Below are 56,438 nucleotides of genomic sequence, written 5' to 3' on the forward strand. Positions count from 1 at the left end.
CACCCTCACCCCAAACCCCTCTCCCCTCAAGGGAGAGGGGCTTTTCCTCCACTGTATCAGCCACTTACCGCAATGGCGGAATGTGTGCATACTTTTGAGCGAAGGCTGGGATCCAGGGCGTCCCGACGAGTGTCCGAGGAGCCCTGGATTCCCGCCTTCGCGGGAATGACGGGCGGGTGCGGCAACCCTCAGGTCGCGGACAGGATCGGCCGGGTCGCTTCCGACACGGCGGCCTTGCGCACGGGCAGGCTGGCCTGCTGGAGGGCGGCGATCAGGCGGTCGCCGTGCCCCTCGTCCTCCACCTCGATCAGCAGCTCGACCTCCGCGGACTTGACGGAGAAGGCACCGAACAGGCGCTGGTGCTGAACCTCAACGATGTTGCCGCCGCACTCCGCGACGATGCGCGTCACCTGGGCCAGCGCGCCGGGCTGGTCGGCGATGTCGACCTCCAGGTTCAGCAGGCGCCCGTCGCGGGCGAAGCCGCGCATCAGCACGTTGGCGAGCGTGCGCGTGTCGATGTTGCCGCCCGACACCATCAGCCCGACACGCTTGCCGCGGAACCGCTCCGGGTGGAACAGCAGGGCGGCGAGGCCGGCGGCCCCCGCCCCCTCCGACACGGTCTTTTCCACCTCGATCAGCATGGCGATGGCGCGCTCGATGGTCACCTCGGGCACCAGAACCACGTCGCAGCCGTGCTGCTTCAGGATGTCCATGGGGCGCTCGCCGACGTCGCGCACGGCGATGCCCTCCGCCACAGTCGGGCCGCCGACCTTGACCGGCTGGCCGGCCAGCCGCTGGGCCGCCGCCGGGTAGGTCTCCACCTCCACCCCGATCACCTCCAGGTTCGGGCAGAGCGCCCGCGCCGCCACCGCCGCCCCGGCCGCCAAGCCGCCGCCGCCGACGGGGATGGCGAGGCAATCCAGTTCCGGCATCTCCTCCAGCATCTCCAGGATCGCGGTTCCCTGGCCGGCGATCACCGCGTCGTCGTCGTAGGGATGGACGAAGACCAGCCCTTCCCGCTTGGCGAGGTCATGGGCGAAGGCCGCAGCCTCCGCCAGCGAGTCGCCTTCCAGGATGACCGTGGCGCCGTGGTAGCGCGTGCGCTTCACCTTCACGAAGGGGGTGAAGCGCGGCATGACGATGGTCGCGGCGATGCCCAGCTTCTTGGCGTGGTAGGCCACGGCCTGGGCGTGGTTGCCGGCCGACATGGCGATGACGCCGGCCGCCCGTTCCTCCGCCGACAGCAGAAGCAGGCGGTTGGCCGCCCCGCGCTCCTTGAAGGAGGCGGTGAACTGAAGGTTCTCCAGCTTGACCCAGACCTCGGCGCCGGTGATCGCCGACAGCGTTTCCGACTTCAGGAACGGCGTGCGGCCGACCCGGCCGGAAATGCGCGCGGCCGCGGCGCGGATGTCGTCGATGGTGACCGGCATGTCTCTTGTCCCTTTATCCCTGACCCGCCTCGTTATGCGGGGGCGCTACCATAGCGGCGGGGAGGGCACTCAGTACAGATCCGGCCGCCGGTCGGCGATGTGCGTGGCGACCGAGCGCAACGCCGGGTCGATGTCCACGACCACGATCTCCTCCCCCTCCCCGGCCCGCGCCAGCACGGAGCCGTCCGGCCCGGCCACGGTGCTGAGCCCGCAATAATGCAGGTCGCCTTCCCGCCCGCAGCGGTTGGCATAGGCGACGAAGATGCCGTTCTCGAAGGCGCGGGTGGGGACGACGGCGGTCGCGACGACCGTGTAGGGGTGCATCAGCGCGGTGGGCACCAGCAGCGCGTCCACCCCGGCCAGCGCATGGCGCCGCACGATCTCCGGGAACTCCACGTCGTAGCAGATCAGCACGCCGACCCGGATTCCGCCTACCTCCGCCACGGCGAAGCCGTCCGCGCCCGGCGTGAAGGAGCCGCGGTCCAGATCGCCGAACAGATGCGCCTTGCGGTGGTTGATCAGCCGCGCCCCGTCCGGCCCGACCAGCTGGGCGGCGTTGTAGACCGCCCCACCCTCGCCCAGCTCCGGGTAACCGCAGAGGATGCCGATGCCATGGCGGCGGGCGATGCCCGCCACCCGCTGCGCCATCGGGCCGTCCGGCGGCTCGGCCAGCGCGCGCACCGCCTCCGGCCCGAGGTTGTAGCCGGTCAGCCCCATCTCCGGGCCGACCAGCAGCTGCGCGCCCCGCGTCGCCGCCTCCCCGGCCGCCCGTTCCAGCCGGTCGAGGTTGCGGCCCACCGCGCCGGGCTCCGCGTCCGCCTGGAACAGGGCCAGCCGCATCGCCCCCTACCCCTTCCGCCGGGCGAGCGCGCCCACGGACAGGCAGAGGATCTCGAACAGCATCTGCGCGCCGGCCTGGGCGGTGTTGGTCGTCGCGTCGTACTGCGGCGCCACCTCCACCACGTCGCCGCCGATGACGTCGATGCCGCTCAGGCCGCGCAGGATGGCCAGCGCCTCCCGCGTCGTGACGCCGCCGACCTCCGGCGTGCCGGTGCCGGGGGCGTAGACCGGGTCCAGGCAGTCCACGTCAAAGGAGACGTAGACCGGCCCGTCGCCGACCACCTTGCGGGCGGTGGCGATCACGTCCTCGATGCCGCGCTTGGGGATGTCCTCCGCGTGGATCACGGTCATGCCGCTCTCGTAGGAGAACTCCCACAGATACTCGGTGCTGCCGCGGATGCCGATCTGCACCGTGCGCTCCGGATCCAGGACGCCGTCCAGCACCGCCTGGCGGAACGGGCCGCCGTGGTGGAACTTGGAGCCCTCGTAGGCGCCCCCGGTGTCGCAATGGGCGTCGAAATGCACCATGCCGACCGGCCGCCCGCGGCCCAGCGCCTTCAGGATCGAGTAGGTGATGGAATGGTCGCCGCCGACCGACAGCGGCACGACGCCCGCGTCCATGACCTTGTGGTAGAAGGCCTGGATGTCGGCGTGGCAGGTCTCCAGGTTAAAGCGGCTGCTCAGCGGCACGTCGCCCACGTCGGCCAGCGTGCAGGCGGCGGACGGCACCATGCGCAGCACATGCTCATAGGGGCCGATGCGCTCCACGGCGCGCACGGCACGGGGCCCGAGGCGCGCGCCCGCGCGGTTGGTGACGCCCAGATCCATCGGCACGCCGACCAGCGCGATATCCAGCCCGCCGAAATCGGCCAGATCCGGCGCGTCCGGCCGGTAGGGCGCGTCGAGCAGCGTGGAGACGCCCGCAAAGGGCTGCACCCGCTTGCCGCCGGAGAACTGCAGCGCGGCGACGCGCTTGAACTCCGGATCGTGGAAGTCGTCGCCGCCGGAGCCGCTGTATTTGCTGCGCAGATGGTCGAGCTTCTTGGGGTCGATCATGGGGAATCTCTTCGGTAAAGCGTCCTGAACGTTGGGTTGCGCTGCGCTCCACCCAACCTACGGGTCACTTCGTAGGTTGGGTGCAGGCGAAGCCGGAACCCAACAGGGAAACGTCAATCGCTCTTGGCCCAGGCGCCGAGCAGGCGCGGCAAATCGCCGAACCAGGCGATCAGCCCGAAGACCAGGGCGGTCAGCGACACGAACAGCACTGTCACGGCCGCCATGGTCGGCGTGTATCCGTAACGGAGCGCGTTGAAGATCTTGATGGGCAGCGTCTCCAGCGTGAAGCCGACCACCATGTAGGCGACGATGTACTCGTTCAGCGACAGCACGAAGGCGAAGGCGAAGCCGGAGATGACGTAGGGCCGCACCAGCGGCATCACCACGGTGCGCAGCACCGTCCGGTCGTCCGCCCCCATGGTCGCCGCCGCCTCGACGTAAGAGCGGTCCACGGCCCCGAAGCCCAGCGACAGGGTGACCAGCGGCAGCGTCACGAAGAACACCGCGTGGCTGACCACCACCGTCCAGGGCGCGCCGTACTCGCCCACCGCCGCCCAGAAGCTGAGGAAGCCCAGCGCGGTGATGACCGGCGGCAGGATGAAGGGCGTCATGCCCAGCACCTCGAAGGCCCGCGCCCAGGGGGCGCGCCAGCGCCACAGGAACCAGGCCAGCGGGAAGGCGATCAGCACCGCCAGCGCCGCCGACAGGGTCGCGACCACGAGGCTGGCGACCAGCGCAGCGCGCCAGCCCGGATCGGTGAAGACCTCCGCGTACCAGGACAGCGAGAAGCCCTGCGGCGGGAAGGTCAGCGACTTCTTGGCGTTCACGGAAACGCCGGCCACCACCATGATCGGGGCGGCAAGCACCAGCGCGATCAGGGAGGCGAGGACCGTGCTCAGTCTGCGCGTCAGCATCACGCCGCCTCCTCTTTCCGGCCGGCGAGCAGCGCCAGCCCGACCAGCGCCAGGCTGACCAGCACCAGGAACACCGCCATGGCCGCCGCGAAGGGCATGTTGGCCTGATAGATCGCTTGGTCGGTGATGAGCACCGACAGGGTCCAGTGCTGCGGCTTGCCCAGCAGCTGCGGCAACAGGTAGGAGCCGAGCGCGAAGACGAAGACCATGATCGTCGTGGCGACGATGGTGTTGCGCTGGCCGGGCACGACCACGGTCAGGAAGGACTTCAGCGGCGAGGCGCCGAGCGTGCGTGCCGCCTCCACCAGATTGGGGTCGAAGCGTGCGAGCGAGGGGTAGAGCACCAGCACCGTGTAGGGAAAGGCTTGGTAGACCAACCCCGCCAGCAGGGCGCCGAAGCTGGGGCTGAGTGCCATCGGCTCGCTCATCAGGCCCAGCGCCACGAACAGGTTGGTGATGCCGGCGGTGCGCGACAGCAACGTGGACCAGGCGAAGCCGATGATGACTTCCGACAGCGACAGGATCGACAGCAGGAAGACCAGCCAGCGGATCTGGTTGGCCCGCGGCAGCCGCACCAGCCTATACGTGAAGGGGAAGGCGACGCCCACCGACACCGCCGCGACCAGCGCCGCCAGCCCCAGCGAGAAGGACATCACCCCGCCGAAGAAGGTGGTCAGGAACCGTTCGTAGTTCGAAAACACAAAGTCCGGTTCGTAGAAGCCGCCCGGCACGCGCCGGAAGACGCTGACCGCGATCATCAGGCTGAAGGGGATCACGAAGAAGACGACGAGCATCAGCGCCGGAAACAGGATCGGCGAATGCTCGGCCAGGGTGCGGGGCGCGCGGCGGATCATGGCTGCCTCTCCGCCATGGGAGGCAGCACGACGCAGGCGGCCGGCGGGAATTCCACCGACAGCGGGCCGCCGGGCTCCACCGGCGGGCGGTCCTGCGGACGCGACACGGCGACGATCTCCCGCCCGGCCACGTCGATGCGGAACTCCACGCTGGCGCCCAGGTCGCGCATGAAGGACAGCCGGCCGTTCAGGCGGTTCGGGCCGTCGCTGCCGGCAGGATGCACGATGACCTCTTCCGGCCGCACCGACAGCAGCACGCGGCCGGACGGCGGCAGGTTCGGCAGGTGCAGCTGCCCGCCGGGCACAGCGACCGCACCCGGTGCCGTCACCTCGCCGTCCAGCAGATTGGTCAGGCCGATGAAGTCGGCGACGAAGGCGTCGGCCGGCTGGCGGTAGACCTCCATCGGCGGAGCCGCCTGATGGATGCGGCCCTGCGACATGACCACCACGAGGTCGGCCATGGTCATGGCCTCGCGCTGGTCGTGGGTGACGACGATGGTGGTGATGCCGAGCCGCTGCTGAAGCTGCTTCAGCTCGATCTGCATGGCCTCGCGCAGCTTGGCGTCGAGCGCCGACAGCGGCTCGTCCAGCAGGAACAGCTTCGGCTTCAGGGCCAGCGCGCGGGCGATGGCGACGCGCTGGCGCTGGCCGCCGGACAGCTTCGACACCGGCCGGTCGGCGACGCCGGGCAGGCGCACCAGTTCCAGCAGCTCCTCGGCGCGCTTGCGCTGCTCCGCCTTGCCGGCGCCGCGGATGCGGAGCGGATAGGCGATGTTCTCGCCGGCGGTCAGGTGCGGGAACAGGGCCAGCGACTGGAACACCATGCCGAACTCCCGCAGGTGGGCGGGCGCCTCGGTGATGTCCTTGTCGTCGATGACCAGCCGGCCGCCGGAGGGATCCTCCAGCCCCGCGATCATGCGCAGCAGCGTCGTCTTCCCGCAGCCCGATGGGCCGAGCAGGCAGACGAACTGCCCGTGCGGGATGCGCAAGGACGCGCCGTGCACCGCGACCACGGAACCGTAACGCTTGGTGAGACCGTCGAGGACGAGTGCGGACATGGGCGGGCTTTTTTTGAATGAAGGAAGCTGTTTCCCTCTCCCTGCTCCGCAGGGAGAGGGAGGGGCCCGCCGCAAAGCGGCGGGAGGGTGAGGGCAAGGTTTTTCGGGCAGACCTAGCCCTCACCCTCCCACACCAGGGGCGTGGGTCCCTCCCTCTCCCGCCGGGGGCGGGAGAGGGGAATGTTTGCGGGGCGTCACATCACCCCACGATCATCTCGGTCCACTTCTGGTTCAGCCAATCGGACTTGGCCTGATACAGGTCGTAGCGCGGGATGATCGGCGGGATGTCGGAGGACACCGCCGCGAACTCCTTGTCCGTCAGGTCGGTCAGCTTGCGGTCGATGGTCGGGGCGGTGCCGACCTTGCGCGACAGCAGGGCCTGGACCTGGGGCTGGCACATGTAGTCCACGAAGACGTGCGCCAGATCGCCGGCTTTGGAGGCGCGCGACACGGCCCAGCTGCCGCTGTCGTTGATGCCGCCTTCCTTCGGGAAGGTGGAGCGCACCGGGTTGCCGTCGGCGGCGGCGAGGCCGGTGACGTCGTGGTAGTACTGGCCCATCGGAATCTCGCCGGACTTCAGCGCCGCCTCGAACTGCGCCTCGTCGCGGTACCAGAGCTTCACGTTGTTCTTCAGCTCCGCCAGCTTCTTGAAGCAGTCGAGCTGGCCCTGCTCCGTGTCCAGGTGCTTGGTGCCGCCGAAGAAGGTCGCGGCCGTGACCTCCAGCAGGAAGCTGTTGCTGACCAGCGCCAGCAGGCCGAGCTTGTCCTTGTTCGCCGGATCCCACAGCGCGGCCCAGCTCTCCGGGGCCTGCGGGTAGGCCTTGGTGTTGGTGACCAGCGTGATGTACCAGGACACCGCGCCGACGCCGCTGACCTTGCCGTCCGGGTACTTGTTGATCAGGTGCGGCATGACCTTCGCCGCGTTCGGCAGCTTGGCCATGTCGAAGGGTGCCCACAGCTCCGCCGACATGCCCTTCAGCATGGCGACCTGCGACATCATGGAGACGTCGGCCGGGGCCTGGCGCGCGCGGGCCGCCTGCTCCAGCTGGACCAGCCAAGCCTCGCCGGTCGGCTCGGCCACCGGCTCCACCGTGATGCCGGACGCCTTGCTGAAGTCCGGGAAGATGTGCTTTTCGAACGACTCTTTGAAATAGCCGCCATAGACGCCGACCTTCAGCGTCTTCGACTGGGCGCGGACGATGTTCGGGAAGCCGATCGCCGCCACCGCGGCCACCGTGCCTGCCCCCGCCAGCACGGCGCGCCGGCTGACGCCATGGTTGCCCTTGTTCCCAGACTGCCCCTGCTTACCCGTCGTCTCGTTCATGGATTTGACCTTTCCTTGCGGACGAGCTTTCTGGCCGTCCTTGCGGACGGGCGTTCTGTTCGTGAGTCCCACTTTGTGGACTCTCATCATTAGACGGCGGCGCCGGTTCCTTGAAAATGCAAAAGTGTTGTATCTTACTTCGACGCCGGTCGAAGTAAGGCGCCCACACGCCCGCCGATCCCGTGCAAACCCTTGGAGATCCTGGCCCGCCATGGCGATGCCGCAGTTGGAAACCTTTGATCTGCGCCTGCTTCGCATGTTCATGACCATCGTGGAGGCGGGCGGCTTCACTGCGGCGCAAAGCGAACTGAACCTCTCCCTTTCCACCATCTCGACGCATTTCGCGGATCTGGAGACGCGACTCGGGTTGCGGCTGTGCCGGCGCGGACGGTCGGGCTTCCAGCTCACCACCGAGGGTCAGGCGGTCTATGACGAGCTGCGCCGCGTGTTCGACACGCTGGACCGCTTCCGCGCGCGGGTGCGGGGCTTGCGCGAACGGCTGACCGGCACGCTGACGCTCGGGCTGGTGGACAACACGCTGACCGACCCGCGGGCGCCGCTCGACCGGGTCTTCGCCCGCTTCACCGAAGCGGCGCCGGAGGTGTCGCTGGCCATCGCCGTCCGCCCGCCGAACGAGCTGCTGCGCGACGTCATCGGCGGCCAGTTGCAGGTCGCCATCTCCAGCTTTCCCCGCATCGTGCCCAGCCTGTCCTACGAGGACCTCTACCAGGAAACGAACCACTTCTACTGCGCGGCGGGACACCCGCTGTTCACCGCGCCGGAGGAGTCCATCGACCTGGACGAGGTACGGCGCTACCGGCTGGTGTCGCGCGTCTATTGGGGCTTCCGCGACATGAAGGTGTTCGCCATCACGACGCCCAAGGCGACGGTCAGCGACATCGAGGGGGCGGCGCGCCTGATCCTGTCCGGCGCCTACCTCGGCTACCTGCCCGACCATTTCGCCGCGTCCTACGTGAAGGCCGGGCGCCTGCGGGTGATCCTGCCGAAGCTGCTGTCCTACCAGGCGCCCTTCCAGGTCGCCTTCGACGCCAACCGCTCCCGCAGCCCGGTGGTGGAACTGTTCGTCAACCTCGTGAAGGAGGAGATGACCGCGCCGGAGTTCCGCAAGGCGTAAAACTGCCCACGGATTGGTCAACCGCGCCGCCTTTCGCGCCAGTTCCGCACCGTGCATGCCCTGCCGGGGTAGTCGGAGCAAGTCCCTCTCCCGCCCCGGGAGAGGGAAGGGGCCCACGCGAAAGCGTGGGAAGGGTGAGGGTCGCACGAGGATCAGCGACGGATTCTCGCGCGACCCTCACCCGGCCGCTTGGCGGCCACCCTCTCCCGGGGCGGGAGAGGGTTTGGGGGTGGCATGGGCCGTGCAGCAAGCCCCTGCGGACGACCGCGGAAGGAGTGCCGGACATGACCACCAAGACCCACCCCCACCCGGTCGACGAGATGCTGCCGCTGCCGCGGCTCCTGGCCTTGGGCCTGCAGCATGTGATGGTGATGTACGCCGGCGCCATCGCCGTGCCGCTGATCATCGGCGGCGCCCTGAAGCTGCCGAAGGACCAGGTGGCACTGCTGATCAACGCCGACCTCTTCGCCTGCGGCGTCGTCACGCTGATCCAGGCGCTGGGGGTCTGGAAATTCGGCATTCGACTTCCCGTGATGATGGGCGTCACCTTCGCCGCGGTGGGGCCGATGGTCGCCATGGCCGGCAATCCGGAGCTTGGGCTGCTCGGCATCTACGGCGCGGTGATCGGGGCGGGCGTCTTCGCGACGCTGGCCGCCCCGCTGGTCGGCCGGTTGCTGCCGCTGTTCCCGCCGGTGGTGACCGGCAGCGTCATCACCATCATCGGCATCTCCCTGATGCGGGTCGGCGTCACCTGGGCCGGCGGCGGGGCCGGCAACCCGAATTTCGGCGACCCGGCCTATCTGGGCATCGCGCTGTTCGTGCTGGCGGTCATCCTGCTGGTGACGAAATACGCCAAGGGATTCTGGGCCAACATCTCCGTCCTGCTGGGCATCCTGGCGGGCTTCGCGCTGACCATCGCGCTGGGCATGGCGAGTTTCGATGGCGTCGGGCAGGCGAAGTGGGTGGACGCCGTCTATCCCTTCCAGTTCGGCCTGCCGCGCTTCGAGTTCTGGTCGATCCTGACCATGTCGCTGGTGATGATCGTGGTCATGATCGAATCCACCGGCATGTTCCTGGCGGTGGGCGAGATGGTCGGCCGCCCGGTCAGCCGGGAGGATCTGACCCGCGGCCTGCGCACCGACGGGATCGGCACGCTGATCGGCGGCATCTTCAACACCTTCCCCTACACCTCCTTCTCGCAGAATGTCGGGCTGGTCGGGATCACCGGGGTGCGGTCCCGCTGGGTCTGCGTGGCCGGCGGCGGCATCCTGCTGGTGCTGGGGCTGGTGCCGAAGATGGCGCACGTCGTCGCCTCCATCCCGCCCTATGTGCTGGGCGGGGCCGGGCTGGTGATGTTCGGCATGGTCGCGGCCACGGGGATCAAGATCCTGTCGAAGGTCGATTACGCCGCCGCCCGCGGCAACCTGTACGTCGTCGCCATCAGCATCGGCATGGGCATGGTGCCGTTGGTCGCCGACAAGATCTTCCAGAAGATGCCGTCCTTCCTGTCGCCCCTGCTGCACAGCGGCATCCTGCTGGGCACCATCGCGGCGGTGCTGCTGAACCTGTACTTCAACGGCCTGAAGGCGCCCCACGGCGCCGAGGACTTCGTCGCCGCCGCCAAGACGGCGGAGGTCTAATCCTACCCGTTCCGGCATCGACAAGACGTCGGATGCCGCATTGCCGACACGAACAGACTTACACTCGACCGGCGTAGGGATCTCCGCCGGTCGTTCGACGTTTCGACAGTATACCTCTTCTGGAAAAACTTTGCCGGAACGTGGACCGGCGCATCTGTTCCGTCGTGGCATTTCGGCCACCAAAACACCAATCGACGGGATGAATCAGCTCACGCGACTTTCGGCGGTGAGTACCACGCGAATATTGCGTAAGGAGATCCACCATGGCTGACACCAGCCCAATCGGGAGCATTGTCCAGGGAACCGCACAGGCCGACACGCTGAACGGCAGCGCCGGCTCCGACCTGATTTTCGGTTATGAAGGAAGCGACACGCTGAACGGAAAGGCCGGCAACGACCTCATCGACGGCGGCCCCGGCTTCAACCTGATGTCCGGCGGAGACGGCACCGACGTCCTACTGGCCGGCCCCGACGAAAACCTCATGCTCGGCGGCAACGGCGCCGACCAGCTGGTCGGAAACAACGGGTCCGACGCCATGCTCGGCGGGGCGGGAGACGACACGCTGTTCGGCAGCAAAGGCCTCGACCTCGCCATCGGCGGCGCCGGCAACGACCTGATGGACACCGGCGAGGGGTTTGGCGCCCATTACGGCGGCGCCGGTTCCGACACCTTCCGCATTGGGAACGACATCCTGAACAACGGGCAGGCCGATCGCGTCGTCGCCCTGGACTTCAAGGCCGGCGAGGATTCGTTGGACCTCGGTTCCGGCATCCTGGGCGCGGTCACGCGGATCGAGGACACGACGATCGATCTGCGGCCTCTCGTGGAGGCGGCGCGGGAAACCGGCTTCTTCAACAACGACCTGCCGTCCCGCCTCGACCGGTTGGACGATGTCGGCGGTGCGGAAGCCGACGCGACCGGAGCGTTGTCCTTCTTCGCGGCAAACGAGCTGGGCTTCGTCGACGCCAAGGGCGTCAGCGTCTTCATGCAGGGCGGCGACCGGATCGACGTGGTCGGCGTGACCCGCGACCAGCTGCTCAGCCTGCTCAGCACGCCCAGCACCTGAACGGACGACAGAGCGGGGGCCGCCCTTCCTTTCACGCGGGGGAGGGGCGGCTCCCGTCATGTTCAGGCACCCGATTCAGCTCACGGCATCGGCTGGTCCAGCGGACGGCCGAGCTGCGCGCCCGCGACACCCCCCAGGGCACAGCCCAGCGCGGCGGCCGGACCAGTGGCGGGCAGCGCCGCTCCGCCCGTCGCCAGCCCCGCCGCAACGCCGCTGGTCGCCCCGACCGCTGCGCCGGCCGCGCAGCCGAGCGTCAGGCCGGCGATGGTGTGCCGGTTCTGGTAGACCAGCGCCCCGCCCAGGATGATCGCCTTCTCCGCCCCGTCCTGGAGCACCGCCGCCTTATCCGACAGCCAGCCGCCCCAGCTTCCCTCCGCGGGCGGAGCGGCCATCGCGGCGGGAGCGCCCAGGCTTCCGGACGCCAGCAGGACGGCAGCGGCGGCGCGGCTCAGGATCGGGTGCATCGAAAACCTCCAAAGTCCTTGAACGCCAGTAAGCCACGCCGCCCGCCCACCTGTCCAAGACCGCGGGCCGCCCCACGCCGGTGGGGTACCTCTTTCGATCCCGTGGCTGTAGTAGATACTTACTGCCATGCTGATATTCAGCATCACTAACATTCACGCTGGAGCCACCAACCGGGACGGAGCCAGCCGACATGGCCAAGGCCATCCACATGATGATACGGGTCCTCGACGAGGAGCGGTCGCGGGACTTCTACGCCAACGCCTTCGGCCTTGAATGCGCCGACCGCTACGCCTTCGACGGGTTCACGCTGGTCTATCTGCGCAACGCGGAAAACGACTTCGAGGTCGAGCTGACCATCAACCACGGCCGCACCGATCCCTACGCCCACGGCGACGGCTACGGGCACCTGGCGGTCTGCGTGGACGACCTGGACACCGAGCACCGGCGCTTCACCACGCTCGGCTACAGCCCCAATCCCATCAAGGAGTTCATGCGGGACGGCGCGCTGATGGCCCGCTTCTTCTTCGTGCAGGATCCCGACGGCTACAAGATCGAGGTCCTCCAGCGCCACGGCCGCTATCGCTGATTACAGCGGATTTTGAAAAAGGGAGGACGCGATGAGTTCCATTACGGATTCCGGTGCGGGTTCCAATGCCCGGGCCGCGGTCGGCCGGCGCGCATTCCTGGCCGGATCGGCCACGGCGGCCGCGGCGGCGGCCATCCTGGTGTCGGGCGGGGCGATCCTCTGCCCGCGCGAGGCCTGGGGGTACGAGACCAAGGCGCTGGCGCCCGACACCATGCGCTCGCTGGTCCGCATGGCCCGCGACATCTACCCGCACGACCGGCTGCCCGACCGGGTCTACGCCGTCGCCATGAAGGTGCAGGACGAGGCCGCGGCCGGCGACGCCAAGCTGAAGGAGATGTACGAGGCCGGCATGGCCAAGCTGGACAAGCTGGCCAAGGCCAAGCACGCGTCCCCCTACGCCGAGGTCGGCTGGGAGGCCGACCGCGTCCGCCTGCTGCACGAGATCGAGGCCGATCCCTTCTTCCAGAAGGTGCGCGGCGGGCTGGTGACCGGCATCTACAACAACAAGGAGGTCTGGCCCCTCTTCGGCTACGAGGGCGAGAGCGCGTCCAAGGGCGGCTACATCGCCCGCGGCTTCAACGACATCGAGTGGCTTTAAAGCCACCGGGTATTGAGGGGGAAACGTCAGCCATGGCAGCGAAATTCGACCTGAACGACGACAGCGTCGTCGTCATCGTGGGGTCCGGCGCGGGCGGCGGCACGCTCGGCACGCAGCTGGCCCTGAAGGGCATCAAGACGGTCATCCTGGAGGCGGGCGCCCGCCACGAGATGGAGGAGTTCCAGAACGACGAGTGGGCCAGCTTCACCCAGATCTCCTGGCTCGACCCGCGCACCACGTCCGGCAGCTGGCGCGTCGCCAAGGACTTCCCGAACCTGCCGGCCTGGATCGTGAAGGCGGTCGGCGGCTCCACCATCCACTGGGCGGGCGCGTCGCTGCGCTTCCAGCCGCACGAGTTCAAGACGCGCACGACCTACGGCGACATCCCCGGCGCCAACCTGCTGGACTGGCCAATCACGCTGGAGGAGATGGCCCCCTGGTACGCCAAGGCGGAGGACCGCATGGGCGTCACCCGCACCAACGGCATCCCCGGCCTGCCCGGCAACAACAACTTCAAGGTCATGAAGGCCGGCGCCGACAAGATGGGCTACAAGGAGTGCCACACCGGCCGGATGGCCATCAATTCCCAGGAACGCGACAACCGCGGGGCCTGCCAGCAGATCGGCTTCTGCTTCCAGGGCTGCAAGTCGGGCGCGAAATGGTCCACCCTGATCGCCGAGATCCCGAAGGGCGAGGCGACCGGCAAGCTGGAGGTGCGCCCGAACGCCCAGGTCCTGAAGATCGAGCACGACGCCCGCGGCAAGGTCACCGGCGTGGTCTACGCCGACAAGGACGGCGCCATGCAGCGCCAGAAGGCGCGCATCGTCGCGGTCGCCGGCAACTCCATCGAAAGCCCGCGCCTGCTGCTGAACTCCGCCTCCAGCCTGTTCCCGGACGGGCTCGCCAACTCCTCCGGCCAGGTGGGCAAGAACTACATGCGGCACATGACCGGATCGGTCTACGGCATGTTCGACAAGCCCGTGCGCATGTACCGCGGCACGACCATGGCCGGCATCGTGAAGGACGAGGCGCGGAACGACCCCAGCCGCGGCTTCGTCGGCGGCTATGAGATGGAAACGCTGTCGCTCGGCCTGCCCTTCATGGCCGCCTTCCTCGACCCCGGTTCCTGGGGGCGGGAGTTCACCTCCGCGCTCGACGGCTACGACCGGATGGCCGGCATGTGGCTGGTCGGCGAGGACATGCCGCAGGAAACCAACCGCGTCACCCTGCATCCGGAGCTGAAGGACAAGTACGGGCTGCCGATCCCGGACGTCCATTTCGACGACCACCCGAACGACATCGCCATGCGCAACCACGCCTACCGGCAGGGGGCGGCGCTGTATGAATCGGTGGGCGCGATCCGGACCTTCCCGACGCCGCCCTACCCCTCCACCCACAACCTCGGCACCAACCGGATGAGCGAGAAGCCGCGCGACGGCGTGGTGAACAAGTGGGGCCAGGCGCACGACGTGGCGAACCTGTTCGTCTCCGACGGATCGCAGTTCACCACCGGCGCGTCGGAAAACCCGACCCTGACCATCGTCGCGCTGGCCCTGCGCCAGGCCGACTACATCGCCGACCAAATGAGCAAGGCCACGATTTGACGGCCGCTGCCCGCCGTTCGCTGAGCGATAAGCAACTGACATAGCCAAGAAAAGCCCCTCTCCCTCGAGGGGAGAGGGGTTGGGGTGAGGGTGGTGCCGGCGCATGCCGGCCGGAAGCATCGCAAGTAACCTGGAACGCGCAAATTCTCCGGGCTGCCGCGCCGCGCGCGCCGTTGCCGGTCAGGCTCCGGCCCTGCTATAGGTGGCCGGTCTTCGAGGGTTGGCCCGCCGGGAGTTGCATCGTGTCCAAATCCGCCCTGGTGTGCGTGACGCACAACAATTGCGACACGTTGATCCGCTGCCTGGAATCGGTTTTCAACAACACGAGCGCGCCCTATCACCTGTTCCTGATCGACAACGCGTCCAGCGATCCGACGCCGGGCCTCTACACCCAGCTTCCATCCACGGCCACCGTGGTGCGCAACACCGCCAACCGCTGGTGGGCCGGCGGGATCAACCAGGGAATCCGGTTGGCCGGCGACGACTTCGACCACGTCTTCTTCCTGAACGACGACATCGAGGTGCCGAAGCGCTGGCTGGAGCGGCTGACCAACCTCCTCGACTCCAACCCTGGGATCGGCGCCATCGGGCCGCTGAATTCCAATCCCAACGACTGGCAGTGCTACGACCGCGTGCGCACCGAGCAGGACATCGGCAGCCTTCTTCCCGCCGCCCCGGAGATCGACCGCCGCGACCTTGCCGCCATGGACGCGCTGGTGGCCGGGCAGAACGACCCGCCGGGGGTGACCATCCAGGGCATGCTGGCCTTCTTCTGCACCGGGCTGCGCCGCGAGGCGGTGGCCAAGGTCGGGTTGCTGGACGAGGCGTTCATCATGGGCGGGGACGACGACGACTATTGCCGGCGCCTGACGCGCGCGGGCTTCGACCTGGCCCTGGCGCTCAACACCTATGTGCTGCACCACGGCAGCGTGTCCATCAACCGCATGGACGATGGCGTCCGCGCCGAGTTCAAGCGCCGCAACCTCGCGCGCCTCGCCGAGAAATACGCGGAAACGTCCGAGGCTGGAGCATAGAGAGGCGAAGCGCCATCCCGGCCCTCACGCCACCTCGCATTCCCGCGTGCCGGCCTTCTCAATCCCGGCCTTCTCAATCACAGAGAAGTCCGTTTGCGCCTCGCGCTCCAGTTCCTCGATGCAGGGGCGGCGGCCCTTGACGTCGCGGGCGTAGGTCAGGCAGGCGCAGCGCAACAGCCCGGCGAAGTTCCGACGTTCCACGCCCCGCGCCAGGACCTCGTCGTGCAGTTTGGACAGGAAGCGGCCGAGCGACACCCCCTGCATTTCCGCGATTTCCTCAAGCGTGTCCCAAAAGGCGGCCTCCAGGCAGACGCTCGTGGAATGCCCGCTCAGGCGGACGCGCCGCGTCACCATGCGGAAGCGGGCGGGATCCTGGCCGGCGAAAATCTGACACATGGTGCTGGGTCCTCCCCCGTCGGCTTTGCCTTTAAAAATGCATCATGCACAAACATTCCGACGAACGCATCATATTCCGAACGAGACTTGGCGAAAAGCTTGAGCGTTGTGTTGGAGAGGAAAATAAGGTTTTGCGACTGTTTGCATGAAGTCGCGGCGAAATCCCGAGCTTTTACCCTTGCCTTTCGCAATAGGCATCTACCCAGCCTGCCCAACGCAAAAGTATTAGCTGTGAAAAATGGTGGATCATTCCCGGCGTATTAACTCCGGGATGGAACCGGTCACTCCCACACCCGTTGTAAGCTCTCGTTTTGCAGGTGCACAAATGCCCGCGAAAAGGGTTGCATTTCCAATGTATCCGCGACGGCACAACTGACGAGAGGAAGACCATATGAGCTGGGCCGGCCAGTTTCAGTTCGCCATCGGGAAAAACCGAAAGAATTCCAACCAAAAAACACAGACGTCTGCCGCCACCGGAACCACCGCACCGTCCTCCACGATCATCTGTTTTTCGCATCTCCGGTGGAGCTTCGTTTATCAGCGCCCGCAGCATTTGATGTCCCGCTTCGCACGGGATCATCGGGTCTTCTTCGTCGAGGAGCCCATCCGCAACGATACGCCGGAACCCTGGCTCGACATCCGCGAGGATGAAGGGGTCCACGTCCTTGTGCCGCGCCTGCCGGCCAGCCTCGGCGAGGCGGAGGCGGCGACCGCCCAGCGCATGCTGCTCGACCAGCATCTGGCCAGCGAAGGCGTCGCGGACCCGATCCTCTGGTACTACACGCCGATGAGCCTGGGCTTCTCCAGCCACCTGCGCGGCTCGCTGGTCGTCTACGACTGCATGGACGAGCTGTCCGCCTTCCACGGCGCCCCGCCGGAATTGGTGGAGCGGGAACGCCAGCTGATGAAGCGCGCCGATCTCGTCTTCACCGGCGGCGTCAGCCTGTGGGAGGCCAAGCGCGACCTGCACCCGAACGCCCACGCCTTCCCCAGCAGCGTGGACGTGCCCCATTTCGCCGCCGCCCGTTCCATCGCCGAGGAGCCTGACGATCAGGCGCACATCCCCCACCCGCGCCTCGGCTTCTACGGCGTGATCGACGAGCGGCTGGACGTGGACCTGCTGGACGCGGCCGCCGCGGCGCGGCCGGACTGGCAGTTCGTGCTGGTCGGCCCGGTGGTGAAGATCGACCCCGCCCGTCTGCCGCGCCGCCCGAACATCCATTACCTAGGGCCCAAGGTGTACGACGACCTGCCGCACTACCTGGCCGGCTGGGACGTCGCGCTGATGCCCTTCGCCCGCAACGAATCCACCCGCTTCATCAGCCCGACGAAGACGCCGGAATATCTGGCGGCCGGGCGCCCGGTCGTCTCCACCTCCATCACCGACGTGGTGCGGACCTACGGCGACACCGGCATCGTCCGCATCGCCGACATGGCCGGCGACTTCGTGGCCGCGATCGAGGCGGCGCTGAATGATGCGGCCGACCCGGACCGCCTGCGCTCCACCGCCGACCTCGTGCTGCGCGACATGTCCTGGGACAAGACGCAAGGGCGCATGAAGGAGCTGATGGACCGCACCCGCGCCCGCATGCGCGCCGCGTCCCGCATCCAGCTCGTCGCCTCCGCGCCCGCGCAGCCGGCGAAGCACAGCAACGGCCGCGCGGTCGGACGGCGGTCCGGCTTCGACTACCTGATCGTCGGGGCGGGCTTCGCCGGCAGCGTGCTGGCCGAACGCTTGGCCGCCGGGCTCGACAAGCGCGTCCTGCTGATCGACCGGCGTCCGCACATCGGCGGCAACGCCTACGACCACTACGACGACGCCGGCCTGCTGATCCACCGCTATGGGCCGCACATCTTCCACACCAATGCCCAACAGGTCGTGGACTACCTGTCGCGCTTCACCAAGTGGCGCCCCTACGAGCACCGCGTGCTGGCCCACGTGGACGAGCAGCTGGTTCCCATCCCGATCAACCGCACCACGGTCAACCGCCTGTACGGCCTGGACCTGGACGAGGCCGGCGTGGCCGCCTTCCTCGCCTCGCGCGCCGAGCCGGTGGCCGACATCCGCACGTCGGAGGACGTCGTGGTCGGTGCGGTCGGGCGGGAGTTGTACGAGACGTTCTTCCGCGGCTACACCCGCAAGCAGTGGGGCCTCGACCCGTCGGACCTCGACAAGTCGGTGACCTCGCGCGTGCCGACGCGGACCAACGACGACGACCGCTATTTCGGCGACAGCTTCCAGGCGATGCCGCTGCACGGCTACACGCGGATGTTCGAGGCGATGCTCGACCACCCGAACATCAAGGTCATGACGAACACGGACTTCGACGACGTCCGCGACGAGATCCAGTACGACCGCATCGTCTACACCGGCCCGATCGACGAGTTCTTCGGCCACCGCTTCGGCAAGCTGCCCTATCGCTCCCTGACTTTCCGGCACGAGACGGTGGCGCAGGAATGGTTCCAGCCGGTCGCGGTGGTGAACGAGCCGTCGGAGGCCGTGCCCTACACCCGCGTCACCGAATACAAGCACTTGACAGGGCAGAAGCACCCGAAAACCAGCATCACCTACGAGTATCCGGCCGCCCAGGGCGACCCCTACTACCCGATCCCGCGCCCGGAGAACCAGGAGCTGTTCCGCAAGTACCAGGCGCTGGCGGACGAGACACCGAACGTCACCTTCCTGGGGCGGCTCGGCACCTACCGTTACTACAACATGGACCAGGTGGTGGCGCAGGCCCTGTCGGTCTTTGCCCGCATCGCCAAGGAGGAGGAGCGCCTGCACGGCCTGACGGCCGCCGCCCGCGAACTCCGCTCCCTGGGCATGGAGGCGAAAGCGCGGGGAGCCGCGGCGGAACGGGCGGTCGGCCTGGGGGATTGAGGCGGCGTCGAGCCGGTTGGCCCCCACCCTCCCGCTTCGCGGGTCCCTCCCTCCCCCGCTTCGCAGGGGAGGGTTTGGCGCGAAGCGGCGGCAGTCCCCTCCCTCGCTGAAAGCGGGGGAGGGTTAGGGAGGGGGCCGATCGCTGCGACAATCTTGCGACCTCACCAATTCCCAATAGCCATTCGCCGTCCAACCACTCCTTCTCTCCCCCGATGCCGAACGGCCGGTGCCGCCCTTCACGGGCGCGCCGGCCTGTTCCCTGGAAGGGCAAGAAACCATGCACAAGTCCCCGCTTCACCAGCCGACCCTGTTCGACGGATTCTTCCTCGGCGGGTTCGAGTGCTCGACGCACCGCCGCCACGACGGCCGTCGCCTCGACCTGATCGCCGCGACGGGGCACGACCGCCATGCCGCCGCCGACTACCAGCGCATGGCCGCGCACGGCATCCGCACCGTCCGCGACGGGGTGCGCTGGCACCTGATCGAGACGGTGCCCGGCCATTACGACTGGTCCAGCCTGCGGCCGATGATCCACGCCGCGCGCGATGCCGGGGTGCAGGTGATCTGGGACCTCTGCCATTACGGCTGGCCGGACGACCTCGACATCTGGCGCCCGGCCTTCGTGGAGCGCTTCGCCCGCTTCTGCGCCGCCGTCGCGGGCCTGATGCGCGACGAAGGGGTCGACGTGCCCTGCTTCTGCCCGGTCAACGAGATCTCCTACTGGGCCTGGGCGGGCGGCGACATGAAGCGCTTCAACCCGATGGCGGAGCGCCGGGGCATGGAGCTGAAGCACCAGCTCGTCCGCGCCTCCATCGCGGGGATCGACGCGATCCGCGCCGCCGACCCGCGCGCCCGCATCGTCCAGGTCGATCCCGTGATCAACGTGCTGCCGCGCCCCGACCGCCGGGGGGACGTCAACGCCGCGGAGAACGCGCGCCTGTCGCAGTACGAGGCCTGGGACATGATCGGCGGCTACGCCTGGCCCGGCCTGGGCGGCAAGCCCGAATACCTGGACATCATCGGGGTGAACTACTACTCCGACAACCAGTGGTTTCTGAACGGCGGCACGATCGGGCGCGACGACCCGCGCTACCGTCCCTTCGCCGACATCCTGGCGGAGGTGCACCGACGCTACGGCCGCCCCGTCCTGGTGGCGGAGACGGGGGCGGAGGGTGACGCCCGCGCGCCCTGGCTCGACTACGTCACCGACCAGGTGACGGCAGCCCTGCGCGAGGGCGTGCCCGTGGAAGGCATCTGCCTGTACCCGATCCTGGACTATCCCGGCTGGGCCAACGACCGCCATTGCGAGACCGGGCTCTACGGCCTGTGCGACGCCGACGGCGGGCGCTGCCTGCACCAGCCGCTCGCCGACGCGCTGGAGCGCCACCAGGCCCGCGTCAACGCCCTGCTCGCCCGCCCGCCCCTCCAGATCGCCGCCCAGTGACGGTCCAGCACGAGGATCTGCCCATGACGCCGCAGACCATGACGCCGCAGACCATGACACCGGAGACCATCCCGAGCCGCCCGGCCGCCTTCCTGATGCACTACATGCGGCGGCGGCCCTGGCAATTCGGCGGACTGTTCACGACCATCGTCACGGCCGCGGTCTGCGCGGTCGCGGTTCAGTACGCCATGAAGCTGCTGATCGACGCGATGGCCTCGCCCGACCGGCAGGCGGCCGACGTGTGGACTCCGCTCGGCCTGTTCCTCGGCTTCATCGCGACCGAGAACGTGCTGTGGCGGCTGGGCGGCTGGCTCGGCTGCCGCACCGTCCTGGCGACCGGCGTCGACATGCGGCTGGACCTGTTCCAGCACCTCACCGGCCATTCGATGCGCTATTTCTCCGAGCATCTCGCGGGATCGCTCGGCAACCGCATCGCGTCGACGGAGACGGCGGCGACCAGCATCTTCCGGACGCTGACCTGGAACATCGTGCCCCCCTGCACGGACTTCCTGGGCGCGGTGGTGGTCCTGCTGACCATCCACTGGGGCATGGCGGTGGCGCTGGTGTTCTTCGCCGCCGTGGTGGCCGGGGCCATCGTGTATCTCGGCCAGCGCGGACGGGCCGTCCACCACGCCTTCGCCGACCAGACCGCGCGGACCAACGGCGAGCTGGTGGACGTCGTCTCCAACGTCTGGACGGTGAAGGCCTTCTCCGCCCGCGGACGGGAGCGGGAGCGGCTGGCCCGCGCCTTCGGCGTGGAGGCCGGGGCGCACCGCCGCAGCTGGATGCACCTGGAAAAGACCCGCGTCGTCCACGACGCCTGCCTGTGGGTGATGGCCGGGTCGATGCTGCTGTGGGCGCTGCTGCTCTGGCAGAGCGGGTCGATCACGACCGGCGACGTGGTGATCGTCAGCGCGCTGACCTTCCGCATTCTGCACGGCTCCCGCGACCTCGCCTTCGCGCTGGTCAGCGCGACCCAGCAGTACAGCGCCATCGCCGAGAGCCTGCGCGTGATCGCCCGGCCGCACGACGTGCTGGACCCCGTGCCGGCCCTGCCGGCGGTCCCCGGCGGCGGCACCATCGCCTTCGACGAGGTGACCTACCGCTACCCGGAGGGGCGGCGGGTGCTGGACCGCTTCACCCTGACCATCCCGGCCGGGCAGAAGGTCGGCCTTGTCGGGCCGTCCGGGGCGGGCAAGTCCACGATCATCAGCCTGATCCAGCGGCTGGACGACGTGCAGCGCGGCACCATCCTGATCGACGGGCAGCCGATCACCGCGCTGGCCCAGGACGAGCTGCGGGCCAAGATCGCCGTGGTCCCGCAGGACATCGCCCTGTTCCACCGCAACATCCTGGAGAACATCCGCTACGGCCGCCCCGACGCCACCGACGAGGAGGTGTTCGAGGCCGCCCGCCACGCCTTCTGCGACGGCTTCATCCGGCAGCTTCCGGAGGGTTACGGGACCATGGTCGGCGAGCGCGGCGTGCGCCTGTCCGGCGGCCAGCGCCAGCGGCTGGGCATCGCCCGCGCCTTCCTGAAGAACGCCCCGATCCTGATCCTGGACGAGGCCACCTCGGCGCTGGACACCCAGTCGGAGAAGGAAATCCAGCTGGCGCTCGCCGATCTGGCCCGCGGTCGGACGGTGGTCGCGGTGGCGCACCGGCTGTCCACCGTCTCCACCTTCGACCGCGTGCTGGTGCTGGTGGACGGCCGCATCGCCGAGGACGGATCGCCGTCGGAGCTTCGCCGCCGCCGGGGCGGCATGTTCAACACGCTCTGGCAGATCCAGGCGGAAGGCTTCGCCGCGGAGTAGCTGTCGGGATATGAGGCCGTGGCCGGCCACCTGATGGTATCGGCCGGAACGGCTATGTCGGGTTGCCCTTCGCTCGGGTCCTTTCGGGGTCGCCGTGTGTTAAGACACATGTGCACAAAAGGAAAACGCCGACCCGTCGCAATGCTGGATTGGATCCGTACATCCCACCCGACAGCCCCCGCCGTTCCCCGCCCCTTCGGAGTCCGCCGCTTCGGAGTCCACCGATGACGGGCGCGCTTGCCCTCCGGCGTGACCTCGGCTTTCTGACGGGCGGCGGCGCCATGGGGGCCTTGGTCCGCGGCCACGACTGGTCCGCCACGCCCCTCGGCCCGCCGGAGACCTGGACGCAGAGCCTGCGAACGGTCGTCAACCTGATGCTCACCTCCGGCCAGGCGATGTTCGTGGCCTGGGGGCCGGAGCTGACCTTCCTCTACAACGACGGCTACGCGCCGATCTTCGGCGCCAAGCATCCGGCGGCCCTCGGCCGGCCCTTCCACGAGGTCTGGTCGGACATCTGGCCGCAATTCGGCCCGCTGGTCGGCCGCACCCTGTCCGGCGAGGCCCTGTGGCACGAGGACCTGCTGGTCCCGATGGAGCGCCACGGCTACCGCGAAGACGCCTGGTTCACCTTCTCCTACACGCCGGTGCGCGACGACGACGGGCGCATCGCCGGCATGTTCTGCGCTGTCATCGAAACGACCGAACATGTGCTGGCCAAGCGCCGCACCGCCTTCCACCTGGAGCTGGAAAGCCGGCTGCGCCAGCTGTCCGACCCGGCGGAGGTGGTGGCGGTGGCCGAGGAGGCGCTGGGCCGGCACCTTGGCGCCAGCCGGGTCGGCTACGGCGTGATGGACGAGACCGCCCGCTACTTCACCACCAGCGGCAACTGGACGGACGGAACGGTCGCGCACTCCGCCGGCACCCACGACCTGGCGGGCTTCGGGCCGGACGTCCTGGCGACCCTGCGCCGTGGCGAATCGCTGGTCGTCGACGATTCCAGGACCGACCCGCGCGCCGCCACGCCCGACCGGCAGGCGGCCTTCGGGGCGCTGGAGATCGGCTCCGTCATCACGGCGAGCCTGGTGAAGAACGGCCGCATGGCGGCCGCCCTCTACGTCCATGACCGCAAGCCGCGCCGCTGGCGGCCGGACGAGGTCCAGCTGGTCGAGGAAGTGGCGGCGCGCACCTGGTCCGCCGTGGAACGCGCCCAGGCCGAGGCGTCGCTGCGCCACGCCAACGCGCGGCTGGCCGCCGAGGGGGAACGCCTGCGGGAGCTGTTCCGGCAGGCGCCCGGCTTCATGTGCGTGCTGCGCGGCCGCGACCATGTGTTCGAACTCGCCAACGATGCCTACCACCGGCTGGTGGGCACCCGCGCGCTGATCGGGCGGTCGGTGCAGGAGGCCTTTCCGGAGATCGCCGACCCCCAAATGCCTGACCAGGGCTTCTTCCAGTTGCTCGACCGCGTCTACGACAGCGGGGAGCCGTTCGTCGGGCACGCGCTTCCGGTCACGCTGGTGCGCGCGCCCGGCACCCCGGCGGAGGAACGCTTCGTCACCTTCGTCTACCAGCCGATCAAGGACGCGGAGGGCCGGGTCACCGGCATCTTCTGCGAGGGCAGCGACGTCACCGCGGCCAAGCGCAGCGAGGTCGCCCTGCGCGCCAGCGAGGAGCGGCTGCGCATCGCGCAGGAGGCCGGCGGCGTCGGCACCTTCGAGCTGAGCGCCGACGGCACGCTGTCCGTGTCGGACGCCTTCTGCCACCTGTGGGGCATTCCGCCGCGCCCCGAGGTGCCGATGGATGAGTTGATCGCGATCATCGACCCGGCGGACCGCCCACGCCTGAACACCTTGCAACGGGGCAACGTGCCGCCCCGCATCTTCGGCTACGTCGAATACCGCATCCACCGGCCGGACAGCGGGGAGATGCGCTGGATCGCGCGGCGCGGGCAGGCGGTGCAGGAGCGTCCCGACGGCCCCGTCCGGGTCATCGGCGTCTGCTTCGACATCACCGAGCGCAAACGCGCCGAGGAGGCGCTGCGAGACCTCAACGCCACGCTGGAGCGGCGCGTCGCCGAACGCACGGCCGACCGCGACCGCATGTGGCGGCTGTCCACCGACGTCATGCTGGTCGCCCGCTTCGACGGAACCATCACCGCGGTGAACCCGGCCTGGACGGCTCTGCTCGGCTGGACCGAAGCGGATCTGCTGGGCACCTCCTTCCTGGACCTCGTGCACCCCGACGACCGGGCGGCCACGGCGGCCGAGTCCGGCCATCTCGCCTCCGGGCGGACGACCCCGCGCTTCGAGAACCGCTACCGGCACAAGGACGGCAGCCACCGCTGGCTGACCTGGATCGCCGTTCCCGACGACCGCTTCATCCACGCCGTCGGTCGCGACATCACCGCCCAGAAGGAGGCCGACGCCGCCCTGCAACAGGCGGAGGAACAGCTGCGCCAAGCGCAGAAGATGGAGGCGGTGGGGCAGCTGACCGGCGGCGTCGCCCACGATTTCAACAACCTGCTCCAGGCGCTGGGCGGCTGCCTCGCCATGATCGAGCGGCGCAGCCGGGAGCCGCAGGTGCGCCCGCTGCTGGACGCCGGGCAACAGGCTGTGGCGCGCGGGGCCAAGCTGGTCCAGCAATTGATGGCCTTCGCGCGGCGCGACAGCCTGCGCCCGGAGCCGATCAGCGTCCACGACCGGGTGCTGGGCATGACAGCGCTTCTGGAGCGCGCGCTGCGCGCCGACATCAGGCTGGAGACTCGCTTCGGCGCCGGGCTCTGGCCGGTCGAGGTGGACCAGACGCAGTTCGAACTGGCGGTCATCAACCTCGCGGTGAACGCCCGCGACGCCATGCCCACCGGCGGCCGCCTTCTGATCGAGGCGGAGAACGTCACCCTTCCGCCCGGCGACCCGAAGGGGCTGGAGGGAGAGTTCCTGCGCCTGTCGGTGACCGACACCGGCAGCGGCATGGCGCCGGAGGTGGCGGCCCGCGCCTTCGAGCCCTTCTTCACGACCAAGGAGCTGGGCAAGGGCACCGGCCTGGGTCTGGCGCAGGTCTACGGCTTCGCGCAGCAGGCGGGCGGCACCGCCTGCATCGACAGCGAGCCCGGACGGGGAACGGCCGTCACCCTGCTGCTCCGCCGGTCCGGCACCGCCCCGGCGGCAGAGGCCGCCCCGGCGACCGCCGCCGCGAACCCCGCCGCTCCGCACCGGCCCGGCCGGGTGCTGGTCGTGGAGGACGACCCGGTCGTCGCGATGACCGTCGGCACCGCGCTGGAGGACGCCGGCTTCTCCGTCCTGTCCGCGGCGACCGCCGACGAGGCGATGCCGATCCTGTCGTCGACGGCGGTGGACGTCCTGTTCAGCGACGTGGTGATGCCGGGCAGCATGAGCGGGGTCGATTTGGCGCGGGAGGCCCAGCGCCTGCACCCCGGCCTTCCGGTGATCCTCGCCACCGGCTACAGCGAGGAGATCGCCCGCGCCGCCGGGATCCCGGTGCTGTCCAAGCCCTACCGCATCGACGACCTCGTCCGCCGCATCGACCGCGCGCTGGAGGCGGGGCGGGGGTAAAAGTCCCCTCCCCCGCGAAGTGGGGGAGGGTTAGGGTGGGGGCCCAGCGCAACCACTCCCCAACCACCACTCCCCCCACCTCCCCTTACGCGCTCGCCGCGTTCAGCCGCTCGATCGACGCCGCGTCCAGGCGAAGCCGCGCCGCAGCGACCAAATCGCCCATCTGCTCGACCTTGGAGGCGCTGGCGATGGGGGCGGTCAGGCCCGGCCGGGCGATCAGCCAAGCGAGCGCCACCTGGGCCGGGGTGGCCCGGTGCTGGGCCGCCACCTCGTCCAGCGCCGCGAGGATCGCGCGGCCGCGGTCGTTCAGGTATTTGGAAACGACGCCCCCGCCCCGCGCGCTCTTGCCCGCGTCCTCGGCGGAGCGGTACTTGCCCGTCAGGAATCCGGCGGCCAGCGAGTAGTAGCTGATGACGCCCAGCCCGTTCTCCCGGCACACGCCCTCCAGCTCCGCCTCATAGCCGCTGCGGTCGTAGAGGTTGTATTCCGGCTGAAGGGTCTCGTAGCGCGGCAGGCCCGCCTTCGCCGCGACCTCCAGCGCCTCGCGCAGGCGGGCCGCGGTCAGGTTGGAGGCGCCGATGGCCCGCACCTTTCCCTCCTGGATCAGGCGCTGGTAGGCGCCGAGCGTCTCCTCGAAGGGGGTGTCCGGGTCGTCCCAGTGCGACTGGTAGAGGTCGATGCGGTCGGTCTGGAGGCGGCGCAGGGAATCCTCCACCGCGCTGCGGATGTAGGCCGCCGACAGGCCCTTCCTGCCCGGCCCCATCTCCGACCCGACCTTGGTGGCGATCACCACCCGGTCGCGGTTGCCCCGGCTTTTCAGCCAGTTGCCGATGATGGTCTCGGACTCGCCGCCCGTGTTGCCCGGCGCCCAGGCGGAATAGACGTCCGCCGTGTCGATGAAGTTGAACCCGGCGTCCAGGAAGGCGTCGAGCAGCCGGAAGGAGGTCGCCTCGTCGGCCGTCCAGCCGAACACGTTGCCGCCGAAGCAGAGCGGGGCCACCGTCAGGCCGCTGCGGCCGAGTTGTCGTTGCTCCATCCTCTCATCTCCTTGTTTATGGCTTATGCGCTTATGGCTTATGCCCGGCCCTTGCGGAACTCGGTTGCGTAGAACAACAGGCCGGCCAGGGGAAAGGCGGCACCGATCCAGGTCACCGGCTCCCACCCGCCGCGGGCGAAGGCGTAGCCGGCGAGCGCCGAGCCGGCCGCCCCGCCGGTGAAGAAGACGGCCATATAGACGCCGTTCATGCGGCTGCGCGTCTCCGCCCCCAGCGAATAGATGGCCCGCTGGCCCAGCACCATGTTGGTCTGCACGCCCATGTCCAGCAGCAGGCCGGCGATCACCAGCAGCGCGATGGAGCCCTCCCCCACCCGCGCCACCAGGAAGGACAGCGCCCCCATGGCGAGCGCCACGCCGGTGGCCGGCCGCGTCCAGCCGCGGTCGGCGATGCGCCCGGCGATGGGCGCCACCAGGGCGCCGGCCGCCCCGGACAGGGCAAACAGGGCGATGCCCCGCTGCGTCAGGTTGAAGGGCGGCGAGGCCAGCAGAAGCGGCACGCCCGTCCAATACAGGCTGAAGCTGGCGAACAGCGCGGTCTGGTAGGCGGTCCGCCGTTGCAGGACCGGCGTGCGCACCAGCAGCCGGCCGAGCGACGCCAGCAGCGCGCCATAGCCGGAATGCCGCGCCGGGCGGCGCTCCGGCAGGCGGCGGCCCAGCAGGACGGCGAAGCCCACCATGGCCAGCGCCGACAGCCCGAACACGGCGCGCCAGCCGAAGCTGTCCGCGATCAGGCTCGACACCGGCCGCGCCAGCAGGATGCCGAGCAGCAGGCCGCTCATCACCGTGCCGACCACCTCCCCGCGCTTGGCCTCCGGCGCCATGTGCGCGGCCAGCGGCACCAGCATCTGCACCGCGACCGACGTCAGGCCGATCAGGAAGGAGGCGGCCAGGAACACCGACGCGGTCGGCGCGAAGGCGGCGGCCACCAGTGCCAGCACCGTGGCGCAGAGGGTCGCCGTGACCAGCCGCCGGTTCTCCAGCAGGTCGCCCAGCGGCACCAGCAGCACCAGCCCGACCCCGTAGCCGATCTGGGTCAGCGTGACGACGAGGCTGCTGGCTTCCGGCGACAGGTTGATGGCCGGGCCGATCAGGGCGACAAGCGGCTGGGCGTAGTAGATGTTGGCGACGATGACCCCGCAGGCGATCGCCAGCATGGTGACCAGGGGGCGGGAGATCGTCGGCAACGCCGCGGCGGCGGGCGCCTCGGAACGGCTGATGTCGCTGGTGGACATCCGGAACTCCTGCGGACGGTGGCTGGACAGCTCTGGACTCGGTCCAGATCGCTTCAACAGCCCGCACCCTACGTCCGCATGCCGCACCGCCGCATCGGCGAAATCCGCCGCGCCGCTATGCAACGTAGGCAAAACAAAACCCCTCCCCCATGCGTGGGAGAGGGGTTTTGAAGGCCCGAATGGTCAGAGATGGTCGGACGACAGGATCGCTTCCGCGTCGCCACCCGTGCCGCGGCCGGGCAGCAGCGCGTTCAGCAGGACGCCCAGCACCGCCGACAGCGCCATGGAGGACACGACGAAGCCGCCCTCGCCGAACTTCAGCGAGGCGCCGCCGATGCCGATCACCAGGATGGTGGAGGAGATCAGCAGGTTGCGCTTGTCGCCGAGATCCACCTTGCCCTCGATCAGCGTGCGGATGCCGCTGGACGCGATCACGCCGAACAGGGCGATCGACACGCCGCCCATCACCGCCGTCGGGATGGTGGACAGGAAGGCGGACAGCTTGCCGACGAAGCCCAGCACGATGGCCAGCGTCGCCGCACCGCCGATCACCCAGACGCTGAAGATGCGCGTCACCGCCAGCACGCCGATGTTCTCGCCGTAGGTCGTCGCCGGCGGCCCGCCCAGCCCAGCCGCCACCATGGTCGCGATGCCGTCGCCCATCACCGAACGGTGCAGGCCGGGATCGGCGATGAAGTTGCGGCCGACGACCCGGCTCAACACGATCTGGCCGCCGATGTGCTCGGCGATCGTCACCATCGCGACCGGCGCCACCAGCAGGATCATCGCCCAGGCCGACACGCCCGGCTTCATGTCGGAGAACAGCAGGTGGAAGTTCGGGACCTGGAACAGCGGGGCGGCGGCCACCGCGCTGAAGTCCACCATTCCGGCCAGCGCGCCCGCGACGTAGCCGGTGATGATGCCCAGCAGGATCGGCACCACGGTGAAGAAGCCGCGCAGCACGATGGAATAGACGAAGATGCTGCCCAGCGTGAACAGCGCGAGCAGGAAATGCGGCAGGCTGTAGGCGCCGCCGCCGGCCGTGTTCTGCGCCATGCCCACGGCGACCGAGGCGAGGCCGAGCCCGATGACCACGATCACCGGCCCGACGACGATCGGCGGCAGGATGGCCAGCAGCCAGCGCACGCCGAAGCCGCGGATCAGCAATGCCACGATCACATAGACCGCACCCGCGGCGCAGGCACCGACCAGCGCGCCGCCCGGCCCGCCGATCTGGGTCGCGGTGACGATCGGCCCGATGAAGGCGAAGGAGGAGCCCAGATAGGCGGGCAGCCGCCACTTCGTGAAGGCAAGATAGATCAGCGTGCCCAGGCCGCTGGTCACCAGACCGACCGAGGGGTCGAGTCCGGTCAGGATCGGCACCAGGACGTTGGCGCCGAACATGGCGAACAGGTGCTGGAGGCTGAGCAGGATGAAGGTGGCCGGGGGCGGACGCTCGTGAACGTCCAGCACCCGGTCGCGCGGTGCACTCATAATATAAGGTCCCGTCCCGACGATAACGTGTGTGTGCACACCGTTACTCCGACCGGGCCGGCGCGGTCAAATTCCCCGCACCCGGTCGTTTCGCCGCATGGGGCTTTGCGTCTTACGGGGCGACGCCGACCCGCCAGGGCTCCACGGGCGGTTCCAGGAAGGCGCCGACGACGCCGCCCAGGGATTCGGCGTGCAGCGAGTTCCGCTCGAAGGCGCAGAGGCCGGCGGGCAGCTGGGCCACGCCCGGGTGGAAGGCGTAGGGGCGGGGTGCCGCGCGCGACAGGCTGGTGTCCTGGGTCATGGTGTTGGCCCGGGTCGCGGTCGGAACGCTCTGCTCCACCCACAGCCACAGGACCCGCGGATCCGTTCGGAACCGGTTGAGAACGGCGTTCAGCGTTCCCTGGCATTCCGCGGGCGTGAGGTTGTGCAGACCCTGGTCGACGACGTCCGTGTCCGTCACCACCGTGGCGGAGGCCAGCGACATCCAGCCGGCGAGCACGAGGCCGGACACCACGGCCCCGGTCAGCGACGTCGCTGTCAGAAAGCCCAGTTCCTGCGGGGTATCACCCCAGTCGTTCGATCCGTCCTGCATGCCGATCCTTCGCTCCGCAACGCGGGCGCTCCGTCTTGTCCTGCGCGAGGACGATAATTCCGAACGACGGTCGGGCGTGTGATGCGGATCAAGCGATCGGCACTTTTGACCAAAGTTTATCCCGCCAAAATTTGTCCCGCCCGTCCCTTGCCGCTGCCGCCGGAGCGTCCGGACCCAGCCACCAACCGTTTGAGTCCGATGCGGTTCCGAAACGATTAAGCCTTTCCCTGGATCGGCGCACCCCGACCGGCAAACGGCCATGCTCCGGCCGGGCTCGGATACCACCCCTAATTTGGTTAACGAAACCCTAACGTTCCTGTAGCGTAACCACACTCGATAGGATAAGGTTTCGTCACTTCATCCTTTCGGGAATGACTGACGATGCACTCCGTCTCCGTAGCTTTGATCGATTCGAATAACCTGTTCCGTCAGGGCCTGAAGGCGTTGCTCGCGGACCAGGAGTTCCAGATCACGCGAGAGGCCTCGTCTTTGAGCGCCGCGCTGTCGATGTCCGCCGAGGAGAATCCGCCGCAACTGCTTCTCGTCGATCCGGCCGGCATGGGAGACAGCGTGCAGGTGGTCCAGACGCTGAAGACCACGCTGCCGGACGCGCGCGTGGTCCTGCTGACCGGCAAGCTGGACGGCGAGGTCATGGCCAAGGCGATCCAGGCCGGTGCCGACGGTTTCCTGATGAAGGACATGTCGGTGGAGGCGCTGGCGCAGTCTCTTCGCCTGGTCATGCTGGGCGAAAAGGTGTTGCCGAGCGATCTGGCCGCCCTTCTGATCAGCGGCCGCATGAACGGCAGCAGCATGGAATTGCCGGTGTCGCGCAAGGGGGTCTCGCAGCGCGAGGCGCAAATCCTGCGCTGCCTGCTGAACGGCGACAGCAACAAGCTGATCGCGAACCAGCTGAACATCACCGAGGCGACCGTGAAGGTCCACCTGAAGAGCCTGCTGCGCAAGATCGACGCGTCGAACCGCACGCAGGCCGCCATCTGGGGCCTCAACAACGGCTTCGGCGAAGGCGGGACCTTCGCCGCGAACTGACAAGCCCGGACTTCCAAAACGAAAAAGCCCAGCGGCCTTGGACGCTGGGCTTTTTCGTTTTTGGCTTGGCTCGGTCAGCCTGCACAAAATCACCCGGACACAAAATCACCCGGGCACGCAAAGACGCCCGGTCGGGGCAATCCCGACCGGGCGTCTTTTTTAGGTGCGTCAGGCGATCTCGATGCGCTCGGCCTCGGGACCCTTCTGGCCCTGACGGACGGTGATGCGCACGCGCTCACCATCGGACAGGCTGCTGAGGCCCGACCGCTCCACCGCCTTGACATGGACGAACACGTCCTTGCCGCCGTTGTCCGGCGCGATGAAGCCGAAGCCCTTGGTGGCGTTGAACCACTTCACGGTGCCGTCCATGGTCTCGCCGGAGCTGGCGCCATAGCCCTGGTCGTCCCAGCCGCCGCGGCGCGGCGCGCCGTAGGAGGAGGAACCGCCGCGCGACGACGAGCGGCCGCCGCCACCCGACGTGGCGGTCGAGGTGTCGACGGAGTGGAGAACCGCCACCTGCGGGCCCTTCGGGCCGCGGGACAGGTCGACCAGCAGCGTCGCACCCTCGGGCAGCGAGTCGTGGCCGGCGAACTGGACGACGGAGGCGTGCAGGAACGCGTCCGGCGAGCCGTCTTCCGGCGTCACGAAGCCGAAGCCCTTCTCGGGGTTGTACCACTTGACCGTGGCGGTCACGTCGCGTTGGGTGATCTCGGAGGGGGCGCGGGAGCCGCCGCGCGGCGAGCGATCGTACATCAAAGTCTCGTAAAACAGATAACAGGCAGCTTCCACCTTGGAAGCGCTTTCCCAACGATGCCTGTAGAAACCGCCGAACGCAACCGGTATTGCCCGGATCGAGAAATAATCTTCAAGAGAAGTCTCCCGCGGGTGCGAAATCGTAGGCTGGGCGGTTCGACCTTGACCAAAAAAGCGTCACACTTCATATCCGACAATACAGCGTTCCACCCCATCGGTTCGTGAACAGCCACGCCGCCGCCTGAGACGCAGGACGCATCCCATGCCCGATCACAGGCCACCCACCCATCCGTCGATTTCGCCCCAGCCGCCACAAGATATTGATCCGCAGGACGGATTGTACGCAATCCCTGACTGCGAGGGCTGCGGGGCCTGCTGCTCCTTCTCGTGGGAGTGGCCGACCCTGATCGGCGACCACGACGGCGACGGCATCCCGGCCTACCTGATCGAGGACGGGCGCATGCGCTGCGACGGCGACCGCTGCGCGGCGCTGGCCGGCACCATCGGCGACTCGGTGCATTGCCGCGTCTACGCCGACCGCCCCCTGGTCTGCCGCGAATTCACCGCGGGCAGCGAGGCCTGCCACGCCGTCCGCGCCCATTTCGGGCTGGACGAATAGGGAATCGCGCCGGAACCGACGAGACGATTCGTCAGAGAATGTAGGTCATCACCAGATACAGCACCGCCTCGTCCGCGCCGACGTTGCGGTAGGCGTGCGGGACGTCGGCGTCGAACTGGGGAAAGAGCGCGCGCGAGGTGAAGCGGCCGTCGCGGGAAGCGAGCGGCTTGGAGTCGCGGCAGCGGATTACCGCGGTCCCGCGCTCTGGTAAATTTGATCGAAGACGCCGCCGTCCGCGAAGTGGGTCGCCTGCGCCTTGCGCCAGCCGCCGAAGGTCTGGTCGACGGTCACCAGGCGGACGTCGGCGAAGCGTCCCGCATACTGGCGGGCCAGCTCTGGATGGCGCGGACGGTAGAAGTTCTTCGCGGCAACCTCCTGCCCCTCGCGGGTGTAGAGGTACTGCACATAGGCTTCCGCGACCTTGCGGGTCCCCTTGCGGTCGACCACGCTGTCCACCACGGCGACCGGCGGCTCGGCCAGGATCGACAGGGGCGGGACGACGATCTCGAACGTGTCGGCGCCGAACTCCTGCAAGGACAGGTAGGCCTCGTTCTCCCAGGCGAGCAGCACGTCGCCCTGGCCGCGCTGGACGAAGGTCAACGCGGCACCGCGGGCACCGCTGTCCAGAACCGGCACATGCTTGTACAGGTCGGCGACGAAGGCCTTGGCCTTGGCCTCGTCGTTGCCGTTCTTGTCCAGCGCGTAGGCCCAGGCGGCCAGGTAGTTCCAGCGGGCGCCGCCGGACGTTTTCGGGTTGGGCGTGATCACCTGCACGTCCGGCCTCACCAGGTCGTCCCAGTCCTTGATCCCTTTGGGATTGCCCTTGCGCACCAGGAACACGATGGTCGAGGTGTAGGGGGAGCTGTTGTTCGGCAGGCGCGACTGCCAGTCCTTGGCGATCAGCCCGGCGTCGGCGATGGCGTCGATGTCGTAGCCCAGCGCCAGCGTGACCACGTCGGCGTCCAGCCCGTCCATGACCGAGCGCGCCTGGCTGCCGGAGCCGCCGTGCGACTGCCGGACCACGACGGACTGCCCCGTCTCCGCCTTCCAGGCCCGGCCGAAGGCCTGGTTGAACTCCGTGTACAGCTCCCGCGTCGGGTCGTAGGAGACGTTCAGGATGGTGTCCCCGCCGGCCGCGCGGGCCGTGGCGAGTGCCGCGAGCAGCAGGCCGCCGACCAGGACACTCAGACTGAAGCGCGACGTCATGTGGAATTTCCCGCGGATACGTTCCGTACCGGGGATTAGAACACCAGAGAAGTCTATCCTTCAAGTGGATTTTATTTTCCAGAAATGTGGAATTCCTCGCCCCATTCGACAAACGATAGGTGTATTTAACGGAACGCCTCCCTCAGGCGCTTTGCTTCGGCCACCAGCCCGGGCAGCAGGGCCAGGGCCTGCGCGTCCTCCCCGCCGCGGCAGGCGATTTCGATGCGCGTCGCGATCCGCATGACGGCCGTCCCGCCGAAGCTGCCGGCCAGGCTGGCCAAATCATGCGCCTCCGCCGCCAGCCGACGGGGGTCGCCCCCCTCGGACAGCGCCTCCAGCCGGAGGAGCCGGCGGTCCAGATCGCCGAGAAAGCTGTCGATGATCATCCGCCGTTCCGCGTCCGGCAGCGAGGCTGTCGCCTGGTCGAGGATCGCGCTGTCCAGCGGCGGCGGCGCGCCCGTCCGGCCCTCCTCCTCCGCGCCGCCGGATGGCGACAGCCAGCGCTCCACGACCGCCAGGAGGGCCGCGGGATTGACCGGCTTGCCGAGGTGGTCGTCCATGCCCGCCGCCCGGCAGGCCTCCCGCGTCTCCGGCAGGGTGTCGGCGGTCAGCGCGACGATCGGGACGTGCGCCCAGGGATCGCCCAGCGCCCGGATGGCCTGCGCCGCCGCGAAGCCGTCCATGCCCGGCATCTGGACGTCCATCAGCACGAGGTCGGCGCCGTTGCCCAGAAGGAGGGACACCGCCTCCGCCCCGTCGCCCGCGACCTCCACCGCATGGCCGGCGCGGCGCAGCAGGGACGCGACGATCAGCTGGTTCGTCGGGTTGTCCTCCGCGACCAGGATGCGCCCGGTCAACGTCTGGCCCCGGCCCTCCGCCATCAGCCCCCTCCCCCGTCGCCGTCGGTTTTCCACTGCTGGAGCTTGCGGTAGATGGTGGACGGGCTGATCTCCAGCAGCGAGGCCGCGCGCGGGACGTCGTCGCCGCACAGGCGCAGAGCGCGCTGGATCATGTCCTTTTCCAGCCGCCAGAGGGGCGTGATGGTCTCCTCCGCCGGGTCGGCCGGGGGAACGCCTTGGGCCGCCACCGGAACGGCTGCGGCCCGGCGCGGCGTCGCCCCACCGCCCCGCAAGGGCGGCGGCAGCATGTCCGCCGTCACGACCTCGCCGTCGTGCAGGACCACGATCTGCCGCACCACATTCTGCATCTGCCGGATGTTGCCCGGCCAGTCGCAGGACCGGAAGGCGGCCTCGACCTCCGGCGCGAAGGCGGTGAATCGGCGCCCTTCCTCCCGCGCGCAGTCGGCGAGCAGGGCGCGGGCGATCAGCAGCGCGTCGCCGCCGCGGTCGCGCAACGGCGGCAGGTGCAGCGGGATGACGTGCAGGCGGTAGTAGAGGTCCTCGCGGAAGCGCCCCTCCTCCACCTCGCGCAGGGGGTCGCGGTTGGTGGCGGCGACGAAGCGGACGTCCACCTTCTCCGCCCTGGAGCTGCCCACCGGCTGGATCACCCCGGTCTGGATGAAGCGCAGCAGCTTGGCCTGGAGGTCGAAGGGCATCTCGCACACCTCGTCCAGGAACAGCGTCCCGCCGTCCGCCTGCGCCGCCGCCCCGACGCGGTCGGCGGTCGCCCCGGTGAAGGCGCCGCGGACGTGGCCGAAGATCTCGCTTTCCAGGAGGTCCTTCGGGATCGCCGCGCAGTTCAGCGCGACGAAGGGCTTGCCGCGGCGCGGGCTGGCCTGGTGGATCGCCTCCGCCGCGACCTCCTTTCCGGTGCCGCTTTCGCCGGTGATGAAGACGCTGGCGCGGCTGGCCGCGACGCTCTCGATCGTGCGGTAGACGGCCTGCATCTCCGGCGACGCGCCGATGAAGCCGTGGAAGCGGTCGCGATCCAGGTCCCGGCGGTAGCCGTCGACCATCCGCGCCAGCGAGCGGCGCTCCAGCGCGTTGCGCAGCGTGACGTTCAGGCGCTCCGCCGTGAAGGGCTTGACCAGGAAGTCGAAGGCGCCGCAGCGCATCGCCTCCACCGCCACGCCGACCGAGCCGTGGGCGGTGACGACGATCACCGACACGTCGGGGTCGCGCTCCCGCAGGATGCGCAGGACGTCCAGCCCCTCCATGTCCGGCAGCTTGAGGTCGAGGATCACGCCGTCGGGCGGGCGGGCTTCCGCCGCCGCCAGGGCGTCCCGGCCGGTTTCGGCATGGGCCACGTCATAGGCCTCGGCCCGCATGAACTCCATGTAGAGCCGGGCAAGGGGGGCCGTGTCCTCGATCAGCAGAATCCTGTGCGCCCGTGAACCCACGATCGAGCCCTCCCCGTCCCGGACCGGCCTCCGGTCAACCAAGTTGTAGCGCCCTTTCAACCGTCGCGCATTCCCGATCGCGGGCGTGGATCGGCCGCGGACGCCTTCTGCGACAGCATCTCGCAGCTTGAGAGCCGAAATGACGGCGGCGGGAGCGCACAGGCCCGCAAGGCGCGGCTTCCGGCCCGGCTGACGCTTGGCCCGCGGCGTGCAGTGACGGGCTTCGAACCTGGATTGCCGACCTGGCCTGGATTGCCGACCTGGCCTGGATTGCCGACCTGGCCCGGATTGCCGACCTGGATTGTGACGCCGAGGACCGACCATGAAGACCGCCGCCCTCTCCCCGCGCCGTTGGATCGAAGCCCGCCTGCGCGCCTGCCTCCACAAGGCCCTGAACGCGCTTGGCGGCCGGCAGGCGGCGCCCGCGCAGCCCACCCCGGCGCCGGAGCGTCTTGGAGCCCCGCCGCAGGTCCTCGGCCCGTTGCGGCTGACCCTGGGCGCCGGCTGCCGCGTGTCGGACCGGATCACCTTTTCCGGCCGGGGGACGGGATCCGACGTGCCCGAACTGTTGGTCGGGCGCAACGTCGACATCGGCTGGGAGACGACCATCGCCGTCGGCCGGCGCGTGACCCTGGGCGACAACGTGCGCATCGCCGGGCGCGCCCTGCTGGCCGGCTACCCCGGCCATCCGCAGGATCCGGACGCCGAGGCCCAGGTGGGCGACATCGTGCTGGAGGACGACGTCTGGCTGTCCACGGGCGTGGTCGTCGGCGCGGGCGTGCGGATCGGGCGGGGCACCGTGGTCGCGGCGGGCAGCGTGGTGACCCACGACCTGCCGCCCATGGTCCTGGCCGGCGGCATTCCGGCCCGGGTCATCCGCCCTCTGGTTCCCAACCCCGGGGGACGGCTCCTGTGACCGCCGACCCTGTGACCGCCGACCTGGTCATCTTCGGGAAGGAATGGGGCGTCCGCCCCAGCGGGACGGAGCAGCTCGTCCGCCGCCTCGTCCCGCAAAGCCGCCCGCAAGGGCGCCGGGCGCTGTGGGTGAACGCGGCCGGCGCCCGGGCTTCCCTGGACGCGGGACCGGCCGCCGGCGGCATCCGCGTGCTGACCCCGCGCGCGGTTCCCATGCTCTGCCATCCCTTGTCGCGCCGGGCGAACCGGCATCTGCTCGGCCGGCAGGTGCAGGGCGCCATGGCCGAGGCCGGGATCGCGCGGCCGATCCTGTGGGCCTCCTGGCCGACCGCGGTGGACGCGCTGGGGCGCCTGGGCGAGCGCGCCGTCGTCTACCAGTGCGACGACGACATCTCCGCGCTGGAGGGCGGCGACCGCGGGCCGCTGCGCGCGATGGAGGACGAGCTGGTCGAGCGCGCCGACCTCGTGCTGGCCTCAAGCCCGGCCCTGGCCGCGCGCTTTCCGCGCTACAAGACCATCCTGGTGCCCCACGGGGTGGACATGGGGCTGTTCGCCGCGCCCGCCCCACGCGCGCCCGACCTGCCGGATGGGTTCGTCGCCGGGTTCTACGGCGGCCTGACGCCCTGGATCGACACCGACCTGATCGTCGCCGCGGCGGAAGCGCTGCCCCACTGGACCTTCTTCCTGATCGGCCCGATCCCGGACCACCCGCCGGCGCTGAGCGGCCTGCCCAATCTGGTGCTCGCCGGGCCGCGTCCCCACGAGTCCCTGCCCGGCTATTCCCAGCACTGGACGGCGTCGATCCTGCCCCTGCGCGACACGCCGCGGATGCACGCCTGCACCCCGTTGAAGCTGCGCGAGTACCTCGCCGCGGGCACGCCGGTGGTGGCGACCGGCGGCCCGGCGCTGGAGGGGTATCGCGAGGTGCTGGCGGCGGTGTCCGGCCCGGACTGGTTCATCCGGGCGCTGGCCGTCACCGCCGGAAACACCAACAGCCCGGACCGCGTCCGCCGCCAGCGCGCCCGCGTCGCCGGGGACAGCTGGGACGAGGCCGCCCGCCTTGTCGCCGACGCGCTGGACCGCCTGTGAACCCGGCCGCCGGGCTCCTTACCCCTGCGGCTCCTCCGCGTCGCGGCGCGGCCGTTTCCCGGCGCCCGCCTTCGGCGTCGGCGGGGCGGCGTCCTGGTCGGGAAGGTCGCGGCGCTGGCCGGTGTCCTCGCCGACGGTGACCGTGGTGGCCGGCCCGTCCGCCGCCGAGCGCGCCGGTTCGGGCGGAGCCTCGCCGTAGTCGCCGGTCGAAACCCCCATGCCCTGGCCGGCGCGGCCGGGCGTCACCGGCTCGCCACCGCCGACCGGGCCGAAATCGGGCGCTTGCCCACGCCGCTCCGGCCCCTTGCCGCCGTTCCGTTCCGCCATTGTGCTCTCCCGTATCCGTCGCGTGATGGGTCCCTGTGGTCGAAGGCCAACATCCGCGGCGGCGGCGAGTTCCGGGCAACCATTCCGTCGTTCAATCGGAAAGCGGAACGTTCCGTTCTCGGAACGTCACCGGTGGCTGCGGCGAATTCGACCAGCCAGCCGGCGTTGGCAAGGCGCGAGCGGCGACCTATAATCATGCTTTCCTCATGCAGCTTTGGTGCCGGGATGCATTTGTCGAGCTACACCGATTATGCGCTGCGGCTGCTGATGTATGTGGCCGTGCGCAACGATGGCCTGCCGACGATCAGCGAGGTCGCGCAGGTCTATGGCATTTCGAAGAACCACCTGATGAAGGTCGCCCACCAGCTGGGGCTCGGCGGTTATCTGGAGACGGTCCGCGGACGGAACGGGGGGCTTCGGCTCGGCCGCCCGGCCGACCAGATCCGCATCGGCGACGTCATCCGCTACACCGAGCAGGACATGGCCATCGTGGAATGCATGGCGGCGCCGTACGGCGGCCCCTCCGCCTGCCGCCTGTCGCCGGCCTGCACCCTGCGCTCGGCCCTGCGCGAGGCGCTGGAGGCCTTCCTGGCGGTGCTGGACGGCTACACGCTGGAGGACATCGTTCACCAGCGGCAGAGCGTGGCCACCCTGCTGGGCTTGCCCGTCCCGCCGCCTGTCCCGCTCCCCGAACGCACCGGAAGCCCTTGATGCGCCGCTTTCCATGTTTGCGTTTTCATGATGGGCAACATAAATAACACCCGTACTGGACCGGAGGTGCGGGCATGCGGGTGAGCAGGGAAAAGGCGGCGGAGAACCGGCGCCGCATCGTCGACGTGGCGGGCGCGCTGTTCCGCGAGAAGGGATTCAATGGGATTGGCGTCGCCGACCTGATGAAGGAGGCCGGCCTGACCCACGGCGGCTTCTACGGCCATTTCGCGTCGAAGGACGACCTGGCCGCCGAGGCCTGCGCCACCGCCATGTCCGGTGCTGCGGAACGCTGGGCGACCCTGGCCGAGGAAAAGCCGGCGGAGGCGCTGGCGACGCTCACCGGCAACTATCTGTCCGCCCGGCATCGCGACAACATCACCAGGGGCTGCCCCATCGCCACGCTGGGCGGCGACGTGGTGCGCCAGCCGGAACCCGTGCGACGGGCCTTCACCGACGGCCTGCGTCCCTTCATCGACGTGCTGACCAGGCTGCTCCCCGGCGAGACGGAGGAGGAGCGCCGGGCCGAGGCGCTCGCCGCCCTGTCGGAAATGGTCGGGGCGGTGATCCTGGCGCGCGCGGTCGATGACCCGGAGTTGTCCGACGCCATCCTGGCCGCCGCCGCCAACCACGGCCCGGCCGTTCCGCTGGCGGAAAGGAAGCCGGTGGGAAAGCGCCGTTCCAAGGCCGAAACGACTCCCGACGCGTGACGGGGCGTCCGGCCGTGGGCGCCCCGCTCAGTGGACCGCGTGCGCCCGTTCGTTCTCGGCCGACCGCCGGATGACCTGCGGCGGCTGGCCGTAGGTGCGCAGGAAGGCCCGGCGCATGCGCTCGCGGTCGGCGAAGCCGGTTTCGCGGGCGATGACGTCCATGGGGTGCCGCCCTTCCTCCATCATCACGCGCGCGGCCTCCAGCCGCAGATGCTCGACCGCCTTGGCCGGCGACTGGCCGGTTTCCTGGCGGAAGACACGGCTGAACTGCCGCGGGCTGAGGCTCGCGGCCTCGGCCAGTTCCTCCACCGACAGCTCGTTCTTCAGGTTCTCCTTGGCGTAGATCAGCGCCTTGCGCACCCGGTCCGACTTGGGCTCCAGTTCGAGCAGCGTGGAGAATTGCGACTGCCCGCCGGCCCGGCGCAGATAGACGACGAGCTTGCGCGCCACCGCCTTGGCGACCTCCTGCCCGAAGTCGTTCTCGACGAGCGCAAGCGCCATATCCACCCCGGCGCTCATCCCGGCCGAGGTCCAGACGTTGCCGTCGACGCTGAAGATGCGGTCCTCCTCCACCTGCACCCGGGGGTACTGGCGCTGGAGGCTCCGCGCGTGGCCCCAGTGTGTGGTCGCCCTGCGCCCGTCGAGCAGCCCGGCCTCCGCCAGCACGAAGGCCCCGGTGCAGATGCCGGCGACCCGGCGCGACGCCGTCGCGGCCTCCCGCAGATAGGCCAGCAGCCCGTCCGACGACGGCTTCACGATCAGCGAGCCGATGGTGATGGTGGTGTCGCGGAACTCCGTCCCGAAGGGCGCGGTGTCGATGTTGAAGCCCAGCGAGCTTTTCACCGGCCCGCCATGCTCCGACAGGACGTGGACCTCGTAGGCAGGGCGGTCCAGCACATGGTTGGCCATCTCGAACACCGAGAGCGCCGCCATTCCCATGACCTGGAAACCGTCGAAGACCAGGAAACCAATGGCGGGCATGGGGCTCTCCGGATGTCTCGTTTCAGCGGTTAGCTACAATTCAGGACACTTCATAGCCGTTGCTGTCAACCGTTTCATGCGCGCTTCGGCGCTGAAGAGGGGCAGCCCCGCGCGAATTCCAGTTGACAATACATGATGACCGTCATCAATTTCCAAAGATGATGACCGTCATTTAACGGTGCGCCCGCCCCGCGCGGCGACGCCCAGGACTGGAGATGCGTCCATGCCCACCCCCCTCTCTTCGGCCGATTCCGATCCGATCGTCATCGTTTCCGCCGTCCGCACGCCGCTCGGCCGGTTCCAGGGCGACCTGTCGGCCCTGCCCGCGGCGGCGCTCGGCTCCCACGTCATCCGCGCGGCGCTGGAGCGCGCCGGGCTGGCGGCCGACCGCGTCGACGAGGTGCTGATGGGCTGCGTGCTTCCGGCCGGCCAGGGGCAGGCCCCCGCCCGGCAGGCGGCGCGCGGCGCCGGGCTGCCGGACGCGACCGGTGCCACCACCGTCAACAAGGTCTGCGGGTCGGGCATGAAGGCCACCATGCTGGCCCACGACCTGATCCGCGCCGGCTCGGCCGACATCGTGGTGGCCGGCGGCATGGAGTCCATGACGAACGCCCCCTACCTGCTCGCCAAGGCGCGCGGCGGCTACCGCATCGGCCACGACCGGCTGCTCGACCACCTGATGCTCGACGGGCTGGAGGACGCCTACGAGGGCGGCCGGCCGATGGGCGACTTCGGCGAGGCGACGGCACAGTCCTACGGCTTCAGCCGCGCCGACCAGGACGCCTACGCGGTGGAGACGCTGACCCGCGCCCGCAGCGCGGTGGAGAGCGGCGCCTTCGCGGCGGAGATCGCCCCGATCGCCGTGCCCGGCAAGGGCGGAGAGCGCATCGTTGCGCAGGACGAGAACCCGCTGAAGGTCTCCCCGGACAAGATCCCGGCGCTGAAGCCGGCCTTCCGCAAGGACGGCACGATCACCGCGGCCAGCTCCTCCGCCAACGCCGACGGCGCCGCGGCGCTGGTCCTGACCCGGCGCTCCGTCGCCGAGCGGGAGGGCCTGCCAGTCCTGGCGGTCATCCGCGGGCACGCCACCCACAGCCAGGACCCGGCCTGGTTCACCACCGCGCCGATCCCGGCGATCCGCAAGCTGCTGGACAAGGTGGGCTGGTCGGTGCGCGACGTCGAGCTGTTCGAGATCAACGAGGCCTTCGCCGCGGTCGCCATGGCGGCGCAGCGCGACCTGGACATCCCGCGCGACCGGCTGAACGTCAACGGCGGCGCCTGCGCCATCGGCCACCCGATCGGCGCCACCGGCGCCCGGCTGATCGTCACGCTGCTGCACGCCCTGGCGGCGCGCGGCCTGACCCGCGGCGTGGCATCGCTGTGCATCGGCGGCGGCGAGGCCACCGCCATCGCGGTCGAAATCGCCACTGGGCGCGTGTAACCCGACGATACTGGAAGGCAAGAGCATGATTTCGGCACGTCTGGCGGCGCTGCTCGCCCGCCGCGACATTCATTACGGCTGGGTCGTCGCGGCGGCGACCTTTCTCACCATGCTGGTCACCGCCGGGGCGATGGGCGCGCCCGGCGTGCTGATCGTACCCTTGGAAAAGGAATTCGGCTGGAGCACGGCCGACATCTCCACGGCGCTGGCGATCCGGCTCGTCCTGTTCGGGCTGATAGGGCCCTTCGCGGCGGCCTTCATGAACCGCTTCGGCGTCCGCACGGTGACCGTCACCGCCCTGCTGATGGTCGCCGCAGGCCTGCTCGGCTCCCTGGTGATGCGGGAGCTTTGGCACCTCTTCGTCCTGTGGGGGCTGGTGGTCGGCGTGGGCACCGGGCTGACCGCGCTCGTGCTCGGCGCCACGGTGGCGACGCGCTGGTTCACCAAGCGCCGGGGCCTCGTGGTCGGCCTGCTGACGGCCAGCTCCGCGACCGGGCAGCTGATCTTCATGCCCTTGCTGGCCGACCTGTCCGACCGCATCGGCTGGCGCGGCGGCATCGTGGTGATCGTGGCCCTGCTGGCCGTCGCCGCCGTCGCCGTGCTGGTGCTGATGCGCGACCGCCCGGCGGACGTCGACCTCGCCCCCTACGGCGAGACCGCCCCCTACGGCGAAAACGCCATTGTTCCGGCGCCGCGGACCACGCAGGGGCTGGCCGCGCTGGCGACCGCCCCGCTCTTCGCCCTGGCGGAGGCCGCGCGGTCCCGCACCTTCTGGATCCTGTTCGGCACCTTCTTCATCTGCGGGCTCAGCACCAACGGGCTGATCCAGACCCATTTCGTCACGCTGTGCGGCGACTATGGCATGGCCGCGGTGGCGGCGGCCGGCGTGCTGGCGATGATGGGCCTGTTCGACTTCGCCGGGACCATCGGGTCGGGCTGGCTGTCCGACCGCTACGACAACCGCTGGCTGCTGTTCTGGTACTACGGGCTTCGCGGGCTGGCGCTGATGGCGCTGCCCTTCTCCGACTTCACCCTGTATGGCCTGTCGCTGTTCGCCGTGTTCTACGGGCTGGATTGGGTCGCCACGGTTCCGCCCACCGTGCGGCTGTCGGCGGAGCGCTTCGGGCGGGAGCGGTCGAACCTCGTCTTCGGCTGGATCTTCACCGGCCACCAGCTGGGCGCCGCCGCGGCGGCCTTCGGCGCCGGGGTCACGCGGACGCAGCTCGCCAGCTACCTGCCGGCCTTCTTCGCGGCCGGCGCCTTCTGCCTCGTCGCCGCGCTGGCGGTGCTGTTCATCAACCGGCGGGAAAAGGAGAAGGACGGCATCCCGGCCGCCGCTCCCGCTCCGGCGAAGGCCTGATCCCGGAAGAATTAGTCCCGGTCGGCGGCCTTGTTCAGATCATCGCGCAGCGTGACGAGGCTGTCGCGCAACGCGCCCAGCGCCTCGGCGGTACGGTTGGCCGCCCCGGAGATGCGGGTCGGCAGGCATTCCGCCCTGGCCCGCAGCGCCGCCCCCGCCGGGGTCAGGCGGACGCGCACCAGCCGCTCGTCCTCGGGATCGCGGGCGCGGGTGACGAGCCCCTGCCCCTCCAGCCGCTTCAGCAGCGGGGTGAGCGTGCCGCTGTCCAGCCCCAGCCGCTCGCCGAGCACCTTCATGGCCTGGCCGTCCTCCTCCCACAGCAGCAGCATCATGACGTACTGCGGGTAGGTCAGCCCCAGCTCTTCCAGCAACGGGCGGTAGACGCGCGCCATCGCCAGGTTCGCGGAATAGAGCGCGAAGCAGACCTGGTTGGAGAGCAGAAGCGGGTCGTCGTTGCTGGCCGGCATGGTGGGCTCCCACGAAAAGCGTCACCGGAGCGTCGCACGCCCGTCCTTACTGCGAAGGACGGGCGTGCGCAACACTCCGGTGAAACGGACGGCGGGGCGTCAGGCGATGGTGGTGGTCACCGGAATGTTGCCCTTGGTGGCGTGGCTGTACGGGCAGACCTTGTGGGCGCGGGCGACGAGGTCCTCGGCGACGGCCTTGTCGAGGCCCGGCAGGGACACCGTGAAATCGACCGACAGGCCGAAGCCCTCGCCGTCGTCGCGGGCGCCGATGGCGACCTTGGCGGTGACGGAGACGTCCTTCGGCACGGCGATCTTGTCGCGGTTGCCGACGAACTTGATGGCGCCGATGAAGCAGGCGGAATAGCCGGCGGCGAACAGCTGCTCGGGGTTGGTGGCGCCGCCCTGGCCGCCGAGTTCCTTCGGCGCGGCGAGGTTCACCGACAGCAGGCCGTCGTCGCTCTGCGCCTTGCCGTCGCGGCCACCGGTCGCCGTGGCCTTGGTCGTGTAGAGAACCTTCATGATCGTCACTCCTGTCTTGAGAGGTTTTGCGCTGAAAGAACTATTGCGCACAATTGAATTGCGCGCAATCAGATTGGTCATGCGCCATTCGATTGCGCGCAATGCATCAGGCGCATGCCGCTACGCGGCCCGGAAGAAGGTCGCTACGCGGCCCGGAAGAAGGTCGCTACGCGACCAGGGACAGGCCGTTGCTGCGCGACAGGCTCTCGGCCAGGAAGGTGACCAGCGGACGGACGAGGTCGGACGCGTCCCCATCCTCCCCCAGCACGGTGATCTCGGTCATCGGCAGGGCCGGCCAATGCTGCGGCGCGCTGAGGATCTGCATGCCGTCCTGCACGAAGGACCGGCCCAGCACCGTGACGCCCAGGCCACCGGCCACGGCCGCTTGGACGCCCATCAGGCTGCTCGCCGTGCAGGCGACCTCCCATTCGCGGCGGACGGAGTCCAGTGTGGACACCATCAGGTCGCGGTAGGTGCAGGGCGACGGCAGCATGACCAGCCGCGCCGGCCGGGTGAAGTCGAGCTGGTAGTCGGCGGCGGCCATCCAGACCAGCGGCTCCCGCCAGATCACCCGGCCGCGCTGGGCGGTGCCGTCCTTCTTGGCGATCACCGCGTCGAGCCGGCCGTTGTCGTACGCCTCCAGCAGCGCGCAGCTGAGGCCGGTCATCAGGTCGATCTGCGTGCGCGGGTACAGGCGGCTGAAGCGCGACAGAAGCTTCGGCAGTTCCTTCGGGATGAAGTCCTCGGAGATGCCCAGCCGCAGCAGGCCGCCCGCCGGGGTTTCCCGCAGGTCGCAGACGACCGCGTCGTTGAACTCCAGCATCTGGCGCGCGGCGACCAGCAGCCGTTCCCCGTCGCGGGTCAGGCTGAGGGAGCGGCTGGTGCGGTCGAAGACCCGCCGCTGGAGGATCTCCTCCAGCCGCAGGACCTTCTGGCTGACCGCCGACTGCGACCGCCCGACCACCTCGGCCGCCGCCGTGAAGCTTCCGGTCTCAGCCACCGCGACGAAGGCCCGCAGCAGGTCGATCTCCAGGTCGGGAAAGCGCATGATTCAGTCGCCTTTCTGATGGGATGCCGAGAACCTATGCGCTTTCCTGCTGACCGGCAAGGCTACGGCCCTGGTTCCCTCTCCCGCCCCGGGAGAGGGTGACGCCGGAGGCGTCGGGTGAGGGTTGCGCGAGCATCAGCGCCTTGATCCTCGGCCGTACCCTCACCCTTCCCACGCTGACGCGTGGGCCCCTTCCCTCTCCCGGGGCGGGAGAGGGTGAACAATCAGAAGCCGGAGAGCACGATCTTGCCGATGCTGCGGCCGCTTTCCAACGTCGCGTGGGCGCGGCGCAGGTTCTCCGCGGTGATCGGACCGTAGTTGTCGGCCACGGTGCTGGTCAGCACGCCGCTGTCCACCAGCGCCGATACCTCCGACAGGATGCGGTGCTGCTCCGCGATGTCCGGGGTGCCGAAGAGGGAGCGGGTGAACATCAGCTCCCAATGGACGGCCAGGCTCTTGCGCTTGAAGGGCACCACGTCGAAGGTCGCGGGGTCGTCGATCATGGCGAGCGCGCCCTGCGGGGCCAGCGACTCCACGATGGCCGCCTGGTGCTCGTCGGTCGCGGTCAGGCCGGCGACGTAGCGCACCTGCGGGATGCCGATCGCCTTCAGCCCCTCGTTCAGCGGCTTGCGGTGGTCGATGACGTGGTGGGCGCCCATGCGCCGGGACCACTCGATGGTCTCCGGCCGCGACGCCGTGGTGATCACCGTCAGGCCGGTCAGCTTGCGGGCGATCTGCGTCAGGATGGAGCCGACGCCGCCCGCCCCGTTGACGATCAGGATGGCGCCGCCGTCGGCTTTCTGGCCGTAGGGCACGCGCAGCCGGTCGAACAGCAGCTCCCACGCGGTCAGGGAGGTCAGCGGCAGGGCCGCGGCGTCGGCGAAGGACAGGCTCTGCGGCTTCGGCCCGACGATGCGCTCGTCCACGGCGTGGAACTGGGCGTTGGTGCCCGGCCGGTCGATGGCGCCGGCGTAGAAGACCGCGTCGCCCGTCTTGAAGCGGGTGACCGCCGGGCCGACCGCCTCCACCACGCCCGCGGCGTCGAAGCCGAGGACGCGGGCGCTGCCCTCCGGCGGGGTGGCGCTGGCGCGGACCTTCACGTCGACGGGGTTGACGGAGACCGCTTCCACCTTCACCAGCAGGTCGTGGGGGCGCAGCTCGGGCGTGGGCAGGTCCAGCTCGACCAGGGAGTCCGCGGCGTCGATGGGGCCGGGACGATGGAAACCGATGGCTTTCATGGCGGTGAGTCCTTTTTGGCGACAGTGGTGACGTTCGGTCAGGCGATGCGGACGACGACCTTGCCCCGCGCCTTGCCGCTTTCCAGGTGGCGGTAGCCGTCGGCGGCCGTCGCCAGGTCGAAGCGGCGCTCGTCGATCAGGGGACGCAGCGTCCCGGCGTCGGCCAGCCCGGCCAGCGCCTGCATGATGCGGCCGTGGCGGTCGCGGCCGATGTCGTGCAGCATCGGGATCAGCATGAACACGACGTGCAGCGACAGGCCCTTGGAATGCAGCGGGGAGAGGTCGTGGGTGCTGCGCGCCGCCGTGGCCGCGATCCGGCCGTTCAGCGCCGCCGCGGCGAAGGAGCGGTCGAGGTTGGCGCCGCCCACCGTGTCGATCACGGCGTCGAAGCCGCGCCCGCCGGTCAGCCGCTGGACGTAGGCGGCGACCTCCTCCTCCTGGTACAGGATGGTCTCGTCGGCGCCGAGCTTGCGGGCGAAGTCGGCGTCCTCGGCGGAGGAGACGGTGGCGGCGACGCGGGCGCCCAGGCTCTTGGCGATCTGCACCGCGACATGGCCGACTCCGCCGACCCCGGCGTGCACCAGCACATGGTCGCGGGCGGTCACGGCCGTGCGCTCCAGCGCCTCCCAGGCGGTGATGCCGACCAGCGGCAGGGCCGCGGCCTCCTCGAAGGACAGGGACGCGGGCTTGTGCGCCAGCAGGCGGGCGTCGGCCACGATGCACTCGGCCAGCGTGCCGCCCTGCCCCTTCACGCCGCCGGCGCAGCCGAAGACCGCGTCGCCGGGCGCGAAGCCGGTCACGCCGGACCCAATGGCCTCCACCGTGCCGGCCACGTCGGCGCCCAGGATGGCGGGCAGCGGCGCGCCGATCGGCAGCCCTTCGCGGATGCGCCCGTCGATCCGGTTCAGCGAGGTCGCAACCAGGCGGACCAGCACCGTGCCGGGCCGCAGCTCCGGACGGGGAACCTCGGCCAGTTCGAAATTCTCAGGCCCGCCATGGGCCTTCAGCAGCAGAGCGCGCATCATGACCATCCATCTGGGATCGTGGTGATGGAGGCAGAGTGCGCGCGGGCTATAAATCAGGGAAACGCATATTTCAGATCGTTTCGATCTGAAAGGCTTCTGGATCGGGGCAGGTGCCGTCAGGCGATGGCGCGCAAAGTCCCGTGCTGCGCAACGGTGGCCGCCACGGTTTGGGCGAGCAGACCGGGCCGGTCGTTGACCAGATCGCGCACCGGGCCGAAGTCGATCAGGATCGCCGCGTGGCCGGCGGCGCGCAGGTCGCGGCAGGCCCGGATCACGCCGTCCAGAGTCGCGGCGGCGGCGCGGACCACGCCCACGCTGATCTTCAGGGGGCTGCCGAGCGGTGCGGCGGCCAGCGCGCGGTCCTGCTGCGCCATCCATTCGGACAGTTGCTGGACGGCGGTGGCGAATTCCCGCTCCAGGACGGCGAGGTCGCAGGGCTGGGCGTCGGCGGGCAGGTGCAGGGCGGGCTCGCCGAGCGGCTGCGACTGGGCGCTGGCGACGATCGCCGCGGCGAGCGCAGCCCCGGAGAAGGGCCGGCCGGCAACGTCCCGAGTCCGCTCCGCCATCATCGTCACAACCTGGGCCATCCGATCATCCTCCTGAAAGAACGCTGGTATGAGGTCAGGACACGGTCAACTCGGCGGTCGCCACGGCGCCGTTCGGCGATTCGAAGCGGACGACGCAATCGGGCGAGTCGGCGATGTAGGCCAGCACGTCGGCGTAGGGGCCGGAGATGCGGATGATGTCCGGGCCGCGCGCCGCCCCGCCCTCCTCCGCCGGCGGCAGCCGGTCGTGGGTGATGGTCAGCAGGTCCATCCGCGGCGCCCATCCCCGGGTCGTCGCGGCGAGCACGAAGGCCTGATGGCGGTGGTTTGACCGTCGGAAGGGAACGATCTTGGCTGTTTCCACGACGTCGGCAGCGGGTCCGCCGTGGAGCATCGCTGGTTGTCTCTGGGCCATGGCTCACCTCCATCCTTCTGGCACGGTCCTGTCCGGCCTTCTGTGGTATACCGTATCCCAGAATGATCTTGTTCACAACAGTCATTCTGCGCAACATTACGCATGCCCCGCGATGACGCCCCACGCCCGGCAGCCAACGCTTTCCGCACAGAGGAAATTCGGCGCAGCCGGGCTGGACAGCCACCGCCACGCCCTGTTCACTCCCTCCAAAAGCCACGCCCACCGGGAGCATTCCATGGATTCGGCCACCGTCATCCTCGTCCACGGCGCCTTCGCGGACGGTTCCAGCTGGAGCCGGGTCATCCCCCTTCTCCAGGCGGAGGGGCTGGAGGTGGCCGCGGTGCAGAATCCGCTGGCTTCGCTCGACGAGGACGCGGCCTATGTCCAGCGCGCCATCGACCGGGCGAAGGGTCCCGTGGTGCTGGCCGGGCACAGCTGGGGCGGCGCCGTCATCACCCAGGTCGGCAACCAGGACCGGGTGAAGGCGCTGGTCTATGTGGCGGCCTTCGCGCCCGGCGTCGGACAGTCGCCGAACGACACGCTGAAGCCCTTCCCGCCCTCCCCCGGCCTGTCCAGCGTGTCGGTGGACCGCGCGGGCTACCTGTTCCTGACGCCGGACAACCTGGCGAAGACCTTCGCCCAGGATCTCTCCCCGGCGGAGATCGCCCTGCTGGCCGCGACGCAAGGGGCGACCGCCGCCGCCTGCTTCCGCACCCGCGTGACCGCCGCCGCGTGGGAGCACAAGCCCTCCTGGTACGTGGTCGCCAGTGAGGACCGCATGCTGCCCGCCGCCTTCCAGCGCGCCACCGCCCAGCGCATCGGCGCCCGAACGACGGAGGTGGAGGCGAGCCACGTCCCCCACGCCTCCCGGCCGGAAGCCGTCGCCGCGGTGATCGCGGAAGCCGCGCGGACCCGCTGATCCTCGGAAAAAGGGCCGGAACCTCCTCTCGCCATGTCCGGTTGAGCCGGGCATTCAACGCTTTGCGAGAGGACAGCCCCCATGGCCCGTGCAGCCAACAAGCCCCTGGCGATCGTCACCGGCGCGTCCAGCGGAATCGGCCGTGAACTGGCCAAACAATGCGCCGAAAACGGCTTCGACCTGCTGATCGCCGCCGACGACCCCGCGATCGAGGACGCCGCGAAGGAGCTGCGCGGCATGGGGGCCGCGGTCGACACGGTCCAGGCCGACCTCGCCACGCTGGAGGGTGTGGACCAGCTCTGCGCCGCGCTGAAGGGGCGCCCGGTGGACGCGCTGCTCGCCAACGCCGGCCACGGCTTGGGCCACGGCTTCCTGGACCAGGACTTCAAGGACGCCCGGCACGTCATCGACACCAACATCACCGGCACCCTGTACCTGATCCAGAAGGTCGGGCGCGGCATGCGCGACCGCAAACAGGGCCGCATCCTGATCACCGGCTCCATCGCCGGCTTCATGCCGGGGACCTACCAGGCGGTCTACAACGGCACGAAGGCCTTCATCGATTCCTTCTCCTTCGCGCTGCGCAGCGAGGTTCAGGACTTCGGCATCACCGTCACCTGCCTGATGCCCGGCGCCACCGACACCGAGTTCTTCGAGCGCGCCGGCATGATGGACACCAAGATCGGCCAGTCGAAGAAGGACAGCCCCGCCATGGTCGCGGAGGTCGGCTTCAAGGCCATGATGCGCGGCGAGGGCGACGTGGTCGCCGGTTGGAAGAACAAGCTGCAAACGGCGGCGGCGGCCGTCACCCCGGCCGGCGTCCTGGCCGAGCAGCACCGCAAGATGGCGGAACCCGGCTCCGGCACGCACTGACGACCGCCAGCCCTTTCCCGACAGCGAAAGACTCCGCCCATCATGCGGTTCGATCGGTTCCATCCCACCCGCCGCGGCCTGATCCTGACCGGGTCGGCCGGGCTTCTCACCGCGGCGGCCGGACCGTCCTTCGCCGCCGGTTCCAACGCCTTGCCCGGCCCCTCGCCCGTGGACACCGGAAAGGTGGAGGGCGGGCGCGTCACCTTCCCGAACTGGCGGGGGGAGGCCGACCGGCCGTCCGCCCCGCCGCCGGCGCCCCTTCCGCCGGCGGAGCGGGTGGGCTTCGCCGTCGTCGGGCTCGGCCGGCTGTCGCTGGAGGAAATCCTGCCGGCCTTCGGGGAGTGCAAGCGCGCCCGTCCGGTCGCACTGGTCTCGGGCAGCCCGGAGAAGGCCCGGCTGGTCGCGGCACAGCACGGCATCAAGCCGGAGGCGGTCTACGGCTACGCCGACTTCGACCGCATCGCCGAGAACCGGGAGATCCAGGCCGTCTACATCATCCTGCCCAACGGCCTGCACCGGGACTACGTTCTGCGCGCGGCCAAGGCCAGGAAGCATGTGCTGTGCGAGAAGCCCATGGCGACCTCCACCGCCGAGGCGCGGGAGATGACCGCCGCCTGCGACGCCGCGGGCGTCCGGCTGATGGTCGCCTACCGCTGCCAGTACGAGCCCTACAACCGCGAGGTCATCCGGCTGGTCCGCTCCGGCGAATTGGGGGCCGTGCGCTTCATCGAGGCGACCAACACCCAGACCATGGGCACCGCCGACCAATGGCGCTTCCGCAAGGCGCTGGCTGGCGGCGGCGCGCTGCCCGACATCGGGCTCTACTGCCTGAACAGCGCCCGCGCCCTGCTGGGCGAGGAGCCGGTGGAGGTCTTCGCCCGCATCACCAACCCGAAGGACGACCCGCGCTACCGCGAGGTGGAGGAATCCATATCCTTCATGCTGCGCTTCCCCTCCGGCGCCATCGCCAACTGCGCGTCCAGCTATGGGGCGCACGAGTCCAAGGACCTGCGCGTCCGGCTGGAGAAGGGCTGGATCGACCTGGAGAACGCCTTCGCCTACGAGGGCCAGCAGATGCGCCTCGCCCACCGGGAGGGGAAGACCGAAGCGGTCGAGTCCGTCCGTCTGTCGCGGGAGAACCAGTTCGCGCTGGAGATCGACCATATGGCGGCCTGCGTCGCCCAGGGCCGGACGCCCCACACGCCGGGCAGCGAGGGGGTGCAGGACCACCAGGTGATGGAGGCGATCTACCGCTCCGCGGAAACCGGCGCGCCGGTCAGCCTGCCCACCGTCGCGGCGCGCGATGCAACCCGTGGCCCGGAACCGGACAAGGGGTGACACTTCACTACGCTATACGCACATCCTTCCGTGTGCTGAACGCTTGAAAACGCGACAAAAGCCCCTCTCCCCTTGGGGGAGAGGGGTTGGGGTGAGGGGTCGTTACGGGCGGCAGCCCGGAGAAAATCTCAACTCCACCAGCCACTTAAGACCCATACAAAATGATTGCGCACCGCTTCACGCCGCGGTCGACCGGCGCACCCGCTTGCAGGACAGGGCGGCGGCCAGGGCGCGTTCCAACTCCGCGCGCCCATAGGGCTTGGCGAGACTGACGCACTCCATCCCGTTGCCGCGCAGTCCGTCGTCGGCGCGGTCGGCGTAGCCGGTCGCCAGGATGACCGCGATGCCGGGGATTCGCTCCCGCACCAGCTTGGCGAGGACCAGCCCGTCCATGCCCGGCAGGCCGAGGTCGGTGACCAGAACGTCGAAGCTCTCCCCACCCTCCAGGCAGTGCAAAGCCTCCGTCCCGTCGCCGGCCTCGGTCACCGCGTGGCCCAGGTCGGCCAGCGTGGCGGCGGCGACCATGCGGACCAGCGCGTCGTCCTCGACCAGCAGGATGCGCAGGCTGGGCGCAACGTTCGCTGGGGCTGCCGTCTCCTTCCGGTCCATTGGTTTTGGATGGGGCAGGATGTCGCGGATCATGGCCGCAAGCTCCGTCTCGCGGTAGGGCTTGGGCAGCAGCGGGTGCGACTCCTCAAGCCCGTGCTCCTGCGCCAGGGCCTGCGCGGTGTAGCCGGAGGTCAGCAGCACGCCGATCTCCGGACGCAGCCGCCGCGCCTCCCGCGCCAGCGCGACGCCGCTCATGCCGTTGGGCATGACCACGTCGCTGAACAGCGCGTCGATCCGCTGGCCGCCCTGGAGGATGGCGACCGCGGAGGGGCCGTCCGGCGCCGTCACGACCACATAGCCGAGGTCGCGCAGGCTGCGCGCCGCCAGGGCCCGGACATCGTCGTCGTCGTCCACCACCAGCACGACCTCTCCCTTTCCGGCCAGGGGATCGGACCGGAACAGCGACGCGTCGGAGACGGCCGCCCGTTCCATGGTCTGGGGCAGCAGCAGGGTCACCGTGGTGCCTTCGCCTACCGCGCTCTCGATCTGCGCCTGCCCCCCGGACTGGCGGGCGAAGCCGTAGATCTGCGACAGGCCCAGGCCGCTGCCCTTGCCGACGTCCTTGGTGGTGAAGAAGGGCTCGAACACGTGGGGCAGGATGTCGGGCGGAATGCCGGCGCCGGTGTCCGCCACCACGACGGCGACATAGTCGCCCGGCCCCAGTTCCCCGGCCGCCCCTCCGGCCAAGGCATCCAGGCGGACGTTCCGCGTCGCGATCGTCAGGCGCCCGCCGTCGGGCATGGCGTCGCGCGCGTTGACCGCCAGGTTCAGCAGCGCCGTCTCGCACTGGTTCGGGTCGATGCGGCAGTGGGCAAGGTCCGGGGCGAGGCGCAGGTCGACGGCGATGCGCTCCCCCACCGCCCGCTGCACCAGCGGCACCAGGCCGGAGACCAGCCGGTTCACGTCCACGACCTGCGGGCGCAGCGCCTGCCGCCGCGCGAAGGCGAGCAGGTGCTGGGTCAGCCGCTCGCCCCGCGCCGCCGCGGCCAGGGCGGTGGCGGCCATGCCGCGCACCTCGTCCGGGTTGTCCGCCCGCCGTTCGATCAGGCCGAGGTTGCCGACGATGACCGTCAGCAGGTTGTTGAAGTCGTGCGCCACCCCGCCGGTCAGCTGGCCGATGGCCTCCAGCTTCTGGCTTTGCCGCAGGGCGGCTTCGGCCGCTTCGCGGCGCTCCGCCTCTTCCGCCCACTGGGCGGTGGCGCGCTGCTCCCGGACGGTCTGGCGCAGCGCCAGCCACGTCGTGGCGAACAGGCCGGCCGCCGCCGCGAGGAAGACGGCCCCGTAGATGGCAAGGCTTCCGGCCCATTCGCGCAGGATCGAACCATAGGTCACGCCGGCGGCGATGTGCAGCGGATAGGTCCCGATGCGCTGCACGCTGACGAGCCGCTGCACGCCGTCCAGCTGGGACGTCACCCAGATCGGGCGCCCGAACTCGCCGTTGCGGACCGCCGTCATCACGGCGCTGTCCGGGGTCAGCCGCATGCCCGGCTGCGGCGGGTTGGGGTAGCGGACGACCACCATCCCGTCGTCGCGCGTCATGGTGACGGCGACGTCCTGCCCGGCCCCCGCGATGCGCCGGTAGACGTCGGTGAAGTAGGAATGCGCGATGGAGACGGAGACGACGCCGCTGAACCCGGCGTCCGGACCGGTGCGGCGCCGGCTGATGTTGAAGAAGGTCTCGGCGGTGAGGACGCCCTGCATCGATTCGGTGACGAACAGCCCTCCGTCACCGCGGCGATGGGCCTGGAAATAGGGACGGCCGGCGGCGCTGACGCCCTGCGGCACGGGGTAGAAACGGTTGCTGACCAGCGGCGCGCCCTGGTCGTCCAGGACCCAGGCCGCCTGGATCTGGGCGATGCCTGTGCTCATCGCCTTCAGGCGTTCGTGCAGGGCCTGCTGGTCGGCGCGGATCGTGGCGGCGTCCAGGCCGTGCGTGACGTCGTCGATGCGCCCCAGCAGCGCCTCGTTGGTTTCGAAAACCTTCTGGGCGTGCTCGTGGACGATGCCGGCGAGCTTCTCGGCACGGTCGGCGGCGTGGTCCATGGCGTCCTGGTAGCTCTTCCAGGCCGCCCCGGCGAACGTCAGCGCCGGCAGCAGGACGGACGCGGCAAGCAGCACCTTCAACGACCGGATGCTGCCACCCTGCAAGGGTCGCAAGCGATCGCCGTCGATGGAATTCATTGACATCCGTGCCCGTGCCTTTGCCCGACCGGCCCGATGGCGAAGCGCATCGGGCAAGGTAGCCGCCTCCGGAACCGGTGGAACGCGGCTTCCCGCCAGCCGCTACAATGATTTGGGTTGGACACGAAACCAATATCACCTTCGGCCGTAGCACTTAGGGTAGGGCGATTGCATTTGGAGAGCATGTTCCTTTCATGGGACATCCGTCATCCCCGCGAAGGCGCTAAAGTATGCACACCTTTCACAAGCCATTGATTGGAACGGGTTTTTCTTCGTCATCCCAGCGAAGGCTCTACGGCATTCACATATCTCGCAGGCGCGTTTCGCATTCGCAGCAGGATATGTATGCCAGGAGGCGAGTAGCCCCTCTCCCTTGAGGGGAGAGGGGTTGGGGTGAGGGTGGCAGCCGGCCTCGGCCGGCCAGAAGCTTCATGGTTGCTCAACCTTAAAAGACTCGTTTCCGGGCTGCCGCCCGTAAGCGACCCCTCACCCCAACCCCTCTCCCCCAAGGGGAGAGGGGCTTTTTCTTTGCTGATCAATGCACTACCGCATCCACGAGATGTGTGAATGCCGTAGCGCGAAGGCTGGGATCCAGAACGTTAACGCTAAGCGCTTGATACAGCTGAATTCCCGCCTCTCGCGCTGGCGAAGCCAGCGCTGACGGCGTCAGGCGGACCAAAGGTCCGCTGAGAGCCTTCGCGGGAATGACGGAGAAAGGTCCTTTCCGGTCCGTTAGACCAAGATGTGTGCATACCGTAGCACCTGCGCGGGGATGACGATGGTCGTACGGATGGATTCCTACCTCCAAATGCGATTACCCTGCCCCGCCCTGTTGCCTCATGCCCTCGAATTTTGTAGGATATAAAACCTATGTAGCCGGGAGGGCGCCGCTATGAAACATCATCGTCGCTCATGTTTCATAACGTTTCACAGCGTTTCATTCCATCGCATCCCGCGCAGCGCGCAGGCGGGCATGACAATGGTCCTACGCCGGGAGTCCGGACTCCAGGCGCGATGGTCCTGGCGCTTAGGGGCGTCAGCGCCGCTCCGGGTCGAAGCGCTTTTTCAATCCCTGCCAGCAGCGGAAATACTCGTGCTGCAACTGCGCCGCTTCCAGCGCGTAGCGGGTCGGGCGGATGACGGCGCGGGTTTCCACCATGAAGGCCATGGTGTCGGCAATGTGGTGCGGCCGGGTCGTGTCGGATGCCGACGCCTTCTCGAAGGTCTCCGCGTCCGGGCCGTGGCCGCTCATGCAATTGTGCAAGCTGGCGCCGCCGGGCAGGAATCCCTCCTCCTTGGCGTCGTAGACGCCATGGATCAGGCCCATGAACTCGCTGGCGATGTTGCGGTGAAACCAGGGCGGCCGGAAGGTGTCCTCCGCGGTCAGCCAGCGCGGCGGGAAAATCAGGAAATCGATGTTGTCCACGCCCGGCGTGTCGCTCGGCGAATGCAGGACCAGGAAGATCGACGGGTCGGGGTGGTCGAAGCTGATCGAGCCGACGGCGTTGAAGCGGCGCAGGTCGTATTTGCAGGGCGCGCAGTTGCCGTGCCAGGCGACGACGTCCAGCGGCGAATGGCCGATCGCCGCCGTCCACAGGTTGCCCATGAACTTGGCGACCAGCGTGAAATCGCCCTCCCGGTCCTCGTACCAGGCGGTCGGCGTCAGGAAATCGCGCGGGTTGGCGAGCCCGTTGGACCCGATGGGGCCGAGGTCCGGCAGGC

50 protein-coding genes (1 of these 50 running past the window's edge) are annotated in these 56,438 nt (G+C 69.3%); 22 read left to right on the plus strand and 28 right to left on the minus strand.

The genetic code is table 11. The features are described 5' to 3' along the window. Positions 1–188 precede the first annotated feature (188 nt). The 7 genes from J2851_RS31320 to J2851_RS31350 form a co-directional block, all read right to left on the minus strand. On the minus strand, positions 189–1,430 hold the full coding sequence (locus J2851_RS31320; protein ID WP_209771742.1) for a threonine ammonia-lyase: 1,242 nt from the start codon (positions 1,428–1,430) through the stop codon (positions 189–191). Positions 1,431–1,499: 69 nt separating this feature from the next. Continuing rightward, positions 1,500–2,270, minus strand: a complete 771-nt coding sequence (locus J2851_RS31325) for a carbon-nitrogen hydrolase family protein (protein WP_209771745.1) — start codon at positions 2,268–2,270, stop codon at positions 1,500–1,502. A gap of 6 nt (positions 2,271–2,276) precedes the next feature. Beyond that, positions 2,277–3,326, minus strand: coding sequence for an agmatinase (speB, locus tag J2851_RS31330; protein WP_209771749.1), 1,050 nt, complete (start codon positions 3,324–3,326; stop codon positions 2,277–2,279). A 113-nt stretch (positions 3,327–3,439) separates the two neighbouring features. Continuing rightward, the gene (locus J2851_RS31335) at positions 3,440–4,240 is read right to left on the minus strand and encodes an ABC transporter permease (protein ID WP_209771752.1); all 801 of its coding nucleotides are present in this window, start codon (positions 4,238–4,240) and stop codon (positions 3,440–3,442) included. Next, positions 4,240–5,094 carry an ABC transporter permease gene (locus J2851_RS31340; protein WP_209771754.1) on the minus strand — a complete coding sequence of 285 codons (855 nt, stop codon included), beginning with the start codon at positions 5,092–5,094 and terminating at the stop codon, positions 4,240–4,242. The genes J2851_RS31335 and J2851_RS31340 overlap by 1 nt, the downstream gene beginning before the upstream one ends. Next, entirely contained in the window at positions 5,091–6,152 is a 1,062-nt protein-coding gene (locus J2851_RS31345) for an ABC transporter ATP-binding protein (RefSeq protein ID WP_209771757.1), read from the minus strand. Before J2851_RS31345 ends, J2851_RS31340 begins: the two co-directional genes overlap by 4 nt. Before the next feature lie 199 nt (positions 6,153–6,351). Next, positions 6,352–7,476: an ABC transporter substrate-binding protein gene (locus J2851_RS31350; RefSeq protein ID WP_209771760.1), complete on the minus strand. Its 1,125-nt coding sequence runs from the start codon at positions 7,474–7,476 to the stop codon at positions 6,352–6,354. 211 nt (positions 7,477–7,687) lie between these two features. Here J2851_RS31350 and J2851_RS31355 point away from each other — a divergent pair, with 211 nt between their 5' ends. From J2851_RS31355 to J2851_RS31365, 3 genes are all read left to right on the plus strand, one after another. Continuing rightward, positions 7,688–8,611 carry a LysR family transcriptional regulator gene (locus J2851_RS31355; RefSeq protein ID WP_209771763.1) on the plus strand — a complete coding sequence of 308 codons (924 nt, stop codon included), beginning with the start codon at positions 7,688–7,690 and terminating at the stop codon, positions 8,609–8,611. 284 nt (positions 8,612–8,895) lie between these two features. Then, positions 8,896–10,251 carry a nucleobase:cation symporter-2 family protein gene (locus tag J2851_RS31360; protein ID WP_209771765.1) on the plus strand — a complete coding sequence of 452 codons (1,356 nt, stop codon included), beginning with the start codon at positions 8,896–8,898 and terminating at the stop codon, positions 10,249–10,251. A gap of 263 nt (positions 10,252–10,514) precedes the next feature. Then, positions 10,515–11,318 (plus strand): calcium-binding protein, encoded by an 804-nt coding sequence (locus J2851_RS31365; protein ID WP_209771768.1) that lies wholly within the window; start codon positions 10,515–10,517, stop codon positions 11,316–11,318. 80 nt (positions 11,319–11,398) lie between these two features. Here the strand turns inward: J2851_RS31365 and J2851_RS31370 are convergent, their stop codons facing one another. After that, the gene (locus J2851_RS31370; protein WP_209771771.1) at positions 11,399–11,782 is read right to left on the minus strand and encodes a hypothetical protein; all 384 of its coding nucleotides are present in this window, start codon (positions 11,780–11,782) and stop codon (positions 11,399–11,401) included. A 191-nt stretch (positions 11,783–11,973) separates the two neighbouring features. Between J2851_RS31370 and J2851_RS31375 the strand changes: the two genes are divergently transcribed. From J2851_RS31375 to J2851_RS31390, 4 genes are all read left to right on the plus strand, one after another. Then, entirely contained in the window at positions 11,974–12,369 is a 396-nt protein-coding gene (locus J2851_RS31375) for a VOC family protein (RefSeq protein WP_209771772.1), read from the plus strand. 31 nt (positions 12,370–12,400) lie between these two features. After that, entirely contained in the window at positions 12,401–12,967 is a 567-nt protein-coding gene (locus J2851_RS31380; RefSeq protein ID WP_209771774.1) for a twin-arginine translocation signal domain-containing protein, read from the plus strand. Between the two features lie 32 nt (positions 12,968–12,999). After that, positions 13,000–14,571: a GMC family oxidoreductase gene (locus tag J2851_RS31385; RefSeq protein ID WP_209771775.1), complete on the plus strand. Its 1,572-nt coding sequence runs from the start codon at positions 13,000–13,002 to the stop codon at positions 14,569–14,571. Between the two features lie 242 nt (positions 14,572–14,813). Further along, positions 14,814–15,605 (plus strand): glycosyltransferase family 2 protein, encoded by a 792-nt coding sequence (locus J2851_RS31390; RefSeq protein ID WP_209771777.1) that lies wholly within the window; start codon positions 14,814–14,816, stop codon positions 15,603–15,605. Between the two features lie 24 nt (positions 15,606–15,629). Here the strand turns inward: J2851_RS31390 and J2851_RS31395 are convergent, their stop codons facing one another. Then, positions 15,630–16,001: a ribbon-helix-helix domain-containing protein gene (locus tag J2851_RS31395; protein WP_209771779.1), complete on the minus strand. Its 372-nt coding sequence runs from the start codon at positions 15,999–16,001 to the stop codon at positions 15,630–15,632. A gap of 556 nt (positions 16,002–16,557) precedes the next feature. Here J2851_RS31395 and glf point away from each other — a divergent pair. The 4 genes from glf (at position 16,558) to J2851_RS31415 (ending at position 25,709) form a co-directional block, all read left to right on the plus strand. Next, positions 16,558–18,882, plus strand: coding sequence for a UDP-galactopyranose mutase (gene glf / locus J2851_RS31400; RefSeq protein WP_209771781.1), 2,325 nt, complete (start codon positions 16,558–16,560; stop codon positions 18,880–18,882). 277 nt (positions 18,883–19,159) lie between these two features. Further along, a complete protein-coding gene (locus tag J2851_RS31405) occupies positions 19,160–20,326 on the plus strand; it encodes a glycoside hydrolase family 1 protein (RefSeq protein ID WP_209771784.1) in 1,167 nt (388 codons plus the stop codon). 23 nt (positions 20,327–20,349) lie between these two features. After that, complete coding sequence (locus tag J2851_RS31410; protein WP_246501068.1) at positions 20,350–22,140, plus strand: ABC transporter ATP-binding protein; 1,791 nt, start codon at positions 20,350–20,352, stop codon at positions 22,138–22,140. Positions 22,141–22,364: 224 nt separating this feature from the next. Beyond that, positions 22,365–25,709, plus strand: a complete 3,345-nt coding sequence (locus J2851_RS31415) for a PAS domain S-box protein (protein WP_209771787.1) — start codon at positions 22,365–22,367, stop codon at positions 25,707–25,709. A gap of 85 nt (positions 25,710–25,794) precedes the next feature. Here the strand turns inward: J2851_RS31415 and J2851_RS31420 are convergent, their stop codons facing one another. From J2851_RS31420 to J2851_RS31435, 4 genes are all read right to left on the minus strand, one after another. Beyond that, a complete protein-coding gene (locus J2851_RS31420; RefSeq protein WP_209771790.1) occupies positions 25,795–26,745 on the minus strand; it encodes an aldo/keto reductase in 951 nt (316 codons plus the stop codon). 38 nt (positions 26,746–26,783) lie between these two features. After that, entirely contained in the window at positions 26,784–27,998 is a 1,215-nt protein-coding gene (locus J2851_RS31425) for an MFS transporter (protein ID WP_209771793.1), read from the minus strand. A gap of 183 nt (positions 27,999–28,181) precedes the next feature. Next, on the minus strand, positions 28,182–29,492 hold the full coding sequence (locus J2851_RS31430) for a solute carrier family 23 protein (protein WP_209771796.1): 1,311 nt from the start codon (positions 29,490–29,492) through the stop codon (positions 28,182–28,184). A gap of 112 nt (positions 29,493–29,604) precedes the next feature. After that, positions 29,605–30,084 (minus strand): hypothetical protein, encoded by a 480-nt coding sequence (locus J2851_RS31435; protein WP_209771799.1) that lies wholly within the window; start codon positions 30,082–30,084, stop codon positions 29,605–29,607. A gap of 381 nt (positions 30,085–30,465) precedes the next feature. On the opposite strand from J2851_RS31435, the gene J2851_RS31440 reads away from it, so the two are divergent. Then, positions 30,466–31,131, plus strand: a complete 666-nt coding sequence (locus tag J2851_RS31440) for a LuxR C-terminal-related transcriptional regulator (protein ID WP_209771802.1) — start codon at positions 30,466–30,468, stop codon at positions 31,129–31,131. Between the two features lie 168 nt (positions 31,132–31,299). On the opposite strand, the gene J2851_RS36450 is transcribed toward J2851_RS31440, so the two are convergent. Then, entirely contained in the window at positions 31,300–31,884 is a 585-nt protein-coding gene (locus tag J2851_RS36450; protein ID WP_209771804.1) for a cold-shock protein, read from the minus strand. Positions 31,885–32,221: 337 nt separating this feature from the next. On the opposite strand from J2851_RS36450, the gene J2851_RS31450 reads away from it, so the two are divergent. Beyond that, complete coding sequence (locus J2851_RS31450) at positions 32,222–32,503, plus strand: YkgJ family cysteine cluster protein (protein ID WP_246501069.1); 282 nt, start codon at positions 32,222–32,224, stop codon at positions 32,501–32,503. A 186-nt stretch (positions 32,504–32,689) separates the two neighbouring features. Here the strand turns inward: J2851_RS31450 and J2851_RS31455 are convergent, their stop codons facing one another. The 3 genes from J2851_RS31455 to J2851_RS31465 form a co-directional block, all read right to left on the minus strand. Further along, positions 32,690–33,709 (minus strand): sulfate ABC transporter substrate-binding protein, encoded by a 1,020-nt coding sequence (locus J2851_RS31455; protein WP_209771806.1) that lies wholly within the window; start codon positions 33,707–33,709, stop codon positions 32,690–32,692. Positions 33,710–33,834: 125 nt separating this feature from the next. Beyond that, the gene (locus J2851_RS31460) at positions 33,835–34,590 is read right to left on the minus strand and encodes a response regulator (protein WP_209771808.1); all 756 of its coding nucleotides are present in this window, start codon (positions 34,588–34,590) and stop codon (positions 33,835–33,837) included. Next, complete coding sequence (locus J2851_RS31465) at positions 34,590–36,008, minus strand: sigma-54-dependent transcriptional regulator (protein ID WP_370881330.1); 1,419 nt, start codon at positions 36,006–36,008, stop codon at positions 34,590–34,592. The genes J2851_RS31460 and J2851_RS31465 overlap by 1 nt, the downstream gene beginning before the upstream one ends. 322 nt (positions 36,009–36,330) lie before the next feature. Here J2851_RS31465 and J2851_RS31470 point away from each other — a divergent pair, with 322 nt between their 5' ends. Then, complete coding sequence (locus J2851_RS31470; protein WP_209771811.1) at positions 36,331–36,924, plus strand: acyltransferase; 594 nt, start codon at positions 36,331–36,333, stop codon at positions 36,922–36,924. Then, positions 36,921–38,012, plus strand: coding sequence for a glycosyltransferase (locus J2851_RS36630; RefSeq protein WP_209771813.1), 1,092 nt, complete (start codon positions 36,921–36,923; stop codon positions 38,010–38,012). Before J2851_RS31470 ends, J2851_RS36630 begins: the two co-directional genes overlap by 4 nt. Positions 38,013–38,030: 18 nt before the next feature. Here the strand turns inward: J2851_RS36630 and J2851_RS31480 are convergent, their stop codons facing one another. Continuing rightward, positions 38,031–38,339, minus strand: a complete 309-nt coding sequence (locus J2851_RS31480) for a hypothetical protein (protein WP_209771815.1) — start codon at positions 38,337–38,339, stop codon at positions 38,031–38,033. A gap of 225 nt (positions 38,340–38,564) precedes the next feature. Here J2851_RS31480 and J2851_RS31485 point away from each other — a divergent pair, with 225 nt between their 5' ends. After that, complete coding sequence (locus tag J2851_RS31485) at positions 38,565–39,050, plus strand: Rrf2 family transcriptional regulator (protein ID WP_209771817.1); 486 nt, start codon at positions 38,565–38,567, stop codon at positions 39,048–39,050. A gap of 74 nt (positions 39,051–39,124) precedes the next feature. Beyond that, on the plus strand, positions 39,125–39,757 hold the full coding sequence (locus J2851_RS31490) for a TetR/AcrR family transcriptional regulator (RefSeq protein ID WP_209771819.1): 633 nt from the start codon (positions 39,125–39,127) through the stop codon (positions 39,755–39,757). Between the two features lie 27 nt (positions 39,758–39,784). Here J2851_RS31490 and J2851_RS31495 read toward each other — a convergent pair whose 3' ends face one another. Continuing rightward, positions 39,785–40,738 carry a GlxA family transcriptional regulator gene (locus J2851_RS31495; RefSeq protein WP_209771821.1) on the minus strand — a complete coding sequence of 318 codons (954 nt, stop codon included), beginning with the start codon at positions 40,736–40,738 and terminating at the stop codon, positions 39,785–39,787. Positions 40,739–40,961: 223 nt separating this feature from the next. Between J2851_RS31495 and J2851_RS31500 the strand changes: the two genes are divergently transcribed. Next, positions 40,962–42,179 (plus strand): acetyl-CoA C-acyltransferase, encoded by a 1,218-nt coding sequence (locus tag J2851_RS31500; RefSeq protein WP_209771823.1) that lies wholly within the window; start codon positions 40,962–40,964, stop codon positions 42,177–42,179. A 25-nt stretch (positions 42,180–42,204) separates the two neighbouring features. After that, complete coding sequence (locus J2851_RS31505) at positions 42,205–43,539, plus strand: MFS transporter (RefSeq protein WP_209771825.1); 1,335 nt, start codon at positions 42,205–42,207, stop codon at positions 43,537–43,539. Between the two features lie 11 nt (positions 43,540–43,550). On the opposite strand, the gene J2851_RS31510 is transcribed toward J2851_RS31505, so the two are convergent. The 7 genes from J2851_RS31510 to J2851_RS31540 form a co-directional block, all read right to left on the minus strand. After that, the gene (locus J2851_RS31510) at positions 43,551–44,006 is read right to left on the minus strand and encodes a MarR family winged helix-turn-helix transcriptional regulator (protein ID WP_209771827.1); all 456 of its coding nucleotides are present in this window, start codon (positions 44,004–44,006) and stop codon (positions 43,551–43,553) included. A 99-nt stretch (positions 44,007–44,105) separates the two neighbouring features. Next, positions 44,106–44,525: an organic hydroperoxide resistance protein gene (locus J2851_RS31515; RefSeq protein WP_211114498.1), complete on the minus strand. Its 420-nt coding sequence runs from the start codon at positions 44,523–44,525 to the stop codon at positions 44,106–44,108. A gap of 166 nt (positions 44,526–44,691) precedes the next feature. Further along, a complete protein-coding gene (locus tag J2851_RS31520; protein WP_209771831.1) occupies positions 44,692–45,573 on the minus strand; it encodes a LysR substrate-binding domain-containing protein in 882 nt (293 codons plus the stop codon). Positions 45,574–45,797: 224 nt separating this feature from the next. Next, positions 45,798–46,811 carry a zinc-binding alcohol dehydrogenase family protein gene (locus J2851_RS31525; RefSeq protein WP_209771833.1) on the minus strand — a complete coding sequence of 338 codons (1,014 nt, stop codon included), beginning with the start codon at positions 46,809–46,811 and terminating at the stop codon, positions 45,798–45,800. A 38-nt stretch (positions 46,812–46,849) separates the two neighbouring features. Beyond that, positions 46,850–47,836 (minus strand): zinc-dependent alcohol dehydrogenase family protein, encoded by a 987-nt coding sequence (locus J2851_RS31530; protein WP_209771835.1) that lies wholly within the window; start codon positions 47,834–47,836, stop codon positions 46,850–46,852. Between the two features lie 116 nt (positions 47,837–47,952). Continuing rightward, complete coding sequence (locus tag J2851_RS31535) at positions 47,953–48,423, minus strand: hypothetical protein (protein WP_209771837.1); 471 nt, start codon at positions 48,421–48,423, stop codon at positions 47,953–47,955. A gap of 34 nt (positions 48,424–48,457) precedes the next feature. Further along, complete coding sequence (locus tag J2851_RS31540; RefSeq protein WP_209771839.1) at positions 48,458–48,796, minus strand: hypothetical protein; 339 nt, start codon at positions 48,794–48,796, stop codon at positions 48,458–48,460. 235 nt (positions 48,797–49,031) lie between these two features. Here J2851_RS31540 and J2851_RS31545 point away from each other — a divergent pair, with 235 nt between their 5' ends. The 3 genes from J2851_RS31545 to J2851_RS31555 all read left to right on the plus strand — a co-directional run bounded on the left by J2851_RS31545 (position 49,032) and on the right by J2851_RS31555 (position 51,926). Then, a complete protein-coding gene (locus tag J2851_RS31545) occupies positions 49,032–49,715 on the plus strand; it encodes an alpha/beta fold hydrolase (protein ID WP_209771841.1) in 684 nt (227 codons plus the stop codon). 81 nt (positions 49,716–49,796) lie between these two features. Beyond that, positions 49,797–50,588 (plus strand): SDR family NAD(P)-dependent oxidoreductase, encoded by a 792-nt coding sequence (locus J2851_RS31550; RefSeq protein ID WP_209771843.1) that lies wholly within the window; start codon positions 49,797–49,799, stop codon positions 50,586–50,588. Positions 50,589–50,630: 42 nt separating this feature from the next. Next, positions 50,631–51,926 (plus strand): Gfo/Idh/MocA family protein, encoded by a 1,296-nt coding sequence (locus J2851_RS31555; RefSeq protein WP_209771845.1) that lies wholly within the window; start codon positions 50,631–50,633, stop codon positions 51,924–51,926. Positions 51,927–52,103: 177 nt separating this feature from the next. Here J2851_RS31555 and J2851_RS31560 read toward each other — a convergent pair whose 3' ends face one another. Both J2851_RS31560 and hmgA read right to left on the minus strand, forming a co-directional pair. Next, a complete protein-coding gene (locus tag J2851_RS31560) occupies positions 52,104–54,716 on the minus strand; it encodes a response regulator (RefSeq protein WP_209771847.1) in 2,613 nt (870 codons plus the stop codon). Between the two features lie 1,036 nt (positions 54,717–55,752). Continuing rightward, positions 55,753–56,438, minus strand: partial view of a homogentisate 1,2-dioxygenase gene (gene hmgA / locus J2851_RS31565; protein WP_209771849.1) — the 3' portion only. It continues 616 nt past the right edge of the window; the window shows 686 of its 1,302 coding nt (coding positions 617–1,302); its start codon lies off the right edge, out of view — the gene reads right to left on this strand; the stop codon is at positions 55,753–55,755.

The organism is Azospirillum rugosum (assembly GCF_017876155.1).
GTDB lineage: Bacteria > Pseudomonadota > Alphaproteobacteria > Azospirillales > Azospirillaceae > Azospirillum > Azospirillum rugosum.

Bases quoted from the DNA above. Each gene is read 5' to 3' on its own strand.
- J2851_RS31320 (WP_209771742.1), bottom strand. From the start codon at position 1,430: ATGCCGGTCACCATCGACGACATCCGCGCCGCGGCCGCGCGCATTTCC.
- J2851_RS31325 (WP_209771745.1), bottom strand. From the start codon at position 2,270: ATGCGGCTGGCCCTGTTCCAGGCGGACGCGGAGCCCGGCGCGGTGGGC.
- speB (WP_209771749.1), bottom strand. From the start codon at position 3,326: ATGATCGACCCCAAGAAGCTCGACCATCTGCGCAGCAAATACAGCGGC.
- J2851_RS31335 (WP_209771752.1), bottom strand. From the start codon at position 4,240: ATGCTGACGCGCAGACTGAGCACGGTCCTCGCCTCCCTGATCGCGCTG.
- J2851_RS31340 (WP_209771754.1), bottom strand. From the start codon at position 5,094: ATGATCCGCCGCGCGCCCCGCACCCTGGCCGAGCATTCGCCGATCCTG.
- J2851_RS31345 (WP_209771757.1), bottom strand. From the start codon at position 6,152: ATGTCCGCACTCGTCCTCGACGGTCTCACCAAGCGTTACGGTTCCGTG.
- J2851_RS31350 (WP_209771760.1), bottom strand. From the start codon at position 7,476: ATGAACGAGACGACGGGTAAGCAGGGGCAGTCTGGGAACAAGGGCAAC.
- J2851_RS31355 (WP_209771763.1), top strand. From the start codon at position 7,688: ATGGCGATGCCGCAGTTGGAAACCTTTGATCTGCGCCTGCTTCGCATG.
- J2851_RS31360 (WP_209771765.1), top strand. From the start codon at position 8,896: ATGACCACCAAGACCCACCCCCACCCGGTCGACGAGATGCTGCCGCTG.
- J2851_RS31365 (WP_209771768.1), top strand. From the start codon at position 10,515: ATGGCTGACACCAGCCCAATCGGGAGCATTGTCCAGGGAACCGCACAG.
- J2851_RS31370 (WP_209771771.1), bottom strand. From the start codon at position 11,782: ATGCACCCGATCCTGAGCCGCGCCGCCGCTGCCGTCCTGCTGGCGTCC.
- J2851_RS31375 (WP_209771772.1), top strand. From the start codon at position 11,974: ATGGCCAAGGCCATCCACATGATGATACGGGTCCTCGACGAGGAGCGG.
- J2851_RS31380 (WP_209771774.1), top strand. From the start codon at position 12,401: ATGAGTTCCATTACGGATTCCGGTGCGGGTTCCAATGCCCGGGCCGCG.
- J2851_RS31385 (WP_209771775.1), top strand. From the start codon at position 13,000: ATGGCAGCGAAATTCGACCTGAACGACGACAGCGTCGTCGTCATCGTG.
- J2851_RS31395 (WP_209771779.1), bottom strand. From the start codon at position 16,001: ATGTGTCAGATTTTCGCCGGCCAGGATCCCGCCCGCTTCCGCATGGTG.
- glf (WP_209771781.1), top strand. From the start codon at position 16,558: ATGTCCCGCTTCGCACGGGATCATCGGGTCTTCTTCGTCGAGGAGCCC.
- J2851_RS31405 (WP_209771784.1), top strand. From the start codon at position 19,160: ATGCACAAGTCCCCGCTTCACCAGCCGACCCTGTTCGACGGATTCTTC.
- J2851_RS31410 (WP_246501068.1), top strand. From the start codon at position 20,350: ATGACGCCGCAGACCATGACGCCGCAGACCATGACACCGGAGACCATC.
- J2851_RS31415 (WP_209771787.1), top strand. From the start codon at position 22,365: ATGACGGGCGCGCTTGCCCTCCGGCGTGACCTCGGCTTTCTGACGGGC.
- J2851_RS31420 (WP_209771790.1), bottom strand. From the start codon at position 26,745: ATGGAGCAACGACAACTCGGCCGCAGCGGCCTGACGGTGGCCCCGCTC.
- J2851_RS31425 (WP_209771793.1), bottom strand. From the start codon at position 27,998: ATGTCCACCAGCGACATCAGCCGTTCCGAGGCGCCCGCCGCCGCGGCG.
- J2851_RS31430 (WP_209771796.1), bottom strand. From the start codon at position 29,492: ATGAGTGCACCGCGCGACCGGGTGCTGGACGTTCACGAGCGTCCGCCC.
- J2851_RS31435 (WP_209771799.1), bottom strand. From the start codon at position 30,084: ATGCAGGACGGATCGAACGACTGGGGTGATACCCCGCAGGAACTGGGC.
- J2851_RS31440 (WP_209771802.1), top strand. From the start codon at position 30,466: ATGCACTCCGTCTCCGTAGCTTTGATCGATTCGAATAACCTGTTCCGT.
- J2851_RS36450 (WP_209771804.1), bottom strand. From the start codon at position 31,884: ATGTACGATCGCTCGCCGCGCGGCGGCTCCCGCGCCCCCTCCGAGATC.
- J2851_RS31455 (WP_209771806.1), bottom strand. From the start codon at position 33,709: ATGACGTCGCGCTTCAGTCTGAGTGTCCTGGTCGGCGGCCTGCTGCTC.
- J2851_RS31460 (WP_209771808.1), bottom strand. From the start codon at position 34,590: ATGGCGGAGGGCCGGGGCCAGACGTTGACCGGGCGCATCCTGGTCGCG.
- J2851_RS31470 (WP_209771811.1), top strand. From the start codon at position 36,331: ATGAAGACCGCCGCCCTCTCCCCGCGCCGTTGGATCGAAGCCCGCCTG.
- J2851_RS31480 (WP_209771815.1), bottom strand. From the start codon at position 38,339: ATGGCGGAACGGAACGGCGGCAAGGGGCCGGAGCGGCGTGGGCAAGCG.
- J2851_RS31485 (WP_209771817.1), top strand. From the start codon at position 38,565: ATGCATTTGTCGAGCTACACCGATTATGCGCTGCGGCTGCTGATGTAT.
- J2851_RS31490 (WP_209771819.1), top strand. From the start codon at position 39,125: ATGCGGGTGAGCAGGGAAAAGGCGGCGGAGAACCGGCGCCGCATCGTC.
- J2851_RS31495 (WP_209771821.1), bottom strand. From the start codon at position 40,738: ATGCCCGCCATTGGTTTCCTGGTCTTCGACGGTTTCCAGGTCATGGGA.
- J2851_RS31500 (WP_209771823.1), top strand. From the start codon at position 40,962: ATGCCCACCCCCCTCTCTTCGGCCGATTCCGATCCGATCGTCATCGTT.
- J2851_RS31505 (WP_209771825.1), top strand. From the start codon at position 42,205: ATGATTTCGGCACGTCTGGCGGCGCTGCTCGCCCGCCGCGACATTCAT.
- J2851_RS31510 (WP_209771827.1), bottom strand. From the start codon at position 44,006: ATGCCGGCCAGCAACGACGACCCGCTTCTGCTCTCCAACCAGGTCTGC.
- J2851_RS31515 (WP_211114498.1), bottom strand. From the start codon at position 44,525: ATGAAGGTTCTCTACACGACCAAGGCCACGGCGACCGGTGGCCGCGAC.
- J2851_RS31520 (WP_209771831.1), bottom strand. From the start codon at position 45,573: ATGCGCTTTCCCGACCTGGAGATCGACCTGCTGCGGGCCTTCGTCGCG.
- J2851_RS31525 (WP_209771833.1), bottom strand. From the start codon at position 46,811: ATGAAAGCCATCGGTTTCCATCGTCCCGGCCCCATCGACGCCGCGGAC.
- J2851_RS31530 (WP_209771835.1), bottom strand. From the start codon at position 47,836: ATGATGCGCGCTCTGCTGCTGAAGGCCCATGGCGGGCCTGAGAATTTC.
- J2851_RS31535 (WP_209771837.1), bottom strand. From the start codon at position 48,423: ATGGCCCAGGTTGTGACGATGATGGCGGAGCGGACTCGGGACGTTGCC.
- J2851_RS31540 (WP_209771839.1), bottom strand. From the start codon at position 48,796: ATGGCCCAGAGACAACCAGCGATGCTCCACGGCGGACCCGCTGCCGAC.
- J2851_RS31545 (WP_209771841.1), top strand. From the start codon at position 49,032: ATGGATTCGGCCACCGTCATCCTCGTCCACGGCGCCTTCGCGGACGGT.
- J2851_RS31550 (WP_209771843.1), top strand. From the start codon at position 49,797: ATGGCCCGTGCAGCCAACAAGCCCCTGGCGATCGTCACCGGCGCGTCC.
- J2851_RS31555 (WP_209771845.1), top strand. From the start codon at position 50,631: ATGCGGTTCGATCGGTTCCATCCCACCCGCCGCGGCCTGATCCTGACC.
- J2851_RS31560 (WP_209771847.1), bottom strand. From the start codon at position 54,716: ATGAATTCCATCGACGGCGATCGCTTGCGACCCTTGCAGGGTGGCAGC.